Source organism: Denitratimonas tolerans, from assembly GCF_037203605.1.
Lineage (GTDB): Bacteria > Pseudomonadota > Gammaproteobacteria > Xanthomonadales > Xanthomonadaceae > Denitratimonas > Denitratimonas tolerans.
The window spans coordinates 1-57,671 of sequence record NZ_JBBDHC010000014.1 but is presented as its reverse complement, the minus strand read 5'-3'; the positions used below and the strand labels follow the sequence as shown (position 1 = coordinate 57,671).

Annotated in this window: 46 protein-coding genes and 3 pseudogenes; 34 read left to right on the top strand and 15 right to left on the bottom strand. The window is 65.4% G+C overall.

Annotation, left to right across the window (positions count from 1 at the left end; all coding sequences use genetic code 11):
* Positions 1-18: 18 nt before the first annotated feature.
* The 3 genes from WB794_RS10230 to WB794_RS10220 form a co-directional block, all read right to left on the bottom strand.
* A complete protein-coding gene (locus WB794_RS10230) occupies positions 19-1,011 on the bottom strand; it encodes a patatin-like phospholipase family protein (protein WP_337335751.1) in 993 nt (330 codons plus the stop codon).
* A gap of 339 nt (positions 1,012-1,350) precedes the next feature.
* A complete protein-coding gene (locus tag WB794_RS10225) occupies positions 1,351-1,863 on the bottom strand; it encodes a hypothetical protein (RefSeq protein ID WP_337335750.1) in 513 nt (170 codons plus the stop codon).
* Between the two features lie 609 nt (positions 1,864-2,472).
* Positions 2,473-3,423: a DNA-binding protein gene (locus WB794_RS10220; protein ID WP_337335749.1), complete on the bottom strand. Its 951-nt coding sequence runs from the start codon at positions 3,421-3,423 to the stop codon at positions 2,473-2,475.
* Positions 3,424-3,526: 103 nt separating this feature from the next.
* Between WB794_RS10220 and WB794_RS10215 the strand changes: the two genes are divergently transcribed.
* Both WB794_RS10215 and WB794_RS10210 read left to right on the top strand, forming a co-directional pair.
* Positions 3,527-4,606 (top strand): site-specific integrase, encoded by a 1,080-nt coding sequence (locus WB794_RS10215; RefSeq protein ID WP_337335748.1) that lies wholly within the window; start codon positions 3,527-3,529, stop codon positions 4,604-4,606.
* A gap of 87 nt (positions 4,607-4,693) precedes the next feature.
* On the top strand, positions 4,694-6,496 hold the full coding sequence (locus WB794_RS10210; RefSeq protein WP_337335747.1) for a DUF4209 domain-containing protein: 1,803 nt from the start codon (positions 4,694-4,696) through the stop codon (positions 6,494-6,496).
* Between the two features lie 15 nt (positions 6,497-6,511).
* Here WB794_RS10210 and WB794_RS10205 read toward each other — a convergent pair whose 3' ends face one another.
* Complete coding sequence (locus WB794_RS10205) at positions 6,512-7,159, bottom strand: DUF2026 family protein (protein WP_337335746.1); 648 nt, start codon at positions 7,157-7,159, stop codon at positions 6,512-6,514.
* A 350-nt stretch (positions 7,160-7,509) separates the two neighbouring features.
* Positions 7,510-10,380 carry a DEAD/DEAH box helicase gene (locus WB794_RS10200; RefSeq protein WP_337335775.1) on the bottom strand — a complete coding sequence of 957 codons (2,871 nt, stop codon included), beginning with the start codon at positions 10,378-10,380 and terminating at the stop codon, positions 7,510-7,512.
* A gap of 698 nt (positions 10,381-11,078) precedes the next feature.
* On the opposite strand from WB794_RS10200, the pseudogene WB794_RS10190 reads away from it, so the two are divergent.
* From WB794_RS10190 to WB794_RS10050, 29 genes and pseudogenes are all read left to right on the top strand, one after another.
* Positions 11,079-12,007 (top strand): annotated as a pseudogene (locus tag WB794_RS10190) (cation diffusion facilitator family transporter).
* A gap of 115 nt (positions 12,008-12,122) precedes the next feature.
* Positions 12,123-12,548, top strand: a complete 426-nt coding sequence (locus WB794_RS10185) for a CopL family metal-binding regulatory protein (protein WP_337335743.1) — start codon at positions 12,123-12,125, stop codon at positions 12,546-12,548.
* Positions 12,549-12,652: 104 nt separating this feature from the next.
* Entirely contained in the window at positions 12,653-14,506 is a 1,854-nt protein-coding gene (locus tag WB794_RS10180) for a copper resistance system multicopper oxidase (protein ID WP_337335742.1), read from the top strand.
* 5 nt (positions 14,507-14,511) lie between these two features.
* Entirely contained in the window at positions 14,512-15,666 is a 1,155-nt protein-coding gene (locus WB794_RS10175) for a copper resistance protein B (protein ID WP_337335741.1), read from the top strand.
* Between the two features lie 13 nt (positions 15,667-15,679).
* Positions 15,680-16,450 carry a c-type cytochrome gene (locus WB794_RS10170; RefSeq protein ID WP_337335740.1) on the top strand — a complete coding sequence of 257 codons (771 nt, stop codon included), beginning with the start codon at positions 15,680-15,682 and terminating at the stop codon, positions 16,448-16,450.
* Between the two features lie 17 nt (positions 16,451-16,467).
* Entirely contained in the window at positions 16,468-16,977 is a 510-nt protein-coding gene (locus WB794_RS10165) for a YybH family protein (protein WP_337335739.1), read from the top strand.
* 29 nt (positions 16,978-17,006) lie between these two features.
* Entirely contained in the window at positions 17,007-17,516 is a 510-nt protein-coding gene (locus tag WB794_RS10160) for a DUF411 domain-containing protein (protein WP_415926676.1), read from the top strand.
* 109 nt (positions 17,517-17,625) lie between these two features.
* Positions 17,626-17,940, top strand: a complete 315-nt coding sequence (locus WB794_RS10155) for a four-helix bundle copper-binding protein (protein ID WP_337335737.1) — start codon at positions 17,626-17,628, stop codon at positions 17,938-17,940.
* A 171-nt stretch (positions 17,941-18,111) separates the two neighbouring features.
* Positions 18,112-18,495, top strand: coding sequence for a copper homeostasis periplasmic binding protein CopC (gene copC, locus WB794_RS10150; RefSeq protein ID WP_337335736.1), 384 nt, complete (start codon positions 18,112-18,114; stop codon positions 18,493-18,495).
* 10 nt (positions 18,496-18,505) lie between these two features.
* Complete coding sequence (copD, locus tag WB794_RS10145) at positions 18,506-19,435, top strand: copper homeostasis membrane protein CopD (protein ID WP_337335735.1); 930 nt, start codon at positions 18,506-18,508, stop codon at positions 19,433-19,435.
* A gap of 104 nt (positions 19,436-19,539) precedes the next feature.
* The gene (tatA, locus tag WB794_RS10140; protein WP_096209561.1) at positions 19,540-19,773 is read left to right on the top strand and encodes a Sec-independent protein translocase subunit TatA; all 234 of its coding nucleotides are present in this window, start codon (positions 19,540-19,542) and stop codon (positions 19,771-19,773) included.
* Positions 19,774-19,806: 33 nt separating this feature from the next.
* Positions 19,807-20,010: pseudogene (gene tatB, locus WB794_RS10135) on the top strand (Sec-independent protein translocase protein TatB); the annotation flags it as partial.
* Positions 20,011-20,132: 122 nt separating this feature from the next.
* A complete protein-coding gene (locus WB794_RS10130) occupies positions 20,133-22,706 on the top strand; it encodes a heavy metal translocating P-type ATPase (RefSeq protein WP_337335734.1) in 2,574 nt (857 codons plus the stop codon).
* Between the two features lie 108 nt (positions 22,707-22,814).
* Positions 22,815-23,294, top strand: coding sequence for a Cu(I)-responsive transcriptional regulator (cueR, locus tag WB794_RS10125; protein ID WP_100323233.1), 480 nt, complete (start codon positions 22,815-22,817; stop codon positions 23,292-23,294).
* 154 nt (positions 23,295-23,448) lie between these two features.
* Entirely contained in the window at positions 23,449-23,649 is a 201-nt protein-coding gene (locus WB794_RS10120; protein WP_100322961.1) for a heavy-metal-associated domain-containing protein, read from the top strand.
* Between the two features lie 789 nt (positions 23,650-24,438).
* Positions 24,439-25,761, top strand: coding sequence for a TolC family protein (locus WB794_RS10115; RefSeq protein WP_337335733.1), 1,323 nt, complete (start codon positions 24,439-24,441; stop codon positions 25,759-25,761).
* Positions 25,758-27,170 (top strand): efflux RND transporter periplasmic adaptor subunit, encoded by a 1,413-nt coding sequence (locus WB794_RS10110; RefSeq protein ID WP_337335732.1) that lies wholly within the window; start codon positions 25,758-25,760, stop codon positions 27,168-27,170. The genes WB794_RS10115 and WB794_RS10110 overlap by 4 nt, the downstream gene beginning before the upstream one ends.
* Position 27,171: 1 nt before the next feature.
* Positions 27,172-30,324 (top strand): efflux RND transporter permease subunit, encoded by a 3,153-nt coding sequence (locus WB794_RS10105; protein ID WP_337335731.1) that lies wholly within the window; start codon positions 27,172-27,174, stop codon positions 30,322-30,324.
* Positions 30,325-30,496: 172 nt separating this feature from the next.
* Positions 30,497-31,009, top strand: a complete 513-nt coding sequence (locus WB794_RS10100; RefSeq protein WP_200911324.1) for a MerR family transcriptional regulator — start codon at positions 30,497-30,499, stop codon at positions 31,007-31,009.
* Positions 31,006-31,335 (top strand): DUF2933 domain-containing protein, encoded by a 330-nt coding sequence (locus WB794_RS10095; protein ID WP_081759952.1) that lies wholly within the window; start codon positions 31,006-31,008, stop codon positions 31,333-31,335. The genes WB794_RS10100 and WB794_RS10095 overlap by 4 nt, the downstream gene beginning before the upstream one ends.
* A complete protein-coding gene (locus WB794_RS10090; RefSeq protein WP_337335730.1) occupies positions 31,322-31,987 on the top strand; it encodes a methyltransferase family protein in 666 nt (221 codons plus the stop codon). Before WB794_RS10095 ends, WB794_RS10090 begins: the two co-directional genes overlap by 14 nt.
* 80 nt (positions 31,988-32,067) lie before the next feature.
* Positions 32,068-32,487, top strand: a complete 420-nt coding sequence (locus WB794_RS10085; protein ID WP_298855014.1) for a hypothetical protein — start codon at positions 32,068-32,070, stop codon at positions 32,485-32,487.
* A gap of 81 nt (positions 32,488-32,568) precedes the next feature.
* Positions 32,569-33,954, top strand: a complete 1,386-nt coding sequence (locus WB794_RS10080; RefSeq protein ID WP_337335729.1) for an MBL fold metallo-hydrolase RNA specificity domain-containing protein — start codon at positions 32,569-32,571, stop codon at positions 33,952-33,954.
* Positions 33,951-35,468: a thymidine phosphorylase family protein gene (locus tag WB794_RS10075; protein WP_337335728.1), complete on the top strand. Its 1,518-nt coding sequence runs from the start codon at positions 33,951-33,953 to the stop codon at positions 35,466-35,468. Before WB794_RS10080 ends, WB794_RS10075 begins: the two co-directional genes overlap by 4 nt.
* Complete coding sequence (locus tag WB794_RS10070; protein ID WP_337335727.1) at positions 35,465-36,379, top strand: ribose-phosphate diphosphokinase; 915 nt, start codon at positions 35,465-35,467, stop codon at positions 36,377-36,379. The genes WB794_RS10075 and WB794_RS10070 overlap by 4 nt, the downstream gene beginning before the upstream one ends.
* Positions 36,376-38,838 carry a phosphoketolase family protein gene (locus WB794_RS10065; protein WP_337335726.1) on the top strand — a complete coding sequence of 821 codons (2,463 nt, stop codon included), beginning with the start codon at positions 36,376-36,378 and terminating at the stop codon, positions 38,836-38,838. Before WB794_RS10070 ends, WB794_RS10065 begins: the two co-directional genes overlap by 4 nt.
* A gap of 25 nt (positions 38,839-38,863) precedes the next feature.
* Entirely contained in the window at positions 38,864-40,456 is a 1,593-nt protein-coding gene (locus WB794_RS10060; RefSeq protein WP_337335725.1) for an ABC1 kinase family protein, read from the top strand.
* A gap of 113 nt (positions 40,457-40,569) precedes the next feature.
* Entirely contained in the window at positions 40,570-42,645 is a 2,076-nt protein-coding gene (locus WB794_RS10055) for a heavy metal translocating P-type ATPase (RefSeq protein ID WP_337335724.1), read from the top strand.
* A gap of 19 nt (positions 42,646-42,664) precedes the next feature.
* Positions 42,665-43,138: a hypothetical protein gene (locus WB794_RS10050; protein ID WP_320388293.1), complete on the top strand. Its 474-nt coding sequence runs from the start codon at positions 42,665-42,667 to the stop codon at positions 43,136-43,138.
* Positions 43,139-43,479: 341 nt separating this feature from the next.
* Here WB794_RS10050 and WB794_RS10045 read toward each other — a convergent pair whose 3' ends face one another.
* Positions 43,480-44,103 carry a cation efflux transmembrane domain-containing protein gene (locus WB794_RS10045; protein ID WP_337335723.1) on the bottom strand — a complete coding sequence of 208 codons (624 nt, stop codon included), beginning with the start codon at positions 44,101-44,103 and terminating at the stop codon, positions 43,480-43,482.
* A gap of 94 nt (positions 44,104-44,197) precedes the next feature.
* Between WB794_RS10045 and WB794_RS10040 the strand changes: the two genes are divergently transcribed.
* Positions 44,198-44,593: a MerR family transcriptional regulator gene (locus tag WB794_RS10040; RefSeq protein ID WP_320388291.1), complete on the top strand. Its 396-nt coding sequence runs from the start codon at positions 44,198-44,200 to the stop codon at positions 44,591-44,593.
* An 8-nt stretch (positions 44,594-44,601) separates the two neighbouring features.
* Here the strand turns inward: WB794_RS10040 and WB794_RS10035 are convergent, their stop codons facing one another.
* From WB794_RS10035 to istA, 8 genes are all read right to left on the bottom strand, one after another.
* Positions 44,602-45,195 (bottom strand): cation efflux transmembrane domain-containing protein, encoded by a 594-nt coding sequence (locus WB794_RS10035; protein ID WP_096009486.1) that lies wholly within the window; start codon positions 45,193-45,195, stop codon positions 44,602-44,604.
* 1 nt (position 45,196) lies between these two features.
* Complete coding sequence (locus tag WB794_RS10030) at positions 45,197-48,373, bottom strand: efflux RND transporter permease subunit (RefSeq protein WP_320388295.1); 3,177 nt, start codon at positions 48,371-48,373, stop codon at positions 45,197-45,199.
* 22 nt (positions 48,374-48,395) lie between these two features.
* Positions 48,396-49,376: an efflux RND transporter periplasmic adaptor subunit gene (locus WB794_RS10025; RefSeq protein WP_320388290.1), complete on the bottom strand. Its 981-nt coding sequence runs from the start codon at positions 49,374-49,376 to the stop codon at positions 48,396-48,398.
* Positions 49,373-50,653 carry a TolC family protein gene (locus WB794_RS10020; RefSeq protein ID WP_320388289.1) on the bottom strand — a complete coding sequence of 427 codons (1,281 nt, stop codon included), beginning with the start codon at positions 50,651-50,653 and terminating at the stop codon, positions 49,373-49,375. The genes WB794_RS10025 and WB794_RS10020 overlap by 4 nt, the downstream gene beginning before the upstream one ends.
* 56 nt (positions 50,654-50,709) lie before the next feature.
* Positions 50,710-51,102: a hypothetical protein gene (locus WB794_RS10015; RefSeq protein ID WP_320388288.1), complete on the bottom strand. Its 393-nt coding sequence runs from the start codon at positions 51,100-51,102 to the stop codon at positions 50,710-50,712.
* Between the two features lie 60 nt (positions 51,103-51,162).
* Complete coding sequence (locus WB794_RS13540; RefSeq protein ID WP_415926677.1) at positions 51,163-51,252, bottom strand: SEC-C metal-binding domain-containing protein; 90 nt, start codon at positions 51,250-51,252, stop codon at positions 51,163-51,165.
* 367 nt (positions 51,253-51,619) lie between these two features.
* Complete coding sequence (istB, locus tag WB794_RS10010) at positions 51,620-52,354, bottom strand: IS21-like element helper ATPase IstB (protein ID WP_337335722.1); 735 nt, start codon at positions 52,352-52,354, stop codon at positions 51,620-51,622.
* Positions 52,344-53,885 (bottom strand): IS21 family transposase, encoded by a 1,542-nt coding sequence (gene istA, locus WB794_RS10005; RefSeq protein WP_337335721.1) that lies wholly within the window; start codon positions 53,883-53,885, stop codon positions 52,344-52,346. The genes istB and istA overlap by 11 nt, the downstream gene beginning before the upstream one ends.
* 686 nt (positions 53,886-54,571) lie before the next feature.
* On the opposite strand from istA, the gene WB794_RS10000 reads away from it, so the two are divergent.
* Together WB794_RS10000 and WB794_RS09995 are read left to right on the top strand one after the other, a co-directional pair.
* On the top strand, positions 54,572-55,372 hold the full coding sequence (locus WB794_RS10000) for a hypothetical protein (RefSeq protein WP_337335720.1): 801 nt from the start codon (positions 54,572-54,574) through the stop codon (positions 55,370-55,372).
* Between the two features lie 47 nt (positions 55,373-55,419).
* A pseudogene (locus tag WB794_RS09995) lies at positions 55,420-56,163 on the top strand (hypothetical protein).
* Between the two features lie 36 nt (positions 56,164-56,199).
* On the opposite strand, the gene WB794_RS09990 reads toward WB794_RS09995, so the two are convergent.
* Positions 56,200-57,345, bottom strand: coding sequence for a hypothetical protein (locus WB794_RS09990; protein WP_337335719.1), 1,146 nt, complete (start codon positions 57,343-57,345; stop codon positions 56,200-56,202).
* Positions 57,346-57,671: the final 326 nt, after the last annotated feature.

Genomic DNA, 57,671 nt, shown 5'->3' with positions numbered 1-57,671 from the left:
CTCGGCTCTACGAGGCGGCTAGGCCTGACCCTGACCCTGACCCTGGTCGTCCGGCCTGGACACCTCGCGTCGGGCCGGCACGGAGATCTCCGCGCCCCCGAGCTGCTCGAGGATCATCGGCATCGCAAGCTCGGTGGCGCGCTCGCCTTCGGCGATCGCTTCGGCACCCCGGTGATAGTCCATCCCGGCGATGTGCGACAGGCGCGGCCGGATCATCGCGTCGGCGGGCTCGCCCGCCAGACGGCTGTGGGTGATACGGACCTGCATGATGTTCAGGCTGGTCGAAAGCACGTCCAGGATCGACGGTGCCCCGGGCGAGTCGTCTGCGTCGCCATCCTTCCCGCCGTTCTTCCGTTCGGCCGGCCGCAGCTTTCCCAGCAGCGTGCTCATGATCCCCGCGGCCTGACCGGGGTCGGGCGCGTCGACCGTGATCGCGTTGCGCTTGTGACGGCCGATGAGATCCCAGTTCAAGTCGACCGCGATCACGATATCGGCACCGAGCGAGCGGCACAGCGAAACCGGCACCGGGTTGACCAGCCCGCCATCGACCAGCAGCCTGCCTTCGGATGGAAACGGAGTGAACAGACCGGGCAGGGCGATCGAGGCGCGAACCGCGTCGATCACCGAGCCTTCGCGCATCCAGACCTCGCGGCCGGTCGCCAGTTCGGTCGCGACACAGGCGAATCCGATCGGCAGCTTCCCGATTCCCTGATCGTCGAAATGGGTACGGAAGAACTGCATCAGGCGGCTGCCCTCGATCAGGCCGCCGCCCATGCGGATGTCGAGCATCGCAACCACGCCTTGCCAGCTGAGCTTCGAGACCCAGTCGTGCAGCCAGTCGAGCTTGCCGGCGGCGTAGGTGGCGCCGACCAGCGCGCCGATCGAGGTTCCGCAAACCACGTCGGGGACGATGCCGGCGCGCTCGAGCGCGCGGATCACGCCGATGTGCGACCAGCCGCGCGCGGAGCCGCTGCCGAGGGCCAGGCCGATACGGGGTTTTCGGGGTGCCATGACGCCTCCTTGGGTGTTTCGACCGGTGCGCGTTCAGCCCACGGCCGTCTGTGTCTGCTCCCGCGCACTCCTGGCGCGGAAAATCGCGGCGTGTACAGGCCACCGGAGACGCCGCCGTAGCTGACGAGGCCGCAGGGCTTGATTCGAGGAGGCGAGTCGACAGGCAACCGCAGCCGCAAGCTGCGACACGGGAGCGGGCAGGACTGTTCATGATATCGCCAGGTGACAGGTGGTGGCGTTACGATTCGTCGAATGGCCAGACACCACCGCGACGCGGCACCGGGGAAGACACCGACCAAGTAGACGAGCGGCAAGGTGGCGCGGAGACTGCTGCACTTGTCACTGGCGAAGTCGGATTGGCACGCCTGCTTTCTGCAGGAGCCCCAGATTCACGCCGGGCTGCAGCATACGAGCAAGCGCCAGCGCCGGCCCACGCCTCGGAGAGCAGGCCGCCACGATGCCGGCCCCCCAGTTATGTACGGTGCGCACGCTGACATGCAGAAGTTTCGCGGCCCGCGGCACGGTCAGCCAGCAGGCGCGCCGGGCGTGCCGGAAGCGCTCGGCAAGAATCGCCTTGTGGCGCATGGACTTGACGCGCGTGCCGGTGGTGGCGCGGCGCGGTTCGGGCTGTTTGGATTGATCCATAATGTATATTATGTAAACTATGGGATATATCGCCGACGCCCGCCCGACAATTTCGACAGCAATCCAGGTCGGTTCGTTATCGAGGTTATGCCTTGAACGGCTGCCGGACACCGCCGTCGCAGAGCCGGTTTGCTCGGCCTGGGGGGATCCACGCGCGATGGGCCTGCTCAATGCAATGCCGGCAGCGAGGCCAAGGTTGTCTTCCACGATTGTCTGCCGCGGAAAAATACGGGACACATGTTCGGTAACTACCGACCATCCGCGCAGTGAAAAGCACGCCGCGCTGGATTTGTGCGAGCAACGTCGTGCCAAGAACGCAATCGACGCAGTGAACTCGGGGCCATGATGGTCATTCGCACGCCCACTCGCCGTCTGGATGACTCAGTACTGGCTGACGCGATCCTGCCCGAATTCCTCCCTAGCCACCGCCAGAACACGCTAAGGATCTGCAGTAAAGCACTCCGCAGGCGACCTGCCATCCAGCAACACATGGGGTGCGTAGAGCCACTCCACCTCTAGCCAGCCAGATTGGTTCGCTTCATCGGTCAGGCCGCCCGGACCTCGCAATAGATCCAGGAGCAGCGTCATCTGGGGGATCAAGTGTCCCTGAGCATCAAACTGGAAGCCGGGATACCGGTGTTCGCCAACCTCGCGCACCCAAACGGCCAAGACGCGACCTTCGCTGGATAGGGCTCTCAGGTCCGTCAGCTTCCGCACGATGACTCCTTCGGATTCCCACGCGCCGTAGAGCGCACGACGCCGGGCTGCGGAGGCTGGTGTGTCTGGAGGAAGTTGCAGGGTCATGAGGCCACGACGCTATTTGCCACTGGCAATCTTAGATCGCTTCCTTGGCGTGGATGGGGCGTCTTTTCGCCCCGAATTCTCTCTTGGCGCAGCCCCTGCCCGACGAATTGCGGCTTCCACGGCAGCGGACACTTCCTGGAGCTGGCCAAGCCGACTCTCAGCTGATTCCGCACGGGTTCGCTGAAGACTCAGTTCTCGCTGAGCGTCTTTGGCTTCAGCGATGGCTTTGTCAAGCGACTGACGCGCAGCTTTCTCGGCTGCAGTGTGTGTTCGACCGAGCTCTTTAAGCTGGCCCTGCAGGTCCTTCGCTTCCTGACGCATGCGATCGATCTCCGTGTTGGCCCGATCTTCGACAGAGCGAATGTGCACCAGAAACCCCTCACGTTCCGTGTCAGCGGCTTTCTGCAGTGTCTGAAGTCGTTGTTCGAGTGCTTGCCTGGCTGCTTCGATTTCAGCCTCTCGCTTACCGGCCGCGTCGCGCAGTCCCGTGAGTTCTTCGATCTGGGCCTCGAGCCGTGTAATGAGCCTCGCTTGTTCTGTCGATTGCGCTTCGGCAAGTCGCTTGGCCGCCAGGGCAGCTTCCTTGTCAGTACGAAGTGCCGCCGCTTCGGCATCCAACGCCTTGCGCGCTTGCTGTAGGGCATCTCGATCGGACTGAAGGGCCGCACGCTCGACCGAAAGCTCCTCCTCAAGACTCGCTTTGGCCGCTTCTAGCGCCAGGTTCCACCACTGTCCTGCCGCGCGGGCGACAGCCTCCGGGGCCTCTGGCAAGTGCAATCGCGCCTGGTGCCCGTCCAGACGCAGGCCGAGTGCCCGCCACCAAGTCTCCAGCCAACGCGTCACCGTATTCGGAGACCCGGTGCCGAGATGCGCGCGGATCCGTTCGACGGTTGGGCGCTCGCCGGCCGCGACCAGCGCGTCGGCGGCGGTGTGGACGTCGTGTTCAGTGATGCCTCGTGCCATGGAACGCCTCCTACGCGGCCGCCCTACTCTGTTGATTCCGTACTAACGATAAGTGATGATTATCACCAGTAGATGCCCTATTTCGTAGTATACATTACATAGTATGAAACTAAAAAACGCATTGCCCGCCACTACGGCGACGGCCGCACAGCTGGTGCTGCCGGAACAGCTGGCGCAGCAGGCCGCCGACGCGGTCCGTGAACTGCTCGCCGAAGCCGCGGCGGCCAACACCACCCGCAGCTACGCCACCGCCCTGCGCTACTGGGCGGGCTGGCACCAGGGCCGTTACGGGATCGAGCTGGCGCTGCCGGTCAGCGAGGCGGTGGTGATCCAGTTCCTGGTCGACCACATCCAGCGCAAGAGCAAGACCGGCCTGGTCAGCGAACTGCCGCCGGCCCTGGACCAGGCCTTGGTGGCCGCCGGACTCAAGGCCAGGGTCGGGCCGCTCAAGCTCTCGACCGTGGTCCAGCGCGTGGCCGTGCTGTCGACGGCGCACAAGCTCAAGCGCCTGGCCAACCCTTGCGAACTGCCCAGCGTCCGCACCCTGCTCAGTCGCGCCCGGCGCGCCGCGGTCAAGCGCGGCGAGCGGCCGACCAAGAAGACTGCGATCACCCGGGGGGAACTGGAGGCGATGCTGGCCACCTGTGATGACAGCCTAGTGGGCTTGCGCGATCGCGCCCTGCTCTGCTTCGGGTTCGCCAGCGGCGGCCGCCGGCGCAGCGAGATCGCCGCCGCCGATCTGCGCGACTTGCGCAAGGTCGGCACGGATGGCTATATCTACCGGCTGGAATTCTCGAAGACCCAGCAGGCGGGGGTCAAGGCGGATTCGACGCCGGATAAACCGATCCTGGGACGCAGTGCCGAGGCGCTCGCGGCCTGGCTAGAGGCCGCTGGGATCCACGAGGGGGCGATTTTCCGGCGGATCTGGAAGGATCGAGTCGGCCCTGCCCTGCTCCCCGGCTCAGTGGCCGCGATCGTGAAGCGCCGGGCCCGCTTGGCGGGGTTGGAGGGGGACTTTGGAGCGCACAGCCTGCGCTCGGGGTTTGTCACTGAGGCGGGTAAGCAAGGGGTGCCGCTGCCGGCGGTGATGGCGATGACCGAGCACCGCTCCGTGGCGAGCGTGATTGGGTATTTTCAGGCAGGCGCAGCGGAAGACAATCCTTCAGCTCGCCTACTGAAGTAGTGAGGGGCGGCGGCAAAATCCTGGAACAGCTCTTCGTTAAAGTGGTGCCCCCCCATATCGACCAACACCGTTAGATCGGAGAAGCGCATGCCCGTACTAGAGGAGGCTATCGACGATGAGACCTACGCTGCGCTCGACTGGATCTCCTTGGTCGGTGAGGAAGGAGACGGCTCCGTCCCTTGGTCCTTGACGACGAAGTTCTACCAGAGGGCCAGGGAACTCGAAGAAGAAGGTCAACCTCTTCGATCCAAGGCCATGCAGGTCTTGGGTGGCGCTATCTCCATGCACCTGCGGCACCCGTCTCACGCACCCTTTGGGCCAGTATTTCAAAGCAGCGAAGGCCGGAGCATGTCCATGGAGGACCTCGGCCAGCACGATGTGGCCCTTCTGGCACGCGCTGCCCATGAAGCCCCAACTCCTTGGCTCAAGGCAAGATTTGCCGACCTTTCGGTAACGGCCGATGGACGCATCCCTCCCGATTGGCGCTTGGGGCGATTGGCTGTTGACGCCTACCTGGACTACGTCGGGTCGGTATTTGGTACGGAGCACGCGATTCGTGGACTCGACGAACTGCAACGCAGCCTGGTCTTGCTCTGGGTGTATGCCAAAAAGGATCCCGCGTTGTGGGAGCGATACTGGACCGTGATCCTCGACGAAATCCCGCACTCGATCGAGAACAACTGGCCCGGCTTGGCTTTTCGTCTGTGTGACGAAGCGATTAACCGTAATCGCCATGCCTGCGAAGCCATCCTCCCCCAGATTGAAGCCAAGGCTGCCGCCTTGGACGCCGACAATCCTCAGGAAGCGGCGCGATGGCATGCGCAGGCCTATCGACTGAATCAACGATTGGGTAAATCGAAGGAGGCCAACGCGTCGCTCATGGCCCAGGGTGAGGCCATGGCGCGCGCTGCAGAACTTGCCGCAGAGCAGCAACCAATGATCGCCCCAATGCACATGACCGAAGCCATAAGCCTCCTGCGCAAGGCCAAGGCGGCGCCATCCCGTATCCAGGATCTGCGAGATCGACTTGCTACCTACGAACGGGCTTCCCTGGACCACTTCGGCCATTTTTCTGCGAACACCGATGTCAGCGAATGGGTAAAGTGGATTGACGAGCAGATCGCAGCACCCGATTTCTTCTCCGCTCTACTTCGAGCGACCTATCGAGCGGGGCAGTGGTTGAATCTGGAAGAAATCGAGGAACGTGTACGGCAACAGCATGCCGAACACCCGCTATCAAGCATGTTCACAACCACTCACGTCAACGCGGACGGCGTGGTTGTTGCCCAGCGCCCACCCCTCGATCTGAATGACCCAGCGTCGGTTCGTCTGCACGCAATCAGTAGCGCCCACGAAATCGACATTCCCATGCGATCGTCAGTCATGGTGTCGCATGTCGTAAACACCCTGCATAGCCAATATCAGCCATCCTTCCACGCGGTCAAGGAGATCGTAGAGGCGTCGCCCATCACGCCACCTGGCCAAGTTGAGACTCTAGCCAGAGGTCTGTTCTCGGGCTTCATCGACGATTGGCTTGCGGTGTCGGTCTACCTGATCCCTGCGGTAGAACCTTTCGTGCGCGCGCAACTAAAAAGGATTGGAGCCCATACAACGGGCATGAACGAAGATGGCACGCAGCACGAGAAGACGCTGGGCGAAATGCTCGATATGCCTGAAGCCGAACGATTCTTTGGCAAAAACCTTGTGTTTGAGCTTCACGTCCTGCTGGCCGACTCGGAAGGGTTCAATCTGCGCAATGCGTACTGCCATGGGCTGATGACGGATCGCGAACTGCAGAACGCAGGGATCATGTCGCTATGGTGGACGCTGTGGAGAATGATCCTTTTCCCGTGGCACAAGCATCCCGCAGTTCATGCTCCTGAATGCTGACCTGACTTAATGGGCTTACCAAGCTCCCGAAATCCGGGGTGCACTCAAGGTCAGCCTGTGCACTTCGCCAAGGTCATTCAACAGACTCAGGTCATCCAACTTCTTTGGGTACTTCTTGAACCAACGATCAACTGCGTTCAGAAGATCAACGTTTGCAGGTTGATCAAATAGTGAATCAACAAGTTCGTCGGTCAGCTCAATGTTGGGCATCGTGAAGTAGTTGCCGGGGGCGTGCAGTTCATCGATGGATTCCGCCTCCGAAGACAACGGACGCTGAAACATCTTGCGCGGCACGGTTCCGGGATAGCCCCTGCCCTTGATTGCCTCGTTGAAGATCGGTGCCATGAAGTCAATCACATGGGTTTCGGTCTGAACCCACATATGAAACCCATCTCGATCAGACGTGACCATGCCATCTTCGTTCTTTGCAATGCTGATGACCGAAGGCGCAGGATCAGCACAAAGTAGAAAAGCACCTGCTACTGCACGAGCTGGAATCTTGTAGTGTTTGTTAAGGATCAGCGCCCCAGCAGCAGCGAAGAACATGCACGCGAATGGCGTGTTTGCCCTCCCTTCAAGCACGGAATAGATGATTTCGTAGATGCGGTTGTACTCAGGCAGCGTGAGCTGGAGCTTCGGCGAAGCCGCCTTGTCCTTTGCCATGTCGTTTTGTCCTCCTGTCGTGCCGCCCCCTGCGGCATCAGCTGAGTATTGGGGCCTGCCGGGGCTGACTCAAGTCACCGCTCCCGAGTGAACTTGAGATCAGCCGTCCATTCCTGCGCAGGCACCTACAGCGGGTTGCATCCGCACGTGGTCCGGGCCGGCAGCCGCCCTACCCTACCCCCGATAAATCTCCCTAATCCTGTCCCCTGACGTCTCCTCTCCGCCAACAACAAGCTTGCCAGTGTATTGGGATGGGTGATCTGTTCGGGCTGAACTGCAACGCGCGAACCTCCCTGACCAATAGCAGGCTGGCCGTCGAAACTAGCCGATCCTCTTGTATCGGCGATTGGCTATTCGCTGACTAGCCAGCACGCCCTCACGGCACCACCCCGCTTGGCATAGTCAAGACCGAACACCATCAGGTCTGCCAAGTGCGCGCCAACTCGCTGCCGACTGATCCCGGGTTGAACGCCGACCACCGCGAAACTCAGCTTCGTTGAAGGCGTCGATAGCAGAAGCTGCTTCAGGTCACTAATATCTCCAGAAATGAACTTGGAAGGGCTCTTATGCCGAGCATGCATTCGGTCCTCCATGTGGCTCAAGAGGGTTGCGGCATCGCAGTAGTACACCGACTTCACCAATTGGCCAGCCACTTCGTATACATCTCCCACTCGCCCGCCAGACGGTGCCCCGCCAGCGCCTTTGCAGTGATACAAGGCAATCTCAACCTCGCCTCCTGGGGATGCGGTCACCGCAATGTAGTCGGCCGCTTCACCCGACCGGTGGTCGTAGAACAGAGCGGCGAGACCAGGAACCTGCAACAAGTGCCGCTCAAGGTGCTCTTGAACTGTCGTCTGGCCTGCCAATCGCCGCCGCAGTTGTGAGGCATTCGAAGAGCTGTCGCTCGGCACGAATTCGACCTCGATGTCGCACCCGTTCCAATCGATTACCTCAGCGTCACCATGCGAAAGGGCGGCGACCTGCAGGTGTGGAGCTGACATCTTGTTCATCCCTTCGAAGGATGACTTATCGGCAGCATAGAAGACCGGCGGATGCTCGGCGAGCCAATCGGACAGATGCATCCACGACTCCGTCGCCGATTCCACCTCAATTTCCACGGCGTTACTTTGCTGCGTCACGATGCGTCCCTGGCCTAGAGAAAAGCGCATCTGCACCGACAACTGGTCTAAACTGACCTTGAAATCCAAAACGCCATTGTCGGGCTGCGCCGAAAACTCGCACAGTTCCCAGTCTGTCAAGCGACTGTAGTCGAACTGGGCGGCACCCGCGGCTCGATAACGAATGCGCGGGTTGGTCTTGAACCCAGCCTTTGCCCATGTCCCTGCTATGACTACGTCCGGGATCCGCCGCAGGGTCGTCGCAGACTTGACGACGTCAAATTGGGTTTGAGCAAATGGAGCGTTGCCGACCAGCCTCGCGTTGATCTGCGCGACCCATGATAGAAACTCAGATACCGTCAGAGTCTGATTACTCCAAATTTTGGAGGAACTGCTCGCACCAATGGTTTCCTTTGTATTCTCTGCTACACCACTACCGAAGAAGTGTCCTTGCACGTACGCACGGCCGTCGCCGACAGTTACCGCGCGCTCGGCAGCCGGACCTGTGAGCATCCGATATGTCTCGCTTTGTGAGTTGAAGGTCGAGTTCTTGAGACCCACGTTGTAAAACCGGACGCCTTCGAGCCCTGCGCGAGCCCGACTGGTCTCCTCGTAGCTCAGTAGACGGAAACTGCCGCAGACTTTGCCCATCAGACTTTGATAGATCTTCTCGGTGCGTCGCGTCGAGCCGATGTAGCAAAGCTGCGACTCTGGGAAATACATGAGCAGGAACGCATCGTGACGGACGTTGACGAGTACATCAGAGGTCGCCCAGTTCGGGGGGGCTTCGTCGACGGTCAGAACTAAACTTACTGTGCCATCTGTCGACAGCCACTGCTTTACAGAGCGAAGGGCTTTTCCGACCATGTCGCCAATCTTCGAGAAGTCCGGCGTCTCGGCACATCTGAAGACCCGAACGTGGGCATACAACTCCAGTGCCAGGGGTGATACCCGTTCGTAGTCAGACTCCGCGAGTCGGCTCACATGAAGTCGCTCAATAACCGCCTGACTCTCGACGCTACCGACAAGCTCTCGCTGCGCCGCTTCGTCAATCATGCTGGCGAGGTCTACGCCTTCCTTCAGCAGTAAGCTTGGCGCCTCCGAGACGCGAGCGAGCGGTGCGATGAGGGTTGCGTTGCCCGTAGTTGCGTCACTACGCGCGAATCGCCCGATGAACTGGATGGTCGGAACAAGTGAGCGGTGAGGCGAATGGAGTGCTGCCACTTTCAGTTTAGGAAAGTCGTAGCCTTCGCCGAACATGTCCACACAGACTATCCCGCGCAGTTCACCAGAAATCAGCCGTCGTTCGCAATCGTCCTGAGTTCGTTTGCTGACTTTGCTGTCGACGGCTTCAACCTCAACGCCTAAACTTCGGTAGATCGGGACAAGCTCTCGCGCAGACTTGATGCTGCCCGCGCGCACGAACAGGCGATGATCCTTGCCTGCGTCCCTGTCAGCGTTGAGCTGGGCTATGGCGGTCCTTGCGATAGAAAGGTCGATCTCATCGTCATTGAGCGGATTGAGGACTGGCGCCGCACAGAATGCTACGGGCTGGAAGGCCCCTTCTTCCACTGCGCGCGTGACCGGGTATCGATAGACCAGCTTCCCAGGAATAATGCGGCCATCTCGCCTGAAGGGCGTTGCTGTGAGAAACACGAAACGGGCTTTCTTGAAATGCGCTAAAAAAGCTGCCCAGGAATCTGCGGGAGCATGATGTGCTTCGTCGAAAATGATGAGGTCGAATAGATCTTCGCGAGCTCCCGGAGCAAGCGCCGGAGATGCACTTGCCGCAGTCGTCACTACCACGTCCTGCCCTACAAGGGCCTCCCATGCAGCGACGTCTTCCGGGCGCCCCTCCAATCTGAGTACTTCCGGGTTCGGAATAGCATCACTGATCGCGCCGATGCGGCGAAGCGTCGAGAGTTCCCTGAAGTGCGAGGACACTTGTCTTCGTAACGCGTTGGAAGGTTCCACTACTAGGACACGCTTGGCGGCTAACAGCAGAGGCAGCGCCATCATCACAGAGGTCTTGCCGTACCCAGTCGGTAGGCAAACAATGGCAGGGTCGTCATGTACCGACTCGTGTGCCAGCACGGCGTACATGGCCCCAAGCTGGCCGATTCGAAACCCCCGGTTCGGAGTTGCGACCTGCGTAGCCAGATTTAGCGCCCCGCGGTGCTGAGCGAAGAAGTCCGCCATCTCACCCCCCCCTTTCGCACTCTCGATGGTTCGCCGAGGTTAACCCAGGGCTGCTGCGACATTGCAAAATATGATTGCGGGATTGCTACATCGAGCTAACAGCGCGAGTGTGTCGCGCATGCGGCTTGCGTGCATTCCGCGGTCACTTTTTACATCGACCCCTTTAAGGCGGTCACCGTGGTTTGAGCCTGCATCAGCGACTGACCGGAACCGCAGCTAGCCGATCGTCCGTAATTCTTATCCGGATTTCCGCCTCCAGTCGAACGCCGCTCTCCCCTACCCTCGATAAACATCCCTAATCCCCTGCCCTATCGATGTTCGCTTCCGGCCAAAGCGGCCTACGATCACGGCGCCGGTATCGTTTACTCGGCGCCCCAACGGCTAGCTGTTGCTGAGCGATTTCAGGTCAGCGACGAACTGCTCGGGATGCGGTGGGTGTGGTAGACCATGACCAACGGGGGCATCCTCCGCCGCGCGAGGAAATCGCCCGGCGCGCGCCGCAATGACAACGTGTACGTACGGGCCACGTGGAGATTCCGGGCGACCCTGGTGATCGTGAGGCGACAGGCTTCGGCTGGCCGGACCCGCGCGCACAGCAGACAATGGTCGCCATGAAACCCCGCGACAGAACGGCCGAAGCCACGCCGGACCTGAGGAAATACGCCTGGCTGGCCATCGTGACCGCGGTGCTGACGGTGCTGCTCAAGGGCAGCGCCTGGGCGATCACCGGCTCGGTGGGCCTGCTGTCGGACGCCGCCGAATCGATGGTCAACCTGGTGGCCGCCATCGTCGCCCTGGTCTCGCTGACCATCGCCGCCCGGCCGGCCGACGACGACCACCACTTCGGCCACAGCAAGGCGGAGTATTTCTCCGCCGCGCTGAAGGGATCATGATCTTCGTCTCCGCGGCCTCGATCATCTACCTGGGCATCGATCGCCTGCTCAACCCCCCGCCGCTGGGATCGCTCGGCATCGGCCTCGCCGTTTCGATCATGGCCGCCGTCCTCAACGGCATCGTCGGGCGGATCCTGATCAAGGTCGGCACGCGCCACCGCTCCATCACCCTGCGCGCCGACGGCAAGCACCTGATGGCCGACGTGTACACCTCGGTCGGGGTCGTGGTGGGCCTGGGGTTGGCGTGGCTGACAGGCTGGAACTGGCTGGATCCGGTGATCGCGATCCTGGTGGGCGTGAACATCCTGGTTGTCGGCTACCGGCTGATGTCCGAATCCGCCTCCGGCCTGATGGACGCGACCCTGTCCCCCGAGGACAACGCCCGGATCCAGGCCATCCTGGACGCGCACGCCGAACCGGGCCGGATCGAATTCCACGCCGTGCGCACGCGCGAGTCCGGGGCCCGCCAGTTCATGGAGATGCACATGCTGGTGCCCGGCGACTGGACGGTGCTGCGCGGGCATGACGCCATGGAAGACCTGGTGGAGAAGATCGTGGCGGAGTTTCCCGCCATGCGCGTGACCGGGCACCTGGAACCGGTCTCCGATCCCCGCAGCTACGAAGACATGGCCCTGTAGCCGAAAAGCGGGAGGCGACGTTGGGTCAGGCAGGCGACGAAGACCCGCGGCTCGATCCCCCGTGCGTTGTCACTGTATTCATCCGGAGTTTATATCCGCACGTATACTAAGGCGCATGACTTTCCGCGCGCTCCTGATGCGTCTGTTCCTGATCGTTGCCTTGCTGGCGAACGGTCCGGGCATCGCTGGCGCGTCCATGCACATGGAGCACCTGCGCGACTTCGCGGGTCACGTCACCTACGTGACCGCGGCGCCGACAGCAGCCGAGGCCATGGCTGCCTGCCACGAGGCCGCGGCGGCTGCTCCGGTAGCCGATGATCACCATCACCCCCAGGCCACTGACGAGGCCGGAGCGGTATCGCCGTGGGACGACTGCTGTGAGACGGACAGTTGCTGTGCGTGCATGCACCATTGTTTTGCGGCACTCGTCGGTTCAACACTCGGCAACGTCTCCGTCCTGTATCGGCAAACCGCCGAGCCCTTCCTGTCGCTGCACGCGTCCGCTGCCCTGACCAATCTGTTCCGACCTCCGATCGGCTAAGTGTCGCTGCACGCCTCTTGAGGCGTTGATGGACCCTGTCCGCTGTTCCGCACCGACAGGGCAAGGCTCGCCCCGCGAGCCCCCGACCTTTCCCCGGAGTTTCCATGTCATCCGATTCTTTCGGCCGTGCCGAGGGGCTGTCTGCCCCGTCGCGCCGCCGCTTCGTCCAGGGCCTTGCTGTTGGCGGGGCCGTCGCAACCTTGGGCCTGTGGCCCCGTTCCAGCTGGGCCGTCAAGGCCGAGGGCCTGCCCAACGTGCTCTCGGGCACCGAATTCGACCTGACCATCGGCGAGACGCCGATGAACTTCACCGGCGCCACGCGCCCCGCGATCACAGTCAACGGATCGATTCCCGCACCCTTGCTGCGCTGGCGGGAAGGCACCACCGTCAACCTGCGGGTCCGCAATGCCCTGCCCCGCGGCTCGATCCATGGCGAGCAGGCGTCGATCCACTGGCACGGCATCCTGCTGCCGGCCGACATGGACGGCGTGCCCGGGCTGAGCTTCAACGGCATCAACCGTGGCGAGACCTACCAGTACCGCTTCAACGTCGTGCAGGGCGGCACCTACTGGTACCACAGCCATTCCGGCTTCCAGGAGCAGGCCGGTCTCTACGGGCCACTGGTGATCGAGCCGCTGGAACCCGAGCCCTTCGCCTATGACCGCGATTACGTGGTCATGCTCAGCGACTGGACCGACCTCGATCCGAAGCGCCTGTTCGCCCGGCTCAAGAAGCGGTCGGACTTCGACAACTTCTCCAAGCAGACGGTCGGCGATTTCTTCGACGACGTGAAGCAGCACGGCCTGGCCGCCACGGTCGAAGACCGCAAGATGTGGGGCCAGATGCGGATGACGCCGACCGACCTGTCGGACGTCAACGGCAACACCTATACCTTCCTCATGAACGGCACGACCTCGCTCGGCAACTGGACCGGGCTGTTCCGGTCGGGCGAGAAGGTCCGCCTCCGTTTCATCAACGGGTCCGCGATGACGTACTTCGACGTGCGCATTCCGGGCCTGAAAATGACGGTGGTCGCAGCCGATGGCCAGTACGTCCATCCGGTCACGGTCGACGAGTTCCGCATCGCCACGGCCGAAACGTTCGACGTGATCGTCGAACCCACCGGGCAGGATGCATTCACCATCTTCGCCCAGGACAGCGGCCGGACCGGCTATATCAGCGGCACGCTGGCCGTCAGGGAAGGGCTGCGGGCACCCGTGCCCAACGTCGACCCCAAGCCGCTCCTCACCATGGACGATATGGGCCACGGCGGCATGGGCGGCGGCGGTCACGACATGTCCTCGATGTCACACGGTGCGATGGCCGGCGGTGCGATGGCCGGGATGAACCACAGCGGCCACGACATGTCGTCGATGGCCGGAGGCGCAATGGCCGGCGGAAGCATGGCCGGGATGGATCACGGTGCCGGCGGGATGCAGGAACACCCTGCGAGCGAAACCGGCAACCCCCTGGTCGACATGCAGACGATGGCGCCCGCGCCCAGGCTGGATGACCCGGGCATCGGCCTGCGCGACAACGGCCGCCGCGTGCTCACCTACGCCGATCTGCGGAGCACGTTCCGCGATCCCGACGGGCGCGAACCCGGCCGCACGGTCGAGTTGCACCTGACCGGCCACATGGAGCGCTTCGCCTGGTCCTTTGACGGCGTGAAGTTCGCTGACGCGGAGCCCCTGCGCCTCAACTACGGCGAGCGCATGCGGATCGTGCTGGTCAACGACACGATGATGTCGCATCCGATCCACCTCCACGGCGTGTGGAGCGACCTCGAGGACGAGTCCGGCAACTTCATGGTGCGCAAGCACACTATCGACATGCCGCCGGGCACCCGACGCAGTTACCGGGTGCGTGCCGACGCGCTCGGCCGCTGGGCATACCACTGCCACCTGCTTTACCACATGGAAGCCGGCATGTTCCGCGAAGTGCGGGTGGAGGAATGAGCGCCATGATCGGTTCCAGCCGCCATCCCCTGGCCATCGGCCTGGCCTCCGCACTGTGGCTTGCCGCTGGGTTCGCGCCCGCGTGGGCGCAGGAGACAGACCACGCCTCGCACCATCCGGAAGCGAAGCCGGCTCCAGCTGCGACACCATCGTCACCTGAGCCTGTTGACCCACACGCCGGCCACCAGCCGACTCCGACAGACACGATGTCCGATGATCACGGGGCCATGGACCACGGCTCCATGAAACATGGGGCCGCGGACACTGCCGGCAGCGATCACTCCACGATGGATCACTCCACGATGGATCACTCCACGATGGACCACTCGGGGATGGACCACTCCACGATGGTCCACTCCGAGATGGATCACTCTGGCATGGACCACGCGTCGATGGGCCATCAGCCTGGTGCCAGCCAGGATCTCCCGGCGACCGCGGAGCCGCGCGAGCCTATTCCTGCCATCACCGCGGCCGATCGGGCCGCGGCGTTCCAGGACCTCGACGCGCACGTGATACACGGCGAAACGATCAATTCCTTCTGGTCGTTTGACCAGCTCGAGGCGTGGGATGCGGATGAGGACGGCACCGGCATGCTCTGGGAAGCGAAAGGCTGGGTCGGCACCGATCTGAACCGGCTCTGGCTGCGCAGCGAGGGCGAGCGGGTGGGCGGATCCACCGAGTCGGCGTATGCGGAAGTCCTGTACGGCCGGGCCATCGCCCCATGGTGGGACGCGGTCGCCGGTGTCCGACATGACTTCGGCTTTGGCGGCGGCCCGTCGCGCACTTATGCCGCGCTCGGCGTCATCGGCCTTGCCCCGTACAAGTTTGAAGTCGAAGCGACCGCGTACCTGGGCGAGTCCGGCCAGGTCGGGCTTGGGGCGGAAGCCGAATACGAAATGCTGTTCACCAACCGGCTGATCGGCCAGTGGCTCGTCGAGGGCGAAGCCTGGAGCAAGGACGATCCGGCGGTTGGAATCGGCAGCGGGCTGAGCAAGGTCGAAGCCGGTTTCCGCCTGCGCTACGAGTTCCATCGGCAGTTCGCTCCCTACGTCGGCGTGGTCTGGGAGCGCGCCTACGGAGGCACGGCGGACCTTCGTCGCGCGGAGACCGGGGATGTCGACGACACCCGGATCGTGGCCGGCGTTCGAATCTGGTTCTGACCGGAGTACTCATATGCAACCGAAGACACGCAAGCGTCTCTGGCTGATCGGAGTTCCCCTGGTTGTCGCAGTGGGCGCGGCGGGCTTTATCTGGGGCGGCGTATACAACGTCGCCGCGGATGACATGCACACCAGGCCCGTGCACTTTGTGCTCGAGACCGCACGCGAGCGCTCCATCCTGGCGCGTGCGGGAAGGTTGGACGTCCCGCCGGGCCTGGACGATCCAGCGAGAATCGTGCAGGGCGCGGGCAACTACGCAGCGATGTGCGCCGGGTGCCACCTGGCTCCATCGATGGCCGAAACAGAGATGAGCCAAGGCCTGTATCCAGCCCCGCCCAACCTCAGCCAGTACGGGGTCGATGCGCCAAAAGCGTTCTGGGTGATCAAGCACGGGATCAAAGCAAGCGGCATGCCCGCCTGGGGCAAGAACATGGAGGACGAGTACATATGGAACATGGCCGCGTTCCTGCAGGTGCTGCCCACGCTCGACGCGGCTGCATACAGGGAACTGGTCGACAGCAGCGAAGGCCACGCGCATGGCGGCGGCGAGACACACGACGACGACCATGACGAGGCGGCGACGGAGGATCACCCTGCCCAGCCCACAGCCGGGAGCGACGCGATGCCGCACGCGCAGTCGCCGGGTATGGACGATGACCACGGAAAGCGTGTTACCGACACAGAAGTCCGCGCGGTAGAGCATCGCCATGCCGATGGCAAAGTGCAGTCTCCACCTTCACCCCATATGACCGAGGCCGAAGACGGCCCTGCGCACACTCACTGAAAACCTGGAGTTGAACAATGAATGCAACAGCAATTTCGTCTGGCCTCGCGCTGATGCTGGCAATGGTGTCGCCCGCAATGGCGCAGACGGCACAGTCGCATGCACATCACCCCGCCGCTGCGGCAGCGGCGGACGTAGACGTGCCGGCCGCCGCGAAGGCCGCCGTCGCCGTGGCAGAGCGGTTCAGCACCGCCCTGTCCACCGGCGATCTGGCCACGGTCGGATCCCTGCTCGCTCCCGACGTCCTCATCCTCGAGTCCGGGGGTGCCGAGCGCAGCCGCGAGGAATACCTGGGCCATCACGCAGTCAGTGATGCGGCGTTCCTCAAGGGCGCCCATCGCCAGCTGCTCCGTCAGCGTGCACGAACCGCTGGCGAGTTCGCGTGGGTCGGCACCGAAAGCGAGCTGCACGCCCAGAAGGACGGCAAGCCACTGACCGTCCAGAGCACCGAGACGATGGTGCTGAAGCAGACCGCCGATGGCTGGCGGATCGTCCACATCCACTGGTCCTCGCGGACCAAGCGCTGAGCGGAGAACCAGAAATGAAAACCTGCAGATTGAACCGACTGGCGTGGGCGGCTTTTGCGGTCGCCGGCCTGGGTGCCTGCACCCAGGCGGCTACACCCGCGCAATCCACCATCGCACCCGCTGCACAGGTCGTCTCTGAAACAGCCGACGCCACTCCCGCTGCCCTGCCACGCATGACCGTCCACAAGACTCCGACCTGCGGGTGTTGCGGTAGCTGGGTCGACCACGTGCAGAAGGCGGGCTTCACCGTGGATGTGCACGACATGGATGACCTGGGTCCGGTCAAGGAGCGCCTGGGTGTCCCCTATGCAAAGGGCTCCTGCCACACGGCCGAGGTCGGCGGATACGTCATCGAGGGCCATGTCCCGGCTGAGGACATCAAGCGCCTTCTCGAGCAAAAGCCGGACGCACGCGGCCTGGTTCTGCCCGGAATGCCGCTCGGTTCGCCGGGCATGGAGGTCCCGGAAGGACGCCAGCAGCCGTATACGGTCGAGCTGGTCCATCACGACGGAACCACCGAACCCTTCGCACAGCATTGATCCGCAAGAGCAAGAGGGGGCGGTGTTGCGGGCGCGCCGATTCTCGCCCGCCACGATGCAGAGAGAGACTCATATGACTCACCATTCCGCAACCCACCGGTCCCAGGCCATGAACGAGTGCATCGACAACTGCACGCAATGCCATGCGATCTGTCTGGAGACCATCAACTATTGCCTGGGCAAAGGCGGTGCCCACGCGGCGCCGGAGCACATCGCCCTGCTGGCGACGTGTGCCGAGATCTGCTCGACCAGCGCCAATGCGATGCTGCGCGGTGCCAGCGTTCACGACGTGGTTTGCGGTGTCTGCGCGGAGATCTGCCGCCAGTGTGCCGATGCATGCGATGCCATGAACGACCCGGAGATGACGCGCTGCGCCGATGCCTGTCGCCGCTGCGCGGAAAGCTGTAGTGCCATGGCAGCCTGATGCGTCGGGGATCCCGCCGTAGCCAGCGGGATCCTCACTTCGCGAAACCACAAGCATCAAGAGTCGACGAACCGTTGTTTCACTGACAAGCAGACAGCCAACGCTGTCGGGTCCACCACTGCACGGCCCCAGGAACGGGACCTTGCATCACACTCGCAAAGAGGACAATCCATGAAGTCGTCAAACCTTTTCCGCTCCTTCGCGCTCGTCCTGGCAATCGCTGCAGGGCAGTTCTCGCTGCAGATCGCGCACGCCCACGCTGCGCTGCAGCAGTCCACACCGGCGGCAGATGCGGTGGTGGCCTCTCCAGGCCAGATCGATCTCGTGTTCAACGAAACACTGATTCCGCGGGCGTCGCGTCTCAAGTTGCTCATGAAGCACGGCAGCTCCACCATGCCGATCGAGAACTTCACGACCGAGATCGTCAACAACGGCAAGACCCTGCGTGCCAAGTTGCCCCAGCCGCTGGCTCCGGGCGTCTATACGGTGGAATACCGCGCCGTCGGCGGTGACAACCACCCCATGCCGGGCAGCTTCAGCTTCACGGTGCGCTGAGGAGTCGCGAATGTTCGACCTGTCGGCTTATGCACTGAGATTCCTCGAATACCTGGTTCTCATGGTTCTTTTCGGGGTTCCACTGTTCGGTTGGTACGGTTTGCGCCGACCGGCACTCGCCGACGCCCTGGCCGGGTGGCCATTCATGGGCGTTCTGTTGGTGAGTGCCGCCGTCGGGCTCGTGCTCACCGGGGCCGATGTCGTATTCAAGACCGCCGGCATCATGGGAATGCCGATTGCCGACGTTGATCGCGAATCGCTTGGCTGGTATCTGCTCGAAACGTCCGCGGGCCGCGCAGCCATGGCGAGAAGCGTGCTGCTGATCGCCATGGCGTTCTTGCTCGGGTGGCATCGTCGTCGCGGGACGGTGGAGTCCGCCTTCCCGCTGGCGGCGACGCTGGCGGGCGGCGCACTCGCTTCGCTGGCATGGAACGGCCACGCCGCTGCTGGCGAGGGCATGGCAGGTGCGGTCCGGCTTGCCGCGGGTCTCGTCCACCTTCTCGCAGCAGGCGGCTGGGTCGCAGCGGTCTTGATGTTCTTGGGGATGCTCCTGCAAGGCAAGGAAGCCTCCCGCAACGACCGCCTGCGATCCACGCATGATTTTCTACATGGCTTTTCGACGCTGGGCACGATTTTCGTAGCTGCGCTCATCGTGTCCGGTATCGCGCACTACGGTGATCTCACCGCTTGGTCCTTGCCGACGCTGGTGCAAAGCACCTACGGAAACCTGTTGCTGGTCAAGCTCGCTCTATTCGGCGGAATGCTCGGACTGGGAGCGCTGCACCGTTGGGCGCTGGTGCCACGCCTGGGACGGGCGTTGACCAGCGGAAACCCTGCGCAGGAAGTGCGCGCCCTGCGGCAGAGTCTGGCGGCGGAGGCCATATTGGCCACGTCGATCGTGGGCGTTGTTTCCGTGCTTGGGACCCTCAGTCCCATGTAGCGCTGCAACCGTTGTGCATCACTGATTATCCAAGCGCTCCGCAGCTACCAGTACTCATTGTCTCGGAGCAGGTGTTCTTTTCATCAACCATTGAGAGGGCTCTTATGGGAAGTTTCAGTATCTGGCACTGGCTGATCGTGCTTGCAGTCGTGGTGCTCGTGTTTGGTACCAAGCGGCTGAAGCACGCCGGGCACGACATTGGCCAAGCGATCAAGGGCTTCAAGCAGGGTGTCAGCGACGATCAAGTGACGCCGCCAGCCCAGTTGAGCATCGACGCACGAAACGCTGGCAGCCATGACGCCGAGCGCAGCCACCACGACGAAAGTGTCCCGCGCTGAGCACGCGACTCCGGTCCGAGCCCGACTCAAGGCATGTTCGACATTGGCTTTTCCGAGCTGTTCGTCATCGCGGTGGTCGCTCTGGTGGTGCTGGGCCCCAAGCGCCTGCCGAACGTTGCAAGGTTCGCCGGCCTGTGGGTCCGGCGCGCGCGCGCGCAATGGCATTCGGTGAAGTCCGAGCTGGAGCGCGAACTGGGCGAAGAGGAGCTCCGGCGCAGCCTGAGTCAGGCGCGCGAGGAACGCAGCGGCCTGGCCGCGCGGGTAGCACGTGCCGAGCTGTCGGGCCGCCTCAGTCCTTGACCTTGCCATCGTGGGAATCTTTAAGCTTGATTCCACGTCCTCGCTGAAGAGCTGGTTCCATGACCTCCGCTCCCATCCACGCGGTCCTCGATCCACCGAAGCGCGTCGCCACCCGTTTGAGCCTGCCGATCGAGGGCATGACCTGTGCCTCGTGTGTCGGCCGCGTCGAGCGCGCGTTGAAAGCCATCCCTCACGTCCAGACAGCCGCGGTCAATCTCGCCACCGAACGTGCCGACCTCACCTTCTTTGGCCTGGCCGATCCGCGGGCTGCGGTTCGCGCCATCGAGAGTGCCGGCTACACGGTGCGCGAAGAGACCACCGAGCTCGCGATCGAGGACATGACCTGCGCGTCGTGCGTGGGCCGGGTCGAAAAGGCGCTCGCACAGATCCCGGGCGTGCTCGAAGCCAACGTCAACCTGGCGACCGAGCGCGCGCGGGTGCGCCACCTTGCCGGGGTCGTTTCCACGGCGGACCTTGAAGCGGCGGTCGAACAGGCGGGTTACAAGTCCCGCCGCTTGTCCGTCGATACGGCAAGTGCAGGCGATCATGACGCCGAGCGTCGTGAGAGCGAGGCACGGGGGCTGCGGCGGGCTTTGACCATTGCCGCCGTCCTCACCTTGCCAGTCTTCATCCTCGAGATGGGGTCCCACTTGATTCCCGCCATGCATCATTGGGTGATGGGGGTCCTGGGTCAGCAGACGAACTGGTATATCCAGTTCGCGCTCGCCACCCTCGTGCTGTTTGGTCCGGGGCTACGCTTCTTCCGCAAGGGCGTACCAGCGTTGCTGCGCGCTGCCCCCGACATGAATTCACTGGTCGCGGTTGGCACGGCGGCCGCGTACGGCTATTCAGTCGTCGCGACCTTCGTCCCCGACGTGCTGCCCCCGGGCACCGCCAACGTCTATTTCGAGGCCGCCGTGGTCATCGTGACCCTGATCCTGCTCGGGCGCTCGCTGGAGGCGCGCGCCAAGGGGCGAACCTCACAGGCGATCAAGCGCTTGGTCGGACTCCAGGCCAAGACCGCGCGCGTCGAGCGCAACGGCGATACGGTCGAAATTCCGCTCGATCAGGTGGCGACCGGTGACGTCGTGCTGGTTCGACCGGGCGAGAAGATTCCGGTGGACGGCGAGGTCGTCGAGGGCGCCTCCTATGTCGACGAGAGCATGATCACCGGCGAGCCGGTCCCCGTATCGAAGGGGGTGGGCGCCGATGTCGTCGGAGGCACGATCAACAAGACCGGCGCTTTCAGTTTCCGCGTGACGAGGATCGGCGCGAACACGGTGCTCGCGCAGATCATCCGCCTGGTCGAGGAAGCGCAGGGTTCCAAGCTGCCGATCCAGGCGCTGGTCGACAAGGTCACCATGTGGTTCGTCCCGGCAGTGATGGCCGGGGCCGCGCTGACCTTCCTTGTTTGGCTGGCCTTCGGACCGGAGCCCGCGCTGTCCTTCGCGCTCGTCAATGCGGTCGCGGTGCTCATCATCGCCTGTCCCTGTGCCATGGGGCTGGCCACGCCGACCTCGATCATGGTCGGGACGGGCCGCGCGGCCGAGCTCGGCGTTCTCTTCCGCAAGGGCGAGGCCTTGCAGGCGCTGCGCGATGTGAGTGTCATCGCGCTCGACAAGACCGGCACGCTGACCAAGGGGCGCCCGGAGCTGACCGACCTGGTGCCTGCCGAAGGCTTCGAATACAACGAAGTCCTGGCGTTTGTCGCCGCGGTCGAGACCCGCTCCGAGCACCCGATCGCAGAAGCGATCGTCGACGCCTCCAAGCAGCGGGACATCACGCTCGCACCCGTCGGGGGCTTCGAGGCCACGCCGGGTTTCGGCGTGTCGGCCAAGGTCGCCGGTCGCACCGTCGCCGTCGGCGCGGACCGATTCATGACGCAGATCGGTATCGATGTGTCGGACTTCCTGCCTGTCGCCCAGCGTCTCGGCGACCAAGGCAAGAGTCCGCTCTATGCCGCGATCGACGGCCGGCTGGCGGCGGTGATCGCGGTGGCCGACCCGATCAGGGAGACCACGCCCGAGGCGATCAAGGCGTTGCATGCGCTGGGACTCAAGGTCGCGATGATCACCGGCGACAATGCCGCGACGGCCGCGGCGATCGCCAGGCAGCTCGGCATCGATGAAGTCGCGGCCGAGGTCTTGCCCGACGGCAAGGTCGCGGCGCTGAAGAAGTTCCGGACCAATGGCGCGCGGGTCGCCTTCGTGGGCGACGGCATCAACGACGCGCCGGCGCTGGCCGAAGCGGACGTCGGGCTCGCCATCGGCACGGGAACCGATGTGGCGATCGAGGCCGCCGACGTGGTGCTGATGTCGGGCGACCTGCGCGGCGTGACGAATGCCATCGCGCTCAGCCGAGCGACGATCCGCAACATCAAGCAGAACCTGTTCTGGGCTTTTGCCTATAACGCCCTGCTGATCCCGGTCGCGGCGGGTGCGCTTTACCCGGTGAACGGCATGTTGCTTTCGCCGATCTTCGCTGCGGCCGCGATGGCCCTCTCCAGTGTCTTCGTGCTCGGCAACGCGCTCCGGCTCAAGCGCTTCCAGGCTCCCATAACGATCGAAACCCGTACGGGGATGCCCCAGAGCGGGGCGGCATTGCCCAATCCGCGCCAGGCAATCGAACATTGATCCCAAGACACGGTGCCGCCTGACTGAACACCAAGACAGGATCGATGTGGCGGACGCCGGCCTAGCGTGTCGAACCAAGCATCCTTGGGTGACCAGGAAAAGAGAATGATGAATATCGGTGAAGCAGCCAAGTTTTCAGGCGTGTCGGCGAAGATGATCCGCTACTACGAACAGATCGGCTTGATCCCCAAAGCTGCGCGCTCTGAGGCCGGCTACCGACACTACAGCACGCCTGACGCTTATAGCCTTCGCTTTATCCGTCGCGCACGAGACCTTGGCTTCTCTGTCGAACAGATCGCAGAACTGCTGGTCTTGTGGCGCGACCGTGAGCGCGCAAGCGCCGACGTCAAGGCGATGGCGCTTTCCCATGCCGCCGGACTGAAGACGAGAATCGCCGAGCTGCAGGCGATGGTGCAAACGCTCGAGCATCTGGCCGACCACTGCCACGGGGATGACCGACCGGAATGCCCGATCCTTGCGGATCTGGCCGAGCCAACAGCGGCGGAGTCGCGTTCGCAGGGTCCACATAGGACGCCTCGGTTTGGGGCCGACACGCCCGCCTCCTCGCGTAACCGCGGCGTCAGATGACTCATTCGTGGTCGGACGTGCATTCGCAAGAGTTCTCGGCGCCGTTGTCGGCCAGCCGTGAGCAGCTTGCAAACATTCTGCTGATAGCCGATTGACCTTGCCACGCTGTCAAACCCCATATTGATCCGACACCACAGTCGATCAGGAGATCAAGATGCTTCGTTTCCACATTCCAAACATGACATGCGGCGGCTGCGCCAAGTCCGTCAAGAAGGCACTGCTCAGTGTGGACCCCCAAGCCCGCATCGAAACCGACCCACCGACGCGTCAGGTGAGGGTCGATAGCGACATGGACGGGGGCGCGTTCCTCTCAGCGCTCAGTGAGGCTGGGTACCCGGACGAGCGATCAGCCTGAAGCTGGTTCCGGCCGCCGCCGGCGCGCTCTACTCGCGCTCGGGGATCCCGCTGAGCCCGATGGTTGCGGCGCTCGCCATGAGACTGAGCTAGGTGTCGGTTGTGGCCCGCGCGCTTCGCCTGGCCGGGTCGGCTCCGGTTTCGGCGACACCGAAAGCGGCCATACCGGTCCAGTCACCCGATCTGCCCGGGGGATTGATCTGGATCAGTTGCATCGGGCCGGACATGGGGTAAACTCAAGTCATGATCCGTCGTCGCTACCGGAACTGGTTGCAGCGCGCCGCCCTCCTCGCGATGGCGGCGCTGCTCTGGTCCCAGTTCGCGCTGGCCGGTCATGGCGGTTGCCTGGATCTCCCGGGAGCGACCACCGCAGACGCGGCTGACGCTTACGCCCTACACGACCCCAACCACGGCTGTGACGCCGATCTTCCCTCAGCGGACACGGCGCTGTGTGCCGCACATTGCAGCGAAGGGGGCATTTCGGCTGACAGCAGTCGCATCCCCCCGGTGCCACCGCTTATTGTCGGTGCGTGGCTCTCCTGGTTCGCGGTCGCTCAGACCGCAGACGCCGGTCCCGGGGTTTCGTCTGCATGGGTGGATGCACCACCCAGGCCCGCCTGGCACAGCCCCACCGCCCATCCAGCGGCTCTCCTGCTGATCTGATGCCCGAACGCTGACTGCTCCGCACGCCTCTGTGCGGCGCAGTGCTGTGCGTTCGTGCCGTGCGCGTCACGGCATGTGTTCTGCCTCGTCCGAGCGACCTGCGTCGCGTCGGCCCAAGGACACTGATATGGCATCCCTGTTCGACCCGATGCAGGCCAGGCGCCTGCACCCTTACCCGCTGTTCCGCCGTCGGCCACTGCTCCGGCACCTGCTTGCCTGCGTGTTCGCCGGCGGCTTGTGGACGCTGGCGCTGCCCGCGACCGCCACCGAACCCATCCCGGGGCACAGCCTCGAGTCGATCCGCACCTGGGTTCTGGAACACAACCCCGAGCTGCGGGCCATGGACTTCGAAACCCAGGCCGCCGAAGCGAGGATCCTTCCCGCAGGTGCCCTGCCCGATCCGATGGCCTCGGTTGGATTCCGCGGCCTCGATCCGGACAAGCCCTGGCGCACCGCCGGTGCCGAGCGCGAGGTGAACTACGCGCTGCGCCAGCGCTTCCCGCTCTGGGGCAAGCGCGGGCTGGCGCGGACCGCGGCCAGCCAGGACGCGATCGCGGTCGGACTCGACCGCATCACCACGGCGCGCGATCTGCTGTCCGACGCCGAGGCGGCCTACGCACGGTATTGGCATGCCGACCAGGCCGTGGCCGTGCTCGATCGCCGCATCGCCCTGCTCCGCCAGGTGGAAGAGATGGCCGGCGTGCGCTACGCCCTGGGCCGCGCGGCGCAGCAGGATGCCATCCGCGCCCAGGTCGAGCAGACCAGCCTGCAGCGCGAGCGGATCGAACGCCTCGCGACCAAGCAGGAGGCGGCCGCCACCTTGAACGCGGTGCTGGGGCGCCGGTCCGATGCACCGCTGGCGACTCCCGGCGAGGCGCCGCGCCTCGCCGTCCACAGCGCCTCGCTTGCCGAGGCACTGGATGACGCCGATGCGCATCCCGCGGTGCGCTCGCAGCAGGCCCGCGCCGAGGCGGCGCGCACGAACGTGGTGCTGCAGCGTCGCAACCGCTTTCCGGACATCACCCTGGGCGTGGGTGCGATGCAGCTCGGCAACGGCCTCGAAAGCACCGAGCTGATGCTCGAGGTCGAGATCCCGTTCCAGCAGCGCGCCCGCCGCGAACGCGAGCGCGAGTCGCGCCTGCTCGAAGACGCGGCGCTGGCCCGCAGAGATGCCACGTTGCGGGCCGTCGAGGAACGCGGCGCTTCCGCCTGGTCGCAGTGGACCAGCGCACGCGAGCGCCGCGCGCTGATCGAGAACACGCTGCTGCCGCAGGCCGACGCCACCTGGCAGTCCGCGCTGGCCAGCTACCAGGTCGGCGAAGTCGACTTCGGGACGCTGCTGGAAGCACTCAATGAATGGCAGGGCGCCGACCTCGCACGGGTCGATGCACTGCGTGACGAACTGTTGGGCGCCGCCGCCGTGCGCGCCATCGAAGGAGAGATCCGATGACCCGTGTCCAGACCCTGTCGCTCGCCATCGGCGTTGCACTCGCCGCCCTCGCCGTCGGCTGGATGGCGGGCCGCGCCACGAACGGTTCGCCCACCGCAGCCACGTCCGCCGAAGCGCCGGCCGCGGAACGCAAGGTGCTCTATTACCGCAATCCCATGGGCCTTCCGGACACCTCGCCGGTGCCGAAGAAGGACCCGATGGGCATGGACTACATTCCGGTCTACGCCGGCGACGCGCCTGCCGCGGCGCCGGGAACGGTGGTGATGCCACCCGACAAGGTGCAGGCGCTGGGCGTGCGCACCGAAGCGGTCAAGCGCGGAGCCCTGTCCGCTACCGTGCGCACCAGCGGCACGGTCGAGGTCGACGAGACCCGGCAGTACGCGATCGCCCCGCGCTTCGAAGGCTGGGTGGAGCGGCTGTACGCGAACCAGACCGGCATGCGGGTCAGCGCCGGGCAGCCGCTGCTCTCCGTCTACAGCCCGCAGCTGGCCGCGGCGCAGCAGGAATACCGGCTGGCCGACGAGACCGCCCGCAGGCTGGCCGGGTCCGATCCCGCGAGCGCGGCGTCGATGGTCCGCCTGCGCGATGCCGCCCGCACCCGCCTGCGCAACTGGGAAATCAGCGACGCGCAGATGGGCAAGGCCGGTCTGGTGCTCACCGCGCCCGCGGACGCGGTCGTGATCGAGAAGCCGGTGGTCCAGGGCGCACGCTTCGAGCCCGGCGAAACCATCCTGCGCCTGGCGGACCTCTCGACGGTGTGGGTGATCGCCAAGGTCCCGGCGGCGCAGGCCGCGGGTATCCAGCCCGGCCAAACGGCCCGCTTTGAAACCGTGGCCCTGCCGGGCCAGGTGGCCGAGGGCGAGGTCACCTTCGTGCAGCCCGTCATCGATGCGATGACGCGCACCGTGGATGTGCGCATCGCCCTGCCCAACCCCGCTGGCGACCTGCGGCCCGGGCTGTATGGGACGGTGGTGCTGGAGGAGCCGGGAGCTGGACCGGTCCTGACCGTTCCGCGCTCGGCCGTGCTCGACAGCGGCACGCGCCAGGTGGTGCTGGTCGAGACCGGCCCTGGCCGCTTCGCACCGCGCGATGTCAGCCTGGGGCGGCGCGGCGGCGATCGCATCGAGATCCTCGACGGCCTGACCGAGGGCGAACAGGTCGTGGTCTCCGCCAACTTCCTGATCGACGCAGAAAGCAACCTGCAGTCGGCGCTCCAAGGACTTGAAGGTCACACAGGACACGGGACCCCCTCGGGCACCACTGAGGATCCGCACGCCGGGCACGGTGAGGACGCCGCTGACCCGCACGCAGCCCATGGTGATGAGGTTGCTGATCCGCACGCCGGCCACTCCATGCCCGCCGCCCCGGAGAAGACTCCGCCCTCCCCCACCAGCCACGAGGGGCACTGACATGCTTGGCCGCCTCATCGAATGGTCGGTCCGCAACGTCTTCCTGGTCCTGGTGATGACACTGGCGATCGTCGCCGGCGGCATCTACGCCCTGATGAACACGCCGCTGGATGCCCAGCCGGACCTGTCGGACGTGCAGGTGATCGTGTTCACCGAGTATCCGGGGCAGGCGCCCCAGGTGGTCGAGGACCAGGTCACCTATCCGCTGACCAGCGCCCTGCTCTCGGTGCCCAGGTCGAAGGACGTACGCGGCTTCTCGTTCTTCGGCGCCTCCTTCATCTACGTCATCTTCGAAGAAGGGACGGACCTCTACTGGGCGCGCTCGCGCGTGCTCGAGAACCTCAACGTCGCGTCGAAGAACCTCCCGGCCGGCGTGGCACCTGCGCTGGGACCCGACGCGTCCGGCGTGGGCTGGGTCTACCAGTACGTGCTGCAGAGCGACCGCCACTCGCTGGACGAGCTGCGCGCGATGCAGGACTGGTACCTGCGTTACCAGCTCACCACCGCGCCCGGCGTGGCCGAGGTCGCCAGCGTCGGCGGCTTCGTGCGCCAGTACTCGATCACCGTCGATCCGGTCCGGCTGCGCGAGTTCGACATCCCGATTTCACGCGTGTCCGAGGTGATCGCCGAGAGCAACCGCGACGTCGGCGGCCGCGTGATCGAGATGGCCGAGACCGAGTACATGGTGCGGGGCCGCGGCTACCTGCGCGGTATCGAGGATATCGAGAGCCTGGTTCTGCGCGCCGAAGGGGGCGCACCGGTGCTGATCGGCGACGTCGCCCGGGTCGAACTGGTACCCGATGAGCGCCGTGGCATCGCCGACCTGGACGGCGAAGGCGACGTTGTGGGCGGGATCGTCATTGCGCGCTTCGGCGAAAACGCCCTGGCCGTGATCGGCGGGGTGAAGGACAAGATCGCGGAACTTGCGCGAGGCCTGCCCGAAGGCGTCAGCGTCCAGGCGGTCTACGACCGCTCCGACCTCATCGTGCGTGCGATCAAGACGCTGCGCACGACGCTGCTCGAGGAGAGCCTGATCGTCGCGCTGGTTTGCCTGCTGTTCCTGTTCCATGCGCGCAGCGCGCTGGTCGCGATCGTCATGCTGCCCGTCGGCGTGCTGATCGCGGTGATCGCGATGCGCATGCTGGGCATGAACTCCAACATCATGAGCCTGGGCGGCATCGCGATCTCGATTGGCGTGATGGTCGACGCGGCGATCGTGATGATCGAGAACGCGCACAAGCACATCGAACGCTCCGACGGCTCCCGCAGCCGGACCCAGCTGATCATCGATGCCTGTCGCGAGGTCGGGCCGGCGCTGTTCTTCAGCCTGATGATCATCACCGTCTCCTTCCTGCCGGTGTTCGCCCTGGAGGCGCAGGAAGGGCGCCTGTTCAAGCCGCTGGCATTCACCAAGACGTTCGCGATGGCCGGTGGCGCGCTGTTGTCGATCACGCTGGTACCGGTACTCATGCTGCTGTTCGTGCGCGGCAAGATCGTGCCCGAGCACAAGAATCCGGTGAACCGGTTCCTGGTTGCGGCCTATCGGCCGGTGATCAACGTCGTTCTGCGGCACCGCATGGCCACAGTCATGTTCGCGCTGGTCGCCCTGTTTGCCAGCCTGTGGCCTGCATCGCGCCTGGGCAGCGAGTTCATGCCCACGCTCAACGAAGGCACGCTGCTGTACATGCCCGCGTCGCTTCCCGGCATGTCGGTGACCAAGGCATCGGAGCTGCTGCAGCAGCAGGACCGGATCATCAAGGGCTTCCCGGAAGTGGAGTCGGTGTTCGGCAAGGCGGGTCGCGCCCTGACCGCCACCGACCCGGCGCCGCTGGAGATGTTCGAGACCGTCATCAACCTCAAGCCCGAGGACGAGTGGCGTGAGGGCATGACCACCGACAAGCTCATCGCCGAGATGGACGAGGCGCTGAAGTTCCCGGGCGTCGCCAACTCCTGGACGATGCCGATCAAGGCCCGCACCGACATGCTGGCCACCGGCATCCGCACGCCCGTGGGCATCAAACTCTTCGGCACGGACCTTGAGCAACTCGACGCGCTGGCCACCGAGATCGAAGCGGTGGTGCGTGAGGTGCCGGGGACGACCAGCGCGTTCGCCGAGCGCCTGACCGGCGCCTACTACCTCGACATCACCCCCGACCTGGGGCGCCTGGCCCAGTACGGCGTCACCCTGGGCGAGGTGCAGGACGTGGTGGCCGCCGCGCTGGGCGGCGAGATCGTCACCACCATCCTCCAGGGCCGCGAGCGCTTCAGCGCGATCGTGCGCTACCCGCGCGAGCTGCGCGACGATCCGCACCGGATCGGCAGCCAGGTCCTGGTGCCGGTCCCCGGCGGCGCCCAGGTGCCGCTGGGCGAACTGGCGCAGATCGAGGTCAGGAAGGGGGCGCCGAGCATCCGCACCGAGAACGCGATGCTGGCGGCTTACATCTACGTCGATACCCGCGAGAGCGATCTCGGCCGCTACGTGAAGGCTGCGCAGGAAGCGGTCACCGAGCAGGTGCAGTTCCCGCCTGGCTACTACGTGACCTGGAGTGGACAGTACGAGTACATGCAACGTGCCGCGGAGAAGATGCGTGTCGTCGTTCCGGTGACGCTGGCGCTGATTTTCCTGCTGCTGTACCTCAACTTCCGCCGCGTCACCGAGTCGCTGATCGTGATGCTGTCGGTGCCCTTCGCACTGGTCGGTGGCATCTGGCTGATGTGGATGCTCGACTACAACACCAGCGTCGCGGTGATCGTGGGCTTCATCGCGCTGGCCGGCGTCGCCGCGGAAACCGGCGTGGTGATGCTGATCTACCTCGACCACGCACTTGAAGCGCGTGCCGCGCAGAGGCAGGCCGAAGGGCGGGCGCTGGATGCACGGGACCTGCGCGAGGCCATCATCGAAGGCGCGGTCGACCGCGTGCGCCCGAAGATGATGACCGTGGTCGCGATCATGGCGGGCCTGCTGCCGATCATGTGGAGCAGCGGCACCGGCTCGGAAGTCATGCGCCGGATCGCCGCGCCGATGGTGGGCGGCATGGTGTCGTCGACGGTGCTGACGCTGGTGGTGATCCCGGCACTGTACTCGTTGATCAAGCAGCGGCAGCTGGCCAGGAAGGCGCCGGCATCCGCCGCGCTGACCGTTGAAGTGCCGTGATGTGGCGCACGTTCAACGCAAGTAAGAACGGATTGTCCGCGCACGTACGGACGAGAACATCCGTCCGTTCGCGGCGAGGTCACGCGTTACTGGCTCCGTCCGCCCCAGGGCGGCTTGACCTGCGTGCGAGACACAGGTCTAGCCTGATCAACACCTTGCCGGGAGTACGCCAATGACGGCCAAAGACGAAGTCGCGCCGCCGCTGATGACGGTCCGCCAGCTGGCACGGCAGGGCGATGTCACGGTGCATGTGGTGCGCAACTACCTGCGGCGCGGCCTGCTGCAGGCGGCGAGGCACACCGAGAGCGGCTACCAGCTGTTCTCGGCTTCGGAGCTCCAGCGCCTGCGCTTCATTCGCACCGCCCAACAGCTCGGCTTCACGCTGGCGGAGATCGAGGAAATCGTCCGCCACAGTGTTCTGCGAAGGAGTCCCTGCCCGCTGGTGCGCGACATCATCCGACGCAGACTCGAAGACACCCGCCAGCAACTGGACAACCTGCTGGCCATGCACGGGCGGATGGAGCATGCCGTCCACGCCTGGACTTCGCTGCCGGACTCCATCCCGACTGGCGACGATGTCTGCGCATTGATCGAATCCGTTGCCGCCGCTGAGGGCGGCGGATTCGTCAGGTCCACCCCGGGGCGACTCCTTGGACGTCGCCCCACTCAGGAGAACTTGCCATGACTGTTCCTGGTCCTGCCACCTCAGGGTCCCGACGTTGGGTCTTCTGGATCTTCCTGGCGCTGGCCCTGTTCTATCTCGGCGTCGAGCACCGCGCCCACCTTGCGGGGACGCTCCGCTGGCTGCCGCTGGCCATCCTGCTGCTGTGTCCCTTGATGCATGTGTTCATGCACAAAGGGCATGGCGGTCATGGAGGCGACGGAAGTCATGGGCGCGACGGCAATGCCGACGACCCACCCCATGGCCACCATCAGAGCCGTCGGAACCGGGCATGGAACGACGAAACGTCCGACACCTCGAACGAAGGACACCGACATGCACGCACCTGACTCCGGCTACGGTCTTTGGCTCCTCGCCGCCATCAACGCCGCGTTCTTCATCTTCTTCGCCTGGAGCTTCTACAAACCGCTGACCCGTTGGGACTGGCGTGGGTTCGGTATGTTCTCCGCCTTCGTCGTGGCCCTGTTCGCGGAAATGTATGGCTTCCCGCTGACGCTGTACGTCTTGGGCGGGTGGCTCAGCGCCAACTATCCGCAGGTCAACTGGCTCAGCCACGACGCCGGCCATCTGCTGGAGATGTGGTTCGGCTGGCGCGCCAATCCGCATTTCGGTCCATTCCACCTGGCGAGTTTCATCCTGATCGGCGGCGGGTTCTGGCTCCTGTCGGCAGCCTGGCCCGTGCTGTATCGGGCACAGCGTGAGGGTCGGCTTGCCCGGGAGGGCGCGTATGCACGCATGCGTCACCCGCAGTACGTCGCCTTCGTACTCGTACTGACTGGTTTCCTCCTGCAGTGGCCCACGCTGCTCACGCTCGCCAGCTATCCGGTGCTGGTGTGGGCCTATGCCCGCCTCGCGCGTCGTGAGGAGAGAGATTGCCTGAGCCGCTTCGGCGAGGACTACGTGAGCTACATGCAGGAGGTGCCGGCCTTCATACCGCGACGCCGGCGCGGTCCTGTCCGATCGGCGGGGGAAGTCCGATGAAGGCCGACCGTCGTGTTCCATCCGTTTGTGCTCTCGCAGTCTCGCTGTTTCGCCTCACATCCATTCAAGGAGTCCACACAATGAACAACGTCACACATGCCGCCTGTTTTGCTGGCCCACGCACCAATCCCAATCGCTGGTTCGCCGCGCTGGCGCTGGCGGGCGCCTTTGCCTTCTCCTTCGCACTGCCGGGGGCTGCTTCCGCGAGCGAAGGCGGGTTCCGCCACAACGTGTTGATGCGCGGCCAGGTTCTGGAGACGCAGGACGACACACTGGTGGTCTGCGTCGGCAAGGCCGACGGAGCCCAGGTCGACCAGGTGCTGGATGTGATCCGGCACAAGCGCCGTAACCGCGGTCCCCGGGGTATCGGGCCGCGCTTTCGCCGGGAAGCCGTCGGTCAGGTGCGCATCACCGGGCTGTTCGACGACCACTACGCAGAGGCTGAAGTGATCTCCGGAAAGCCCAAGGTCAATGACATCGTCGAGCTGATTCGACCGTGAGCAAGCCACGCGTCCGGCGCGATCTGCGTCGGACGTGTGCCCGCTGTCCCCCATCACTTCCTGCCAGAACCGGAGCTCATCATGACCTCGACTTCCCGCCCGACGCTGCAGTTCCTCGGTGCCGCCGGTACCGTCACCGGATCGCGCTACCTGGTCGAGGCCAATGGCCAGCGCGTGCTGGTCGACTGCGGTCTCTTCCAGGGCTACAAGCAGCTGCGCGACCGCAACTGGGCACCGTTTCCCGTCGACGCGGCATCAATCGATGCGGTGATCCTGACCCACGCCCACTTGGACCATTCGGGCTACCTGCCCGCACTCGTCAAGCAGGGGTTCCGCGGACGGATCCACTGCACCCACGGCAGCGTCGCACTATGCGGCCTGCTGCTTCCCGACAGCGGACACCTGCTCGAAGAAGAGGCGAAGTACGCCGCGCGCAAGGGCTACTCGAAGCACAAGGAGCCGCGACCGCTCTATACGGAAGAGGACGCCCGCCGCAGCCTGAAGCAGCTCCAGGGGCATGACCATGAACGCGAGATCGAGGTCGCGTCCGGCTTCACGGTCCGCTTCCATCCCGCGGGCCACATCCTGGGCGCCGCCCACGTCAGCCTGGATGTCCAGGGCCAGCGCCTGCACTTCAGTGGCGACCTGGGGCGGCAGCAGGAGTCGCTGATGAATCCGCCGACGCCCCTGCCCGCCTGTGACGTGCTGGTCTGCGAGTCCACATACGGCAATCGCGAACACGTCCCGATCGACCAGGAGGCCGAGTTGGCCCCCATCATCCGCCGCGTCGCTGCCCGCGGGGGCGTGATCGTCATCCCCGCCTTTGCCATCGGCCGCGCCCAGGCGCTCATGCTTCACATCGCCCGGCTGCGTGAGCGCAAGGAGATCCCTCGCGTGCCGGTGTACCTCAACAGCCCGATGGCGATCAACGCGACCCGGCACTACCACGCCCACCATTCCGAGCACCACGTGTCCGACGAGGACTGCCAGCGGATGTTCGACGTGGCCACCTTCGTCAACACGGTGGAAGAGTCGAAAGCGCTCAACCGCCAGCGCGGGCCGATGATCATCATCTCGGCCAGCGGCATGGCGACCGGGGGACGCGTGCTGCACCACATCGAGGCGTTCGGCCCCGATGACCGCAACGCGATCCTGCTCGCGGGCTACCAGGCCGGCGGAACACGCGGCGCCGCGCTGGCGGCAGGAAAGCGGACATTGCGCATGTTCGGTCGCGAGGTCCCCATTCGCGCGGAGGTGGTGCAGCTGGAAGGCTTCTCCGGCCACGCCGACGCCGGGGAGCTGCTCGACTGGATGCGCACCGCCCCGTCCGCGCCGCGCATGGTCTACCTCACCCACGGCGAGCCCGATGCAGCCGACACGTTGCGCGGGCGCGTGCAGCGTGAGCTGGGCTGGCGCGCGCGCGTTCCGGAGCACCTGGAGCGCGTTGGACTGGAGGATGCGCGATGAGCGAGCTGGCCGCTGCTCACACCCTGCTGCGCGTCACCCGTGCCGGCATCGACACCTACCAGCAGCCGGTGGTGTACATGCACCGCGACTGTGAAGTCTGCCGCTCGGAAGGCTTTGCCGCGATGACTCGCGTGAGGCTAGACGTGGGTTCGCGCACGCTGGTGGCGACGCTGAACGTGGTCGTGGACGATCGGCTCGGCCTGGACGAGGTGGCGCTCTCGGAGACCGCGTGGACGCTGCTCGATCCCATGCCCGATGTCCTTGCCCGGGTCCGGCACGCGGAACCTGCGGCGTCGGCAGGCGCGCTCCGCGCCAAGGTGTTCGGGGCACGGCTGGACGACGCGCAGTACCTCGCCCTGGTGCAGGACGTGATGGAAAGCAGGCTGTCGGACCTGGAGCTTGCCGCCTTCGTCACGGCCAGCGCGGGCGACCGCCTCGACAACGTCGAGACGACCGCGCTGACGCGGGCCATGATCGCGGTTGGCCAGCGCCTGGACTGGGGCGATGGGCCGGTGCTGGACAAGCACTGCGTCGGCGGCCTGCCGGGCAATCGCACCACCCCGATCGTGGTGGCCATCGTGGCCGCGCTGGGCTACCGCATCCCGAAGACGTCCTCGCGCGCCATCACATCGCCCGCGGGCACCGCCGACACCATGGAAGTGATGGCGCCGGTGGCGCTCGACCTGGCGGCGATGCGGCGGGTGGTGGAGCGCGAGGGCGGCTGCATCGTCTGGGGCGGCAACGTGCGCCTGAGCCCGGCCGACGACATCCTGATCCGGGTCCAGCGGCCGCTGGATTTCGACAGCGACGGCCAACTGGTCGCCAGCGTGCTGTCGAAGAAGATCGCGGCGGGCTCCACCCACGTGCTGATCGACATGCCGGTGGGTCCGACCGCCAAGGTGCGCAGTGAGGCTGCGGCCGACAGCCTCGGCTCGCGGCTTGCACACACCGCCAGCGCGCTTGGATTGCAGCTGGCCATCCATCGCTCCGACGGCACCCAGCCGGTGGGTCGGGGCATCGGCCCGGCGCTCGAGGCGAACGATGTGCTCAAGGTGCTGCGCAACGCCACCGACGCACCGGCCGACCTGCGCGAACGCGCGCTTGCGCTGTCGGCGGCGCTGCTGGACATGGCACCGGGCAGCAGCGCCGGCACCGGGCTGCAGCGCGCGCGCAGCGTGCTGGATTCCGGCGCCGCGCTGGCCAAATTCCTGGCGATCTGCGAGGCCCAGGGAGGCTTCCGCGAACCGCTGCGGGCAGCCTTCATCGCCGACGTCCCGGCAGCTGCGTCGGGTCGCATCGCGGAGATCGACAACCGCAGGCTGGCCAGGCTGGCCAAGCTGGCCGGCGCACCGACATCTCCCGCCGCAGGCCTGGAAACCGGCCTGCGGGTCGGTGATACGGTCGAACGCGGACAACCCCTGCTGACGCTGCATGCAGAGTCGCCGGGAGAACTGGCCTACGCCCTAGAGCACGCAGCGGCATTGCAACCCTTTGTCATTGGAGATGTCCCATGAACCGTGTACTGATGCCCTTCCCGGCCGATGCAGCATTGGCCGGCACCATGAACCAGGCTATGCAGGCGCGCATTGCACCCGTGGCCTGGCGGCACTTCCCTGATGGCGAGTCGCTGGTCACCCTGGACGATGCGCTGGCCGGCGCCGATGTGGCGATCCTGGCCAGCCTGCGCCACGCCGATGCCCTGGCCCTCCCGTTGCGTTTCGCCGCCCGAACGGCGCGCGAGTTCGGAGCGCGCTCGGTCGGCCTGATCGCGCCCTACCTGGGGTACATGCGCCAGGACAAGCGTTTCCATGGTGGTGAAGCGGTCAGCACCCCTCTGTTTGCCCAGTTCCTGGAGGAGGCGTTCGACTGGCTGGTGACCGTGGACCCGCACCTGCACCGCGTCGAGCGTCTGCAATCGCTCTACCAAATGCCGACGGCCCATGTGTCGGCAACGCCGGCCATGGCGCGCTGGATCGCCGAGACCGTCCCCGACGCGGTTCTGATTGGACCCGACAGCGAGAGCGAGCAATGGGTCGCCGACATCGCCGCCCGCTCCGGCATGCCCTGGCAGGTGCTGACCAAGGAGCGGCACGGCGACTATGACGTGCGCGTGAGCCTGCCCGACCCGGCGGCCGTAGCCGGCCGCACCCCGGTGCTGATCGACGACATCGTGTCGTCAGGCCACACGATCCTGGAAACCCTCGCGCACCTGCGCCAGCTGTCCCTGCCGCCGCCGCTGCTGGTCGCCATCCATCCGGTGTTCGCGGGCGATGCTTATGCCCGCCTGCAGGAGGCGGGCCTGGCCCGCATCGTGAGCACCGACACCATTCCCCACCCGTCGAACGCGATTGCGCTCGGCGCGGACCTTGCCGCTGCGGCCTCGACACTGATGGCTGCGTCGACCAATTCCCCGGAGGACCCATGAACCTGCATCTCAACTGCTGCACCGCGGACCAGTTGTCGGCCGCCGAGCGCCAGCGGATCCTTGAGCTCGCCGACGCCCACCGGCAGGCCGATCCCGCGTTCGCCCACTGGGCTGCCGGCTACGGCGTGATCCGGCATGACCCGCTCACCCAGCTTCGGGTCCGCCAGATGGTGGACGAGCTGGTGGCCTTGGGCCGCACGCCCGACGCCCAAACCGCCTGGCAGCGGCTTGCGGCGGCCGACCGCGTCACCAGCGCCGGCATGTGGCTGGTGGCGCACATGACCTACAGCCAGCGCGTTCGTACCGACGGCGCGGCCCTGGAGGTCGATGATTTCAAGACCACGCCTGAAGGCCACACCGGCGGGTCCCTCAACATGGTGCCCGCCTACGCCGGCTACCTGCTGATGGACGCCCTGGATGGCGTCACCCGCGCGTGGATGATGGGCCAGGGGCACTGCGTGGCCGCCATCGACGCGCTGAACGTGCTGGTTGGCAACATGACCGACCGGCACGCCGAACGTTACGACCGGTCCGACGCGGGGCTGAGCCGGTTCGTCGGCGACTTCTACGCCTACACCCTCAATCCGGACGGGACGCCGGCGTCGCCACTGGGCTCCCACGTCAACGCGCACACCGCCGGGGGCGTGATGGAAGGCGGCTATCTCGGCTTTGCGGAGCTGCAATATGTGCACGCACCGCTGAAGGACGAACGCTTGGTGGCCTTCCTCAGCGACGGTGCGTTCGAGGAACAGCGCGGCAGCGACTGGGCGCCGCGCTGGTGGCGTGCCGAGGACAGCGGACTCGTCAGCCCCATCATCATCCTCAACGGGCGGCGCATCGAACAGCGCAGCCAGATCACCCAGCAGGGCGGCGAGCGGTGGCTGAACCGGCACCTGCGCTTGAACGGCTTTGATCCGATCGCGCTGGACGGCCGCGATCCGGCCAGCATCGCGTGGGGCATCCACGTGATGGAGTCGCGCCTGCAAGCGGGCGCCGCTGTTCCCGCCGACGTGCGGCTGCCCTATGGCATCGCCGAAACCGTCAAGGGCTTCGGCTTCCCCGGCGCCGGGACCAACGCCTCGCACAACTTGCCGCTGCCGGGGAATCCGGCGAAGGATGCCGCGGCGCGCACGCTCTTCAATGAAGGCGCCGCGGCGCTGTTCGTGGCCGCGTCGGAGCTCGAGCAGGCCGTTGCCGCACTCAACAGCCACGATCTCCAGCAGCGGGTGCGCGAGCGCGACCATGCGCTGGCCGATCGCCAGGTGGAACCGCCCCGCGTCCCGGCGATCGCCGACCGCGGCGCCGGCGGCGAGAGTTCGCCGATGACCGCACTCGACGAGCAGTTCGTCGCGATCGCCGAAGCGAACCCTGGCCTGCGCGTGCGCGTGGGCAATCCCGACGAGCTGCGCAGCAACAAGCTCGACCGCACCCTGGACGCGATGAAGCACCGGGTGCACGAGCCCGAGCCCGGCGTCGCCGAATCGCCAACCGGCGCGGTCATCACCGCGCTCAACGAGGAAGCCGTGGTCTGCGCCGCACTCGGCAACAAGGGCGGGCTGAACCTGGTGGTCACCTACGAGGCGTTCGCACCGAAGATGCTGGGCGCCGTGCGCCAAGAGCTGATCTTCGCCCGCCATCAGGCCCAGGCCGGACGTCCGCCCGGCTGGCTTGGCGTCCCGCTGGTTCTCACCTCGCACACCTGGGAGAACGCGAAGAACGAACAGTCCCACCAGGATCCGACCATGGCCGAGGCGCTGCTGGGCGAAATGGCCGACATTTCGCGCGTGGTGTTTCCCCCGGACGCCAATGGCGCCGCCGCGGCCCTCGCCCACGCCTACGCGCAACGCGGCACGGTCACCACCCTGGTCGTCCCCAAGCGCCCGGTGCCGCATGAGCTGACGCCACAGCAGGCCGAGGCGCTGGCCGTGACCGGCGCAACCTGCCTGGCCGGCGATCCGGCGACGGCGGCGATCCTGCTGGTGGCCACCGGCGCGTACCAGCTGCAGGAAGTGCGTCGCGCGCAGGCGCGCCTGGCCGAACGCGGGGTGTCGGCCGCGATCGTCTATCTCGGCGAGCCCGGCCGGTTCCGCGCGCCGCGCGATCCGGAGGAGGCGCGGTACGTGCACTCCGACAGCGCGGTCCAGGCGCTGTTCCCGGTGGGCCGACCGCGCGTATTCGTCACCCACACCCGCCCCGAACCCTTCCTCGGCGCTCTGCGCCGGCTCGACACCGGCCCGGCCACCACTGCGGCGCTGGGCTTCGTCAACCGCGGCGGCACGCTGGACGTGCCCGGCCTGCTGTTCGCCAACCGCAGCACCTGGGCGCACGTGGTCGATGCGGCTGCGGGCGTCCTCGGCGAGTCCCGTGGCAGTCTGTTGTCGGAAGCGGAGTTGGCGGCAGTGGATGGTCGCGGCGATCCGGCCACCGTCCTGCGCCCGGAAACGGGACAGGCCTCGTGAGCGTGCCGGTCAGGACCTCGCGCTGATGGCCGGCACGGTGCGCCGCGGAGGTCAGATCGCCTGGGCCGGACTGAAGCTCGGAATCGCCGTGCTGCGCCTGCGCCGGCGTGCACCCGATCGGCTTCCCGCCTACATCAGCACCACCCTGGTGGGGCTGGGCACCACCTTCGTCAAGCTGGGCCAGGGCTTGAGCCTGCGCTGGGACCTGCTGCCGGCGCCCTATCGGGAGGCGCTGTCGCGACTGCACAGCGATGTGCCGGCGTTTCCTGCGGAGCAGGCGAGGCGCAGCGTCGAGCAGGCGTTCGGCGCACCGGTCGACGCGCTCTTCGCCAGCTTCGATGACAGGCCGCTGGCCGCGGCTTCAGTCGCCCAGATCCACCCGGCGCGCATGCATGACGGACGCGACGTGGTCGTCAAGATCACCCGCCCCGGCATCCATGCCCAGGTGCAGGCCGACCTGCGGCTGCTGCGGCGCACGGTGCGCGTGGCCCAGTGGCTGTGGCCGCCGCTCACGCGGCACCGCCCGCTCGAGCTCGTCGACGAACTGGGTGCCTTCCTGCGCGACGAGATCGACATGCGCCACGAAGCACAGAACATGCGTCGCATGGCCAGGGTGCTTGACGCCCTGCCCGGCATCACCCAGCCACACGTCGTCGAACCTTACGCCGCCCGCGACGTGATGGTCCAGGATCGAAGCCACGGCACCCGCCTCGAGGCCGCCTACGGAACAGCGGCCGCTCCCGCGCTGGCGAGGGAGCTGCTGGATGCCTACGTGCATCAGCTGTTCGGCGCCGGCGTATTCCATGCAGATCCCCATCCAGGGAATCTGTTCTTCTTCGACGACGGTCGCCTGTGCCTGCATGATTTCGGCTCGATCGGCGTGCTCGACCCGGCTTCCCGGCTCGCGCTGGGCGGCATGGTCGAGGCCATCGCGGCCGACGATGCCGAGGGCGTGCTGGATGCGGCAATCGCCCTGGGCTTCTTCCCGCCGCAGGTCGAACGGCGCTCGCACGTGCGCGAGATCCACCTGATCCTGGCCGAGATGGCCAGCCGTCCGCTGGCGCAGTGGTCCATTGCCGAGGCAATCTGGCGCGTGGCACGCATTGGGCAGGGCGCTGGCTTCCGGCTTCCGGCCCACCTGCTGTCCCTGATCCGGACGCTGTTCCTGGTCGAGAACACGCTGCGGGCGCTGGATCCGGATCTGGATCTGCTGGGGACGCTGTCCGCGCAGGCGGCCGAGATCGCCGAGATCGCCGATGCCAGCCGCCCCGGCGGCAACAGGCCGCTCGCCATGCGGCTGGCCCGCACCGCCCGCCAGCTGCCCCAGATCGCCACCGACCTGTTGCGGCAGGCGCAACTGAGCGACGGACGGCCCGCCCTCTCCGTACATCACCATGGCCTGAGTTCGACGCAGGAGGCAATCGCCCGCACGGGCAATCGGCTGGCATTGGCCCTGGTCACCTTGGGCCTGTATGTATGTGGTGCGCTGTTGAGCCTGCACTCCGACGGCCCGCAAGTGTTCGGTCACATGCCTTTCCTGGCTATCGTGGCTTTCGCTGCTGCGGCATTGCTCTCGCTGCGGCTGGTGACGGCCATCGCCAGATCGGGGCACTTGTAAGCAGCTGGAGCCCCGACCATTGGGGATCGCGATTTCAGACAGTCCCTTGCAGAATCACTGATCTATCTCCCCGCTGATGCCCAGTGCATCAGTGCATCCAAGAAGGCAGACCCATGACGCAACACGACCATCATCAGCACGATCATCAGGCGCATGGCGGGCAACCGCCGCATTCCCGCAAGGGTGCTGACGGCGACGTCCATGCCGGGCACGACAAGCATGCCGGCCACAGCGTGGCGAGCTTCCGCGACAAGTTCTGGCTCACGCTGCTGCTGACCATCCCCACTCTGATCTGGAGCGGGATGATCCAGCACTGGTTCGACTACACCGCACCACAGTTCCCGGGGTCGGCGTACATCCCGGCGGTGTTCGGCACGATCGTGTACTTCTACGGCGGCTCGCCGTTCGTCCGCGGCGGATACCACGAGCTGAGAAATCGCCTGCCGGGCATGATGACGCTGATCTCGCTTGCGATCACCGTCGCCTTCCTTTACAGCGCGTTGGTCACGCTCGGCGTTGTCGAGGGCTTGGACCTGTGGTGGGAGCTGGCGACGCTGGTGGCGATCATGTTGCTCGGCCACTGGATCGAGATGCGTTCGATCAACCAGGCACAGGGCGCTCTCAAGGAACTCGCGAAGCTGCTGCCTGATATGGCGGTGCGGTTGGATGAGGCCGGTACCGCGAAGGAAGTCCCTGTCGCGGAACTGAAGCGCGGCGACCTGCTGCTCATCAGGCCCGGCGCGAGCATTCCCGCCGACGGCGTCGTGAAGGAAGGGACCAGCGCCGTCAACGAAGCGATGATCACCGGCGAGTCCAAGCCGATGGACAAGTCGACGGGCGACCGGGTGATCGCCGGCACCGTCAACGGACAGGGCTCGTTGCGTGTCGAGGTGACGGGAACCGGCGACGAGACCGCGCTCGCGGGTATCATGCGGCTCGTCGAGCAGGCCCAGACGTCGCGCTCGCGCGCCCAGGCCCTGGCGGACCGGGCGGCGTTCTACCTCACGATCATCGCCATCGTCTCCGCCGCGGTTACCGCCATTGTCTGGCCACTCCTCGGTCGACCGTGGAGCTTCACGATCGAGCGCGTAGTGACCGTGCTCGTGATCGCCTGTCCCCATGCGCTGGGTTTGGCCATCCCGCTGGTGACCGCCATCTCGACCACGATTGGCGCACGGAACGGCCTGCTCGTGCGCGATCGACGCGGCCTGGAAGAGGCCCGTTTGCTGAACACGGTCGTGTTCGACAAGACAGGCACGCTCACGCTCGGTTCGCACCGCGTCGTGAAGACCACTGCCGCCGATGGACTCACCGACGACGAGGTGCTTCGCGTGGCCGCGTCGGTCCAGCGCGACGCTGAACATCCGATCGCGCAGGCGCTGATGACCAGCGCCAAGGAACATGGCATCGACGTTCCGATGTCGCAGGACTTCGAGTCCATGCCGGGACGCGGCGTGCGCGCAGTCGTCGAAGAGCGCTCGCTTCACGTTGGCGGGCCGGGTCTGTTGAGAATGCTCGCGGTCGAACCGCCGGAGACGCTTCGGCGGGCTGCCGAATCAGCGGCAGCCGATGGTCAATCTGCAACCTACCTGGTGGAAGGCGACCGGGTGCTCGCCGTATTTGCGATCGCGGATGCCATCCGTCCCGAATCGTTCGACGCGGTCAAGCGGCTGCACGACGAAGGACTGGAGGTTGTCCTGCTGACGGGTGATTCCACGGCGGTCGCAAACGCGGTCGCGAAGGAACTCAACATCGACACCGTCTTCGCCGAGGTATTGCCCGAGGACAAGGTGGCAAAGATCGAGGAGCTGCAGGCCCAGGGCAAGCGCGTCGCGATGGTGGGTGACGGTGTCAATGACGCTCCGGCGCTGCTCACGTCCGACGTCGGCATCGCCATCGGCACAGGGACGGACGTCGCGGTCGAGGCCGGCGACGTCGTACTCGTGCGCAGCGACCCGCGCGACGTGCCAGCGATCATCGAATTGAGCAAGGCCACCTATCGCAAGATGATCCAGAACCTGTGGTGGGCCGCCGGCTACAACATCGTCGCCATCCCTCTCGCCGCTGGCGTTCTCGCCGCATGGGGGATCCTGCTGCAACCTGCGCTTGGGGCAGTGCTCATGTCGCTGAGCACCGTCGTTGTGGCAATCAATGCGCAGCTGTTGCGCCGGGCGGTGCGGTCCCCATGAACATGATTCGGGGACACCTGTGACCACGCGCCGGCTTCTTGCACTCAACGTTGGCTCGTCCACCCTCAAGGGCGCGTCCTATCTGTTCAACACTGAGGGACACGGCGCGCAGTCTCGTCTGCTCGAGCGCTCCCGGGCCGAAATTCCAGTCGGCGTGGATGCGCAGGAGCGCCTTGCCACCCTGCTCGAGGCATTGTCGGAGCCGTGGCCCAGCCCCGACGTGGTGGTGCACCGAATCGTACATGGCGGTGACCTGCACGACGCCCGCTCGCTCGACGAAACCGTGCTCGCGAAACTGGATGCCTTGGTGCCATTCGCACCCTTGCACCAGCCGGTAGCCCTCGCTTTCGCGCGTGCCGCGCGCATGCGTTGGCCGCACGCGCGCCAAGGCGTGGCCTTCGACACCGACTTCCACGCGTCGCTCGCGCCCTTGCGTAGACCGAAGAGATTGACCACTTGGACCGGCCGTCGATGCCCAGCCCACCGACGTTGACCGGCGGCACCCAATGGCGGCTTCCGGCCTATTCCGTTGAAAAACTCGGCTCTTGGAATCGGCTTCGGCATTGCCGGACTGGCAGACCGGTGATCTCTCAGGCAGGACGACTGGATTGAAGGCGCGCAAGCGCCCTTGAACATCAGATGGGCAACGCGGCTGCTGCCATTTGGCCTTTTGGTACCAACCAGATCGCCATTCTTGAGAGTCGGCAGGGATTCGTTTAAAAAACGGCCAAAAGTGAGCTAACTGCCTGTCATAGCTGACTTTCGTGGCCGCTCCAGCCACGTGTCAGAACGGAGCATTTCTTCTTCGTGGACCGGACAACGGGCAGTAACTCGCTATTTCACCTCGTCCCGGTAACTCCGCCAAGCCATGCGGAGTACCCGAGCGGAGGACCGCAGGAACATCAGCAACAGCCCGCCGGCGATGACCAGATCGGGCCAGCCGGCATCGAACAGCCACACGCCGGCGGCCGCCAGAAGCACCGCAACACCCTCGTACAGGTCATTGCGGGAGCACTCCCAGGCCGATGACATATTCACGTCGCCAAAGCGGTACGGGGTCAGCAACCACAGGCACAAGGCGTTGAACGCAAGATTGATCACGGCGGCGATGCCGATGGCCTCGAAGATGGGCACCTCCGGATGGGCCAGACGCCAGCCGATCTGGATGGCGACCGCGACCGCGGCACCGAGGATCAGCAACCCCTTGAACAGCGCCACCTTGGCCTTGGCGCGCAGGCTGGCGCCGATGACCGCCAGGCTCAGCAGGTAGGTCAACGCATCACCGAGGTTGTCGAGGCTACCCGACAGCAACGAGGACGAGCCGCTGTAGATCGCCGCGGTGATCATCATCACGAAGGTGGCGATGTTGATCGCCAGCACGATCATCAACACGCGCCGCTGTCCCGCCTCCAGCGCGCGAATATCCACCGTGCTTCCGCAGCCGCACGAATCACTCATGATCATGTCTCCAAGTCGAGCGGGCGTCCGAGGATTTGCGGCCCGCTTCCAGGTCGGCGATCCTAAACCCCGGAGTCGCTACAGGGTCAAGCCCATGAAGATTGGAGAGGTCGCGGAGCGCAGCGGGTGCCATCCCGAAACCGTGCGCTACTACGAGCGCATCGGCTTGTTGCCTGAGCCGCCGCGCACGGCGGGCGGGTATCGCGACTACCGTCCCGCCGACGCGGATCGACTGCGTTTCATCAGCCGTGGACGGGCACTGGGCTTCTCCCTGGATGAGATCCGCAGCCTGTTGGGCTTGGCCGAGGATGACGACTTGTCCTGCGGGGATGTCGACCGGCTCGCCCGCGGGCACCTGCTGGACATCCGGAACCGGCTAAACGACCTTCAGCGGATGGCCTCGGAGCTCGAACGGGTGATTGGCAGTTGCAGCGGCGGCGAGCGCGGCCAGTGCGCCATCCTCGACACGCTGCGCCACCCGCCATCCTAGGTCGGCACTCAAGCGTCCTCTTCGCCACGGGCATCCTGCAGGATCTCGATGCCCCCTTTCAGGGCGATCGCCGCCACTGCGAGCCCCACGACGAGGTCGGGCCAGGCCCGCCCGGTCCACAGCACCAGTCCGCCACCCACGAGCACGCCTGCGTTGGCGATGAAATCGTTGGTGCTGAAGGTCGTCGCGGCACGCACGTTCACATTGGCCTGCCGGATTTTCTTGAGCAGCCACACGCATGTCGCGTTTACCAGGCCGGCCCCCAGCGCCATCACCATCATCGTCGTACCAATGGGCTCGGCGTCACCCAGGAACCGACGGCCCACGTCGACCAGGATCCCAGCGGCGAACAGGATCAGCAGCCAGCCGGACACTTTGGCCGCCGACCGTTTCCAGGCTTGTGAGCGACTGAGTGCGAGCAGGGTGATGATGTAGACGGCGCTGTCGGACGTATTGTCCAGTCCATTTGCGATCAGAGCGCTTGAGCCGGCGGCGACGCCCGTGACCCCGAACCCCGCGGCAAGCGCGAGGTTCAGGGCGAGGACGATCAACAGGATCCGGCGCTGGTGCGCGTCGTGTATCTCGATCTTCTCTTCACTCAACTCAGTGGGCCTCCAGTTGCGGCTTCGCTGCGTCGCCGCGATGCAGAAGACGGTAAAGGGTGGGCAGGACAAGCAGGGTGAGCAGCGTTGAAGACACGATCCCGCCGATCACGACGGTGGCGAGCGGACGCTGCACCTCCGCGCCCGCGCCGACATTGAGCGCCATCGGGACGAAGCCGAGCGACGCCACGAGGGCAGTCATCAAGACCGGCCGCAGCCGCCCGAGCGCGCCGTTGAAGACCGCGTCGTCCAGCGACTGGCCTTGTTCGCGCAGGTTGCGAATGAAGGCGATCATGACCAGGCCGTTGAGCACGGCCACGCCGGACAGCGCGATGAAGCCGACACCTGCGGTGATCGACAACGGGATACCGCGCAGAGCCAGTGCGGCCACGCCGCCCGACAGCGCCAGCGGCACGCCGCTGAACACGATCACCGCGTCCCTGGCCGAGCCAAAGGCCATGAACAACAGGCCGAAGATGAGGACCAAGGTCACTGGTACCACTACTGCGAGCCGTTGGCTGGCCGAGATCAACTGCTCGAACGTGCCGCCGTAGTCGATCCAGTAGCCCTCGGGTACGTTCACCTGCTGCCCGACGCGCTGCTGCAGCTCTTCGACGAAGCTACCCAAGTCGCGATCACGCACGTTGGCGGTGACCACCACCCGGCGCTTTCCATTCTCACGGTTGATCTGGTTGGGCCCCAGCAGGCTCTCGATCTGCGCGACCTCCCGCAGCGGCACGGTCCGCGCGCTCGCCCAACTGGGTTCCAGGCTCGACCGGTCCGCGTTCGCCACGTCGGGCAAGGGGATCGGCAGATCCTCGAGGGCGGTCGGATCGACGCGCATCTGTTCCGGCAGTCGCACCACGATGTCGAAGCGCCGGTCGCCCTCGAACAGCTGGCTGGCCACCTGGCCACCGACCGCAGTGGCAACGGTCTGCTGCACGATCCCCGGATTCAGGCCGAAGCGCGCAAGCGCCGCGCGGTCCGGGACGATCGTCAGCAGTGGCAAGCCGGTTGCCTGTTCGGTGTTGACGTCGACCGCGCCCTCGACCTGCCTGGCAGCCGCCTCGACCTGTTCGGCCACTTCGACCAGCGTGTCCAGGTCGTCACCGAACACCTTGATCGCCACATCCGCACGCACCCCCGAAATCAGCTCGTTGGTCCGCATCTCGATCGGTTGCGAGAACTCGTAGTTGTTGCCTGGCAGCGTGGCCACTGCGGCTTCGATTTCGTCGATCAGAACGTCCCTGGGCTTGCGTGGATCGGGCCATTGCCCGCGTGGTTTCACCATCAGGTAGGTGTCCGCCACGTTGGGTGGCATCGGGTCGGTGGCCACCTCCGCCGTGCCAATCCTGCTGAAGACACGCTCGACTTCCGGAACCTGCATCAGGCGTTCTTCCACGGCCAGTTGCATCTTCACCGACTGCTCCAGGCCCGTTCCGGGAATGCGGATCGCTTGCATGGCGAGGTCGCCCTCGTCCAGGCTGGGAATGAACTCGCTGCCCAGGCGTGTGGCGAGTAGCAGGGACACGACGACCAGCATCAGTGCCCCGCCAAGGACCCAGTTTTGCCGGCGAAGCGACCACGCAAGCAACGGCTCATAGCGCCGCCGCGTCCATTGGACCAGTCTGTTCTCCTTCTCCTCGACGCGGTTACCCATGAAGATCGCGATGGACGCGGGAACGAAGGTCAGCGACAGGACCATTGCACCGGTGAGGGCCAGCACCACGGTGATCGCCATCGGGTGGAACATCTTTCCCTCGATCCCGGTCAGCGCGAAAATCGGCAGGTACACCGCGACGATGATGAACATGCCGAACAGGCTGGGCCGGATGACTTCGACCGTGGCAGTGGCCGTCAGGTCGTTGCGTTCCTCGCGTGTCAACGTCCGCCCAAGTCGGTGCTGCATCTCGCCAAACCGCCGCAGAACATTCTCGATGATGATGACCGCGCCATCGACGATCAGCCCGAAGTCGAGCGCACCGAGACTCATCAGGTTCCCCGACACGCCGCCACGCACCATCCCGGTGATGGTGAACAGCATGGCCAGCGGGATGACGGCTGCGGTGATGAGCGCGGCGCGGAAGTTCCCCAACAGCAGGAACAGGACCACGATCACCAGCAAGGCACCCTCGATCAGGTTCTTCGAGATGGTCTGCATCGTGCGTTCGACCAGCCCGGTGCGGTCGTAGACCGCCGTCGCGGTGACGCCTTCCGGCAAACTTGCGTTCGCATCCTGCAGCTTCGCCGCCGCGGCCTGCGCGACGGTGCGGCTGTTGGAGCCCACCAGCATCGACACTGTGCCCAGCACGACTTCTTCGCCGTTCTGGGTGGCCGCGCCGGTACGAAGCTCCGGGCCTTCACCCACCTGTGCCAGGTCGGCAACCCGGATCGGCAGGCCGTCGCGTCGGTCCAGCACGATGTTCCGGATCTCGTCGATCCCGCCGACCTGGCCGGGCACGCGCACCAGGTACTGCTGGCCGTTGCGCTCAATGTAACCGGCGCCCATGTTCTGGTTGTTGGCCGCCACCGCGTCGACGATGTCCTGCAGCGTGAAGCCGAGTGCAACCAGCTTGGACGGGTCCGGCGTGATGTGGATCTGCCGCTCGAAGCCGCCGATCGTGTTGACCTCGGTCACCCCCGGTGTGTTGCGCATCTGCGGCCGGATGACCCAGTCCTGCAGGGTGCGGAGGTCGGTGGCGGTCCACGGCGTGCCGTCCGGCTTGGCCGCCCCGGGCGCCGCGTCGACGGTGTACAGGAAGATCTCGCCCAACCCGGTCGAGATCGGCCCCATTTCGGGCTCCAGTCCTTCTGGGATCTGCGAGCGGATCTGCTGCAGGCGCTCGGCCACCTGCTGCCGGGCGAAGTACAGGTCGGTGCCGTCCTCGAACACCACTGTGACCTGCGACAAGCCGTATCGGGACAGAGATCGCGTGTAGTCAAGGCGCGGCAGGCCGGCGAGTGCCGTCTCGATCGGGTAGGTAACCCGCTGCTCGGACTCCAGTGGCGAATAGCCGGGCGCCTCGGTGTTGATCTGTACCTGGACGTTCGTGATGTCGGGCGTTGCATCGATCGGGAGCCGGGTGAAGCTCCAGATGCCCACGCCGATCAGCCCGAGGGTCAGCACCAGCATCATCCAGCGATGTCGGATCGAGAACCGGACGATTCGCTCCAGCAGGCCCGGCTGGAGGGCTACGGCGTCAGTGGTCATGCGCCGCGCCCTCCTTGCCGATGTCCGCCTTGATCAAGTAGCTCTCCGCGACGACCACCTCCTCGCCTTCGCTCAGGCCCGAGAGGATCTGCACCTGCGTGGCATCGCGGGCACCGAGTTCGACGTGTCGGGTCAGGTACGTCTCGCCCTCACGTACGAACACGGCCTCCTGGCCATCCATCGACTGCAGCGCGGTCAGCGGCACCATCAGGTCCACCGGCTCCTGCGCGACCGTGATCCGCGCCTTGACCGCCGTTCCCGGCCGCCATTGGTTGTCGGCGTTGTCGATCGTTGCGCGGGCCACCGTGCTCTGGCTGGCGGTGGCCATGCCCGGCAGCACGCGTTCGAGCGTGGTTCGGACCGTCTCGCCATCGCTCATGCGGGTGACCGTCACCGGCACGCCGGGCTGGATGTGCTGGGCGTCGGCGCCAAAGATGTGGAGGTCGACCCAGAGCTGCGAGAGATCGGCGATCTCGAACAGCGGCGCGCCCTCGCCGGCCAAGCCGCCGACCGAGGCACTGCGCTCGACGACCACGCCAGAGATCGGCGCGGCGACGCTGTAGGTGCTCAGGCTCAGGTTGCTCTCGATCGTCGCCAGTGTCTGGCCGGCGCGAACCTGGTCTCCGACATTGGCGCGCAGTGAGCGGATCGGGCCTGGGAAGCGGGCGGTGACCTGCGCAACACGGCCCTCTACCGGGGTCAGCAGGCCTTGTACCTCATGCTCGTCGGCGATCACGCCGGGGCCGACGGGCCGCGTCTGGATACCGGACTTTTCGGCAATTTCGGCAGGGATGACCGTGCTGGCGATTTCACCCGCTTCATGACCGTGTTCGTCGGCCTCGGTGCCGTGGTCGGCGGCCTCGTCAGCATGGGCGTCGTTTGCCGGCTGGCTAGGCTGGTCCGGCTCACCACTGCAAGCCGCCAGGCTCAAGGCCAGCGCCAATGCCGGGATCAGGTGGACAGGCTTCATGGGGTTGCTCCTTGGTTGTCTTGCGGGCCCGGGCCGGCGACGAATGCCTGGCCGGTCAGCCGCTGGATCTCGATCAGGGCGCGCTGGGCTTCCAGCGCAGCTGCCAGCTGTTGCTGCCGTGCGGCGGCGCGCTCCGCCTGCAGGCTCGACCACTCCAGATAACTGGCGGCGCCTGCGCGGTACGCGGTGGCGGCCGCTGCTTCGGCCTTGGCCAGACGTGGAAGCACGTCCTCACCCAGCCGCTGTGCTTCCAGGCGGGCCACCCCGAAGCGGCCATGCGCCTCGGCAAGGGTGGAGTAGAGCGACAGCCCCACGGCCTCCCGTTCGATTTCCAGCGCTGTCAACTCGGCGCGTGCGGCACGGATGCCCGGTTGTGCCCGGCGGGTGGTGCCCAGCGGGATCGAGACACTGCCGACCAAGCCGAAGTCATCGCCGTCCGCCATCCGTCGCACGCCCACCTGCCAGTCGAAGTCCGGGGTCGCTTCGCTGCGTGCCAGCTGCAGGCGTGCCTCGCCAATGCGCTGCTGATCGACGAACTGCGCGAGCTCGGGAGTGCGTTGCAACCAGTCGGCGAGTACCGCGAAGTCCGCGATCTGGGGCACGGCGAGCAGATCGCCCCCGAGGATCTCGAATGCGGGATTTCGCTCGCCCCACAGGGCCGCGAGATGCTGGCGGGCGGCCGCCTGACGTTGCCGGGCTCGCGCGCGATCCAGTTCCGACCGCGCGAGGGCGGCCTGGGCGGTGAGTACGACCGATTCCGGCGAAGCGCCGGCCTCGTGACGCCGGCGCGCCGCAGCAACGGTGCGTTCGCGCTGGTCGACGTCCAACTGCGCAAGCTCGCCTTCGCGTTGCGCACCGACGACCGCCAGGTAGCGGCGGGCCACTTCGGCCAGGAGATCCAACCGCTGCGCCTCGCGCTCGATGGCCAGCGCGTCGATCCGGCTTTGCGCGAGCGTGCGGCGGGCATCGAGCTTGCCGCCGCGCTCCAGCACGGAGGCGAGGCTCAGCGTGATCTCGGCGCCATCCAGGCCGCTGGCCGGGCCGGTACCGAGCACGTTCTCGACCTCGGCTCCAGCGACCAGCGCCGGGCGCAACGAGGAGCGATCCAGTTCGGCTTTCAGGGCCTCATGGCGGGCGCCAAACAGGCGCAGATCGGGGTGTGTATCGGCAACGCGAAGGAAAGCGTCGTCCAGGGTGAGGGGGTCGGCGGCGTGCGTGGGGAATGCCACGGCACACACGGCGACGAACGCGGCCAGGGCCGCTGATCGCAAACGCATGGGGGTTGCTCCGATGAATCGAATTGACGGGAGTCGGCATCAGGCCGACGGCGCGGTCATCCGAAGATCGGAGGCTTGAACGGACTCGCTAGGCGCACGATCGGTGGGGGCGACGCCTTCTCAATCACCAGCCGACCGGCTACCGGAAGAGCAGACAAGGACTCCAGGACAGGCATTACGGCCGCGGCGGCGCCACAGCAATGTGCAAAATCCAGAAGCACGTGCAAGGTCTCCGATCCATCCTGATCGTGCGCACCTGTCGCGGTGAGCTCCGCGCCCAGATCGTTGGCATGCGGGCCGTGGCTGTGCATGCCCGACGGGTCGTGTGCGAGCTCATACATCTCGCCGGCGGCTGTCATCACCGGTTGGACGGCCAACCCCAGCGCAAGCACACCCAGAACGAGGACGCGCAGGAGCGGCAACAAGAAGCGGGGATGCAGGCGGGTCATGGCCGCGCAGGTTACCTGAGGATGATGGGGTTATACAATTCCGCTGAAGCGTCGAGAGGGCTACAGGAAAAAGGCGCGTTCCAGTTCTCGGCCATGGCACCGCTTGTACTTGCTTTTACTGCCGCACTGGCACGGCTGGTGATCGCGCAGCCCCGACGACAGTGCGTGTCCCAGGGACTGGTGCGCCTGCTGCAGTGGTTCGATTCATGCGCGGGGACACTGACCTCGCCGGGAGCCGCCGGGATGCCCCGGATCAGTCTCTTCCTGGGGGCTCTTGCCGTTGCATGAGCTGCTAGCCCTTCGATGGAAGACAACAAGACCCGGACTGCGCTCTACGAGGTCATGCGGTCGGCCTGGGCTGCCTGAGTGATCCGTGGGACGAAGTGGTGCGCGATGTTCCAACGAGACGTCCGCCTGCCGTGCATGCACATCTTCGAGAGGCGACCAGTCAACGCCGACCCATCGTTATCGCGGTCAGAACAACCGTTCCCGGCGTTCGCCGGGAACGGTGATCAGGTCAACGAGCCGCGTGCTTGCGCATCGAGTCGCCCTTCAACTCGATAGCGTGCTTGTTGTGCAGAAGACGATCCAGGATGGCATCGGCCACAGTGGGTTCGCCCAGATAGTCATGCCAGGTCTTCACGGGCAGCTGAGATGTGATCAGCACCGAGCCGCCCGGAATGCGGTCGTCAATCACTTCCAGCAGGTTCTGCCGACCCCGGGCGGTGATGGGTGCGACACCCCAATCGTCCAGAATCAGCAGCCGGGCCTTGGCCAACTTCGTGCGCAACGCCGGCAAGCTCCCATCGGCATGCGCTACCTCCATGTCCTCCATCAGCCGCGGCATCCGCTGATAGTTGACTGACAACCCCTTGCGGGTTGCTTCCCGCCCCAGCGCACAGCCCAGCCAGGTCTTACCGGTGCCGGTGGGCCCAGTGAGGACCACATGCTGGCCCCGCTCGATCCACTGGCACATCAGCAGATCCATGATCTGGCGCTTGTCGATGCCGCGCCTTGCGGAGAAGTCGATGTCCTCTGGCACCGCGTTGGCGGCCTTGAGTTTCGCTGACTTCAACAGGCGCGCGACGCGGCGGTTCTCACGCATGGCCAGTTCCGCATCCACGAGAAGACCGAACCTGTCGTCGAACGACATCGACTGATGTGACGGGTTGTCGAGCTGCTCCTCATAGGCCGTGGCCATGCCAGGCATCCGGAGCATGACCAGCCCTTGACGTGTGGGGTTAATCAGCATGTGCCACCTCTGGATTGGCGTAGTAGTTCGGCCCGCGGACGTTGCCGTGGCTCGGTAAGGCGGGCGTTATCGCAAGCGCCCTCTCATGGCGCTCAAGACCGTTCTGGAGGATCGACCGAACACTTTTCACCGTCGGTGACTTGATCGCCAGCGCCCGGCCACAGGCCAGCTCGAACCGCTCCGCGCCATGCGTGCGGGCGGTCTTTTGTAGGTTGCCGCACGAATTGAGAGCGGCCGCGGGGTGGCGTGCCCCCTCCAGCAGCGACTGCACCACCGCCAGCGCCCGATGTCCGATGCCCTGCGCCCAGCCCAGGTACCGCTCGGGTGTGTGATCGGCCCATGCCAGGTGATGGTCGGGCATGTGCGCCCGATCCGTCGTCTTCCCGCCGATCACCTCCGAGCGGGCGTACGAGGCCACCCGCGCGTTATGGCTGATGATCTCAATGACGTTCGGAGTACAGCGGGCATGGATCTGCTGTTGCACCAGACGGTACGGGACGGAATAGTAGTGGCCATGGATGGACACGTGGTAGTCCGGCGGCACGCGAACCGGCCCCACCCATTCGCTGAACTCGTAGCGCTCCGGCAGCGGCAACAGCGCGGGACGATCGATTTGCTCGAAGCGCTCCCGGCGACTCTGGCGGTATCGGCGCATCGTGCGGTCGTTGATCAGATCAATGCACTCGGCGATCCCCGTGTTGAGTTCATCAAGTGAGTGGAAGACCCGGTTGCGCAGGCGAGCAATGACCCAGCGCAGGAACACCAGCACGCCACCCTCGGCGAGTGCCTTGTCTTTAGGGCGACGGCTGCGCGCCGGCAGGATCACCGTGCCGTAGTGATGGGCCATCGCCAGATACGACGGGTTCAACACCGGTTCGGAACCTGCTTTGGTGACGGCGGACTTCAGGTTATCGGGGATCGTGATCCGCGGCACACCACCTGCGAAGTGGTACCACCGACAATGCGCCTCGACCCAGTGTTCAACGCGCTGCGACGGCACAGCGGTGGCGAACAGCAGCCCCGCAACCCCCGTGGCAGCCACGAAGATTTCCGCCCGATGCTGTTCGCCGGTGGCCGGGTCCACCCACGACATCAGCGTGCCCGAGAAGTCGACCCAACCACGTTCCCCCGGATCGTACTGTTGCCGCATCGACAGCGCCTGCGTCCCTGCCCATGCGCGGTACAGGTCATTGAAGCGACTCAGTTCATACGAGGTGTCCGGATCCTCATCCCGATACTCCAGCCACAGCAGCGTGCGGGTCACGCCCTTGCGTTGCAGTTCCCGGTGGATATGCGGCCAGTCCGGGACGCGCCTTTCGCCTTGAGCCGCCCCGCGCCGATTGAACAGCGCTTGGCGCGCGGACTCGTTCAGCGCTTCCACATCATCCAATGTCAACGCATGCTGTTCCAGCAGCATCCGGTAGCGGCGGATCGTGTTGTAGGCTAGATCCACATCCCGCCCGATCTGGCGGTTACTGGCGGACGTGGTCAGGATCAGGCGCACGGCCGTCACCAGCTTGTCTTGTTTCATGCCACTCTCCCACAGCGATCCGCCACCCAGGAGCGGCTGCCACTCCGGCGGATCGTGGATTGGGTTCAGGCGAGCCTCAGAGAGGCTTGACAGCAGCTGGGTAGCCGAGGGACGATAACGAGCAAGGGTTGGTCGTATAGCCCGAAGCGCGCCGGGGTCGTTACCCCCGGCGCGTTTTCATTTCTGCGCCTGGAATATGCAGCCGAATCGGCTGCGGCAGGTCAGTTCGTCAAGACGCACCTCCCTGCAGCGACCTGTCGCTCGCCACCGCACGCTTCTGTTTCCAAAGCCAAGCAGCGATGTCTGTGGCCGTGGCGAAACGCCCCCGCCGGCCATCCAACTCGAAGGTGTCCACCGGCAAGCGCCCGCGCTGATGCGCCTTGCGGAACGCATCCTGTGACGGATATCCCAATGCACGAGTGAGCTGCCCTCCGCCGATTGTCGCGCCCAAGGCGCGCACCAAGCGTTGCTCGAAGTCTTCAAAGCATTGGGGTGGTGCCGAATCCGCTCCGGCAGTTGCTGGCGAATATATGGCTGCTGATCGAATCATGTCCCGGACTGTCGCGGATGGCCCCTGTGCCTCGATCATGGCATCGGTCCACTTATGGCTCAAAGGGTATGGGTTTTAGAAAAACCATACCCCGGACCAAGCGTGACAACAGTGGACAGCTGACCGACGATGGCGCATGCCGATGACGCACAGCGATTCGTTCGATGCAAAAGCCCACCGGGACGCGGTAAAGCGTGTGCGCGGAACTGTCTGCTATGGCGCTCTGGCTCACCACTTCGGAACGCAGTCTCCAACGTTGCTGGAAGCACGCATTGATGGGCGCCGGCCCTACGACGAGCTGGGCGAGAAGGTGGTGTCCAACAAGTACAAGCGCTGGCGCGAGGGAAAGGCCTTGCCCAGTGAGGACACCGTGGCTCACGTGTCGAACAGGTCAGCAGGGGCCGTGCGGCTTGACTACTGGCGGGACCTGCCACTGTGGGAACTATTGGCGGTCGAGTGCCCACCGGTTCCACGCCTCCACCGCATCATCGAGCACTCCGCGAGCGTCCGCCATGTGCTGTTGTTGGACGGGGAGCCAGAACGGTTCGGTTACAACCACTCACCACTCGATCGCAAGAACGCATTGGGACTGCGCAACCTGCGCTCACTTGACGCCTTCATTGCGCTTTTGGCCCTAGCCCGCAAGGGAGAGCAGTCGGAGGATGCTCCACAGCATTACCTGCCAGCCCTGTGCGCTTTCGACATCCTTCCTTATGTGCTGTACGGCCACTCGGCACTTCGCTATCGATGGGAAGGACTGTTCGGGTCTCTCAAGCGCATCTTCTGGAACGTGATCTACGTGACCGGACAGGTTGGCCAGTTTCCCGTTGAGGAGGTCCAAGCGAGGCTGAAGGCGCTGGAGGCTGACCCGCTAACTTCCCTCACTCAACTTGCCGGCATACGCATCAGGAGGGCACCAGAAGAGCTTCCCCTTTGACAATGGCCACATAGTGTCGTTGACCAGATCACGACCAATTGGTTTGGGTGGTCAGAACCTTTCGGTTTCGTGATGCGGACCCTTCGGCACCATCACCCTGGAGCCGGCGCTTGCCTGTCCCTGAAGCATGGGATGCGCTGGGCATCCGCCGCTACGGTTTCCATGGACTCGCCTTTGCCTCCGCGCTCCGCATAGTGGCCAGCCACGACGCTGGAATCCTGAAGGGCCGCGCTGTCTTCGCGCATCTGGGGGGTGGCTGCAGCGTCTGCGCCGTCGAGGGCGGCCGCAGCCGCGACACCACCATGGCGCTCACTCCGCTGGGTGGAATCCCGAGCCCTACCCGCTCCGGAGATCTCGATCCCGGCGCGTTGCTGTATCTGCTGAGGCATGAACGCCTGGATGCGCAGGCGCTTGAAAACGGCCTGTACCGCAGTGCAGGCCTTGCCGGAATCGCCGGCCATGGCGACATGCGCGTGTTGCTGACGGATCCCGGCCCGCAGGCCCAGCTTGCCGTGGAGCTCTTTGCAGTCCGGATTGCGTAGTCCATCGCGGCCATGGCCACGGCAATTGGCGGTCTCGACCATGTCGTCTTTTCCGGCGGCATCGGCCATCGCGCGCCGGTTTTGCGGGCTCGCATCGTCGCGCGACTGGCCTGGCTCGGCCTGGCGCTGGCACCTGACGTCAACGATGCTGGAGCCACGCGGATCGACCGCGGGGGCGGGCCGAGCATATGGAACGTCGCGATCGATGAGGAGCGCGAACTGGCTGAATCGGCACTCGCCTGGCTGTAGCCACGACACGCCCCAAGGGTCGGCTCCGGTGGGGAATCACTCCTCGATCCGTGACGACGTGAGCACCGCTGCGAATCCACCACCGGGGGTGCGCATGTTCGTGGTCTGGCCCTGGTACAGCCTGGCCGCGAACAACAGGACACCCGCCTCGGACGCGAAGCAGCGCACGTCCGCCTTGAGCGACTGGCCCCCATGCACGATCCGCATGCTCGGTGGCGCGAAGGCCTGTGCGATGTAGGTCGCCGACGCCATCGACTCCCACGTTCGCCGGGTGAGCTTGTCGCCCCGATAGCTGCCACGGCTGCCGAACCCTGCTGCAGGCTTGAAGAAGTAGCCGTTGCGCGCTGCCCACAGCGCATCCCGGTTTCCGGGGACGACTTCAACCGTTGTCGGGATCACCTCGGCCAGCAGGGCTGTCAAACCCGCATCGACCCCAAACCCGCCGAGCAAAGCCGCGTCTCCAAGCACCGCCAGGTTGCGCTTGTCGGCGAACAGCGCGTGCGCACGCGGATGCGGGGTGAGTGCGACGTCCCCTGCGAGATAAGCCTGACGAAGGTCCGGATGCGAAGCTTCCTCAAGCGCGAAATCGGTCAACCGGTTGTAGACCATGTCGATCGGGCCGTCGGCATCTGCAAGCCCCTCCGGGCCGAACCTCAGATCCTCGGGCGCGCGTATCACGCAGTCCACGCCGTGCTCCCGGAATGCGTCCGCGTACAGCTCGAACTCGGGGTAGAGGAACTGCTCCCGCGGGGCGCTGTCCACGATGGCCACACGGGACGGCGCGCGGCCCGACTGCTGCCGGGCATCGTCAAGCCAGGCGGCTACAGCCGCGCTATGGGCCTCCGTCGCCGTGGTCCAGGTGGTCCACGCAGCCGGCGCGCAAGATCTCACGGCATCGAGCAGCACGGCATTGAGGAGCAGCCCGCCTGGATTGGTGTTGACCTCGATCAACCGCGGGCCGTCGACGGTCAGGTGAAAGTCCAGCCCCAGGACGCCACCCGCCGAACCCGGGTAATGGGTTGCGATGTCGGGGGCCCATTGCAGGACGCGCTCGCGGTATCGTGGATTCTCTGCAACTTCGAAGAGCGCCGCCGCGACTCGCCCCATGGCGTCCAACGCCGCACGGTCGACGAACAGGGCGTACCGAGAGAACAGATGTGCGTGAACGGCCGGGTCAGACATGGACTCCGAGAAGGCGGCCCGGATCGACTCGTGCAGCCGCAAGACGTCGACTACTTCGCATGCACACCGCTGGTTGAGCGAGGCACCCACTGAAGTGGCACAGTTGATATTGCAGCCTGACTGGCCAGCCATTCTTGGGGCTCCCTAGGTTTACGCCTCGACGCAGCCTGGTTGCTGCGCTGCTGCATCGATCCCGCCCAGCAGTCATGTTATCTGCTCTCAGGACAAGCGCCGCTTCTCGAAGAAGACTGAACCGCCCCGACTTTCCCGGAGGCTCTTTCCCTTGAGAGGATAGAGCCATGAGGAAGTCCCCGAAGTTTTCCCCC

Coding starts and splice junctions, on each gene's coding strand:
- WB794_RS10230 (WP_337335751.1), bottom strand. CDS start 1,011: ATGGCACCCCGAAAACCCCGTATCGGCCTGGCCCTCGGCAGCGGCTCC.
- WB794_RS10220 (WP_337335749.1), bottom strand. CDS start 3,423: ATGGCACGAGGCATCACTGAACACGACGTCCACACCGCCGCCGACGCG.
- WB794_RS10215 (WP_337335748.1), top strand. CDS start 3,527: ATGAAACTAAAAAACGCATTGCCCGCCACTACGGCGACGGCCGCACAG.
- WB794_RS10210 (WP_337335747.1), top strand. CDS start 4,694: ATGCCCGTACTAGAGGAGGCTATCGACGATGAGACCTACGCTGCGCTC.
- WB794_RS10205 (WP_337335746.1), bottom strand. CDS start 7,159: ATGGCAAAGGACAAGGCGGCTTCGCCGAAGCTCCAGCTCACGCTGCCT.
- WB794_RS10200 (WP_337335775.1), bottom strand. CDS start 10,380: ATGTACGCCGTGCTGGCACACGAGTCGGTACATGACGACCCTGCCATT.
- WB794_RS10185 (WP_337335743.1), top strand. CDS start 12,123: ATGACTTTCCGCGCGCTCCTGATGCGTCTGTTCCTGATCGTTGCCTTG.
- WB794_RS10180 (WP_337335742.1), top strand. CDS start 12,653: ATGTCATCCGATTCTTTCGGCCGTGCCGAGGGGCTGTCTGCCCCGTCG.
- WB794_RS10175 (WP_337335741.1), top strand. CDS start 14,512: ATGATCGGTTCCAGCCGCCATCCCCTGGCCATCGGCCTGGCCTCCGCA.
- WB794_RS10170 (WP_337335740.1), top strand. CDS start 15,680: ATGCAACCGAAGACACGCAAGCGTCTCTGGCTGATCGGAGTTCCCCTG.
- WB794_RS10165 (WP_337335739.1), top strand. CDS start 16,468: ATGAATGCAACAGCAATTTCGTCTGGCCTCGCGCTGATGCTGGCAATG.
- WB794_RS10155 (WP_337335737.1), top strand. CDS start 17,626: ATGAACGAGTGCATCGACAACTGCACGCAATGCCATGCGATCTGTCTG.
- copC (WP_337335736.1), top strand. CDS start 18,112: ATGAAGTCGTCAAACCTTTTCCGCTCCTTCGCGCTCGTCCTGGCAATC.
- copD (WP_337335735.1), top strand. CDS start 18,506: ATGTTCGACCTGTCGGCTTATGCACTGAGATTCCTCGAATACCTGGTT.
- tatA (WP_096209561.1), top strand. CDS start 19,540: ATGGGAAGTTTCAGTATCTGGCACTGGCTGATCGTGCTTGCAGTCGTG.
- WB794_RS10130 (WP_337335734.1), top strand. CDS start 20,133: ATGACCTCCGCTCCCATCCACGCGGTCCTCGATCCACCGAAGCGCGTC.
- cueR (WP_100323233.1), top strand. CDS start 22,815: ATGAATATCGGTGAAGCAGCCAAGTTTTCAGGCGTGTCGGCGAAGATG.
- WB794_RS10120 (WP_100322961.1), top strand. CDS start 23,449: ATGCTTCGTTTCCACATTCCAAACATGACATGCGGCGGCTGCGCCAAG.
- WB794_RS10115 (WP_337335733.1), top strand. CDS start 24,439: ATGGCATCCCTGTTCGACCCGATGCAGGCCAGGCGCCTGCACCCTTAC.
- WB794_RS10110 (WP_337335732.1), top strand. CDS start 25,758: ATGACCCGTGTCCAGACCCTGTCGCTCGCCATCGGCGTTGCACTCGCC.
- WB794_RS10105 (WP_337335731.1), top strand. CDS start 27,172: ATGCTTGGCCGCCTCATCGAATGGTCGGTCCGCAACGTCTTCCTGGTC.
- WB794_RS10100 (WP_200911324.1), top strand. CDS start 30,497: ATGACGGCCAAAGACGAAGTCGCGCCGCCGCTGATGACGGTCCGCCAG.
- WB794_RS10095 (WP_081759952.1), top strand. CDS start 31,006: ATGACTGTTCCTGGTCCTGCCACCTCAGGGTCCCGACGTTGGGTCTTC.
- WB794_RS10090 (WP_337335730.1), top strand. CDS start 31,322: ATGCACGCACCTGACTCCGGCTACGGTCTTTGGCTCCTCGCCGCCATC.
- WB794_RS10085 (WP_298855014.1), top strand. CDS start 32,068: ATGAACAACGTCACACATGCCGCCTGTTTTGCTGGCCCACGCACCAAT.
- WB794_RS10080 (WP_337335729.1), top strand. CDS start 32,569: ATGACCTCGACTTCCCGCCCGACGCTGCAGTTCCTCGGTGCCGCCGGT.
- WB794_RS10075 (WP_337335728.1), top strand. CDS start 33,951: ATGAGCGAGCTGGCCGCTGCTCACACCCTGCTGCGCGTCACCCGTGCC.
- WB794_RS10070 (WP_337335727.1), top strand. CDS start 35,465: ATGAACCGTGTACTGATGCCCTTCCCGGCCGATGCAGCATTGGCCGGC.
- WB794_RS10065 (WP_337335726.1), top strand. CDS start 36,376: ATGAACCTGCATCTCAACTGCTGCACCGCGGACCAGTTGTCGGCCGCC.
- WB794_RS10060 (WP_337335725.1), top strand. CDS start 38,864: ATGGCCGGCACGGTGCGCCGCGGAGGTCAGATCGCCTGGGCCGGACTG.
- WB794_RS10055 (WP_337335724.1), top strand. CDS start 40,570: ATGACGCAACACGACCATCATCAGCACGATCATCAGGCGCATGGCGGG.
- WB794_RS10045 (WP_337335723.1), bottom strand. CDS start 44,103: ATGAGTGATTCGTGCGGCTGCGGAAGCACGGTGGATATTCGCGCGCTG.
- WB794_RS10040 (WP_320388291.1), top strand. CDS start 44,198: ATGAAGATTGGAGAGGTCGCGGAGCGCAGCGGGTGCCATCCCGAAACC.
- WB794_RS10025 (WP_320388290.1), bottom strand. CDS start 49,376: ATGAAGCCTGTCCACCTGATCCCGGCATTGGCGCTGGCCTTGAGCCTG.
- WB794_RS10020 (WP_320388289.1), bottom strand. CDS start 50,653: ATGCGTTTGCGATCAGCGGCCCTGGCCGCGTTCGTCGCCGTGTGTGCC.
- WB794_RS10015 (WP_320388288.1), bottom strand. CDS start 51,102: ATGACCCGCCTGCATCCCCGCTTCTTGTTGCCGCTCCTGCGCGTCCTC.
- istB (WP_337335722.1), bottom strand. CDS start 52,354: ATGCTGATTAACCCCACACGTCAAGGGCTGGTCATGCTCCGGATGCCT.
- istA (WP_337335721.1), bottom strand. CDS start 53,885: ATGAAACAAGACAAGCTGGTGACGGCCGTGCGCCTGATCCTGACCACG.
- WB794_RS10000 (WP_337335720.1), top strand. CDS start 54,572: ATGCCGATGACGCACAGCGATTCGTTCGATGCAAAAGCCCACCGGGAC.
- WB794_RS09990 (WP_337335719.1), bottom strand. CDS start 57,345: ATGTCTGACCCGGCCGTTCACGCACATCTGTTCTCTCGGTACGCCCTG.